51 protein-coding genes and 1 tRNA gene (1 of these 52 running past the window's edge) are annotated in these 57,671 nt (G+C 36.0%); 32 read left to right on the top strand and 20 right to left on the bottom strand.

Going from position 1 to position 57,671, the window contains the following annotated elements:
- The 6 genes in view from NAT51_RS00255 to panC are tightly spaced (at most 43 nt apart) and all read right to left on the bottom strand, a layout consistent with a single transcriptional unit that may run on beyond the window.
- Window positions 1-357, bottom strand: the 5' portion of a protein-coding gene (locus NAT51_RS00255) for a hypothetical protein (RefSeq protein ID WP_250593896.1). The gene continues 156 nt to the left of window position 1, outside the view; only the first 357 of its 513 coding nucleotides appear in the window; the start codon lies at window positions 355-357; its stop codon lies beyond the left edge, outside the window.
- Window positions 358-1,719 (bottom strand): DNA repair protein RadA, encoded by a 1,362-nt coding sequence (radA, locus tag NAT51_RS00250; RefSeq protein ID WP_250593894.1) that lies wholly within the window; start codon window positions 1,717-1,719, stop codon window positions 358-360.
- 23 nt (window positions 1,720-1,742) lie between these two features.
- Entirely contained in the window at window positions 1,743-3,026 is a 1,284-nt protein-coding gene (locus tag NAT51_RS00245; RefSeq protein WP_250593892.1) for an alpha/beta hydrolase, read from the bottom strand.
- 43 nt (window positions 3,027-3,069) lie between these two features.
- A complete protein-coding gene (locus tag NAT51_RS00240; protein WP_250593890.1) occupies window positions 3,070-4,032 on the bottom strand; it encodes a lysylphosphatidylglycerol synthase transmembrane domain-containing protein in 963 nt (320 codons plus the stop codon).
- Between the two features lie 2 nt (window positions 4,033-4,034).
- Window positions 4,035-4,385 (bottom strand): aspartate 1-decarboxylase, encoded by a 351-nt coding sequence (panD, locus tag NAT51_RS00235; RefSeq protein WP_250593888.1) that lies wholly within the window; start codon window positions 4,383-4,385, stop codon window positions 4,035-4,037.
- Window positions 4,386-4,399: 14 nt separating this feature from the next.
- Complete coding sequence (gene panC, locus NAT51_RS00230; RefSeq protein WP_250593886.1) at window positions 4,400-5,248, bottom strand: pantoate--beta-alanine ligase; 849 nt, start codon at window positions 5,246-5,248, stop codon at window positions 4,400-4,402.
- A gap of 107 nt (window positions 5,249-5,355) precedes the next feature.
- On the opposite strand from panC, the gene NAT51_RS00225 reads away from it, so the two are divergent.
- From NAT51_RS00225 to NAT51_RS00195, 7 genes are all read left to right on the top strand, one after another.
- Entirely contained in the window at window positions 5,356-6,165 is an 810-nt protein-coding gene (locus tag NAT51_RS00225) for a glycogen/starch synthase (protein ID WP_250593884.1), read from the top strand.
- Between the two features lie 8 nt (window positions 6,166-6,173).
- A complete protein-coding gene (locus tag NAT51_RS00220; RefSeq protein ID WP_250593882.1) occupies window positions 6,174-7,856 on the top strand; it encodes a DUF4270 domain-containing protein in 1,683 nt (560 codons plus the stop codon).
- Window positions 7,857-7,866: 10 nt separating this feature from the next.
- Window positions 7,867-9,714 carry a glutamine--fructose-6-phosphate transaminase (isomerizing) gene (glmS, locus tag NAT51_RS00215; protein ID WP_250593880.1) on the top strand — a complete coding sequence of 616 codons (1,848 nt, stop codon included), beginning with the start codon at window positions 7,867-7,869 and terminating at the stop codon, window positions 9,712-9,714.
- A 285-nt stretch (window positions 9,715-9,999) separates the two neighbouring features.
- Window positions 10,000-12,795: a TonB-dependent receptor domain-containing protein gene (locus NAT51_RS00210; protein ID WP_250593878.1), complete on the top strand. Its 2,796-nt coding sequence runs from the start codon at window positions 10,000-10,002 to the stop codon at window positions 12,793-12,795.
- 30 nt (window positions 12,796-12,825) lie between these two features.
- A complete protein-coding gene (locus NAT51_RS00205) occupies window positions 12,826-14,247 on the top strand; it encodes an SGNH/GDSL hydrolase family protein (protein ID WP_250593876.1) in 1,422 nt (473 codons plus the stop codon).
- A 192-nt stretch (window positions 14,248-14,439) separates the two neighbouring features.
- Complete coding sequence (atpD, locus tag NAT51_RS00200) at window positions 14,440-15,951, top strand: F0F1 ATP synthase subunit beta (protein WP_250593874.1); 1,512 nt, start codon at window positions 14,440-14,442, stop codon at window positions 15,949-15,951.
- Between the two features lie 64 nt (window positions 15,952-16,015).
- Window positions 16,016-16,297: a F0F1 ATP synthase subunit epsilon gene (locus NAT51_RS00195; RefSeq protein WP_250593872.1), complete on the top strand. Its 282-nt coding sequence runs from the start codon at window positions 16,016-16,018 to the stop codon at window positions 16,295-16,297.
- 86 nt (window positions 16,298-16,383) lie between these two features.
- Here NAT51_RS00195 and NAT51_RS00190 read toward each other — a convergent pair whose 3' ends face one another.
- Window positions 16,384-17,190 carry a DUF3667 domain-containing protein gene (locus NAT51_RS00190; protein WP_250593870.1) on the bottom strand — a complete coding sequence of 269 codons (807 nt, stop codon included), beginning with the start codon at window positions 17,188-17,190 and terminating at the stop codon, window positions 16,384-16,386.
- Window positions 17,191-17,575: 385 nt separating this feature from the next.
- On the opposite strand from NAT51_RS00190, the gene NAT51_RS00185 reads away from it, so the two are divergent.
- The 9 genes from NAT51_RS00185 to NAT51_RS00145 all read left to right on the top strand — a co-directional run bounded on the left by NAT51_RS00185 (window position 17,576) and on the right by NAT51_RS00145 (window position 24,977).
- The gene (locus NAT51_RS00185; protein ID WP_250593869.1) at window positions 17,576-18,067 is read left to right on the top strand and encodes a hypothetical protein; all 492 of its coding nucleotides are present in this window, start codon (window positions 17,576-17,578) and stop codon (window positions 18,065-18,067) included.
- Complete coding sequence (locus NAT51_RS00180; protein WP_250593867.1) at window positions 18,064-18,591, top strand: hypothetical protein; 528 nt, start codon at window positions 18,064-18,066, stop codon at window positions 18,589-18,591. Before NAT51_RS00185 ends, NAT51_RS00180 begins: the two co-directional genes overlap by 4 nt.
- Window positions 18,575-19,717 (top strand): aminotransferase class I/II-fold pyridoxal phosphate-dependent enzyme, encoded by a 1,143-nt coding sequence (locus tag NAT51_RS00175; protein WP_250594481.1) that lies wholly within the window; start codon window positions 18,575-18,577, stop codon window positions 19,715-19,717. Before NAT51_RS00180 ends, NAT51_RS00175 begins: the two co-directional genes overlap by 17 nt.
- 97 nt (window positions 19,718-19,814) lie before the next feature.
- The gene (locus NAT51_RS00170; protein ID WP_250593865.1) at window positions 19,815-20,672 is read left to right on the top strand and encodes a TraB/GumN family protein; all 858 of its coding nucleotides are present in this window, start codon (window positions 19,815-19,817) and stop codon (window positions 20,670-20,672) included.
- A 6-nt stretch (window positions 20,673-20,678) separates the two neighbouring features.
- Window positions 20,679-21,182, top strand: coding sequence for an RNA polymerase sigma factor (locus tag NAT51_RS00165; protein ID WP_250593863.1), 504 nt, complete (start codon window positions 20,679-20,681; stop codon window positions 21,180-21,182).
- A complete protein-coding gene (locus tag NAT51_RS00160; protein WP_250593861.1) occupies window positions 21,172-21,789 on the top strand; it encodes a hypothetical protein in 618 nt (205 codons plus the stop codon). The genes NAT51_RS00165 and NAT51_RS00160 overlap by 11 nt, the downstream gene beginning before the upstream one ends.
- Before the next feature lie 52 nt (window positions 21,790-21,841).
- Complete coding sequence (gene bioD, locus NAT51_RS00155; RefSeq protein ID WP_250593859.1) at window positions 21,842-22,459, top strand: dethiobiotin synthase; 618 nt, start codon at window positions 21,842-21,844, stop codon at window positions 22,457-22,459.
- A 5-nt stretch (window positions 22,460-22,464) separates the two neighbouring features.
- Entirely contained in the window at window positions 22,465-23,736 is a 1,272-nt protein-coding gene (bioA, locus tag NAT51_RS00150) for an adenosylmethionine--8-amino-7-oxononanoate transaminase (protein ID WP_250593857.1), read from the top strand.
- 95 nt (window positions 23,737-23,831) lie between these two features.
- Window positions 23,832-24,977, top strand: coding sequence for a beta-ketoacyl synthase N-terminal-like domain-containing protein (locus tag NAT51_RS00145; RefSeq protein WP_250593855.1), 1,146 nt, complete (start codon window positions 23,832-23,834; stop codon window positions 24,975-24,977).
- Between the two features lie 4 nt (window positions 24,978-24,981).
- Here the strand turns inward: NAT51_RS00145 and NAT51_RS00140 are convergent, their stop codons facing one another.
- The gene (locus NAT51_RS00140) at window positions 24,982-25,461 is read right to left on the bottom strand and encodes a regulatory protein RecX (RefSeq protein ID WP_250593853.1); all 480 of its coding nucleotides are present in this window, start codon (window positions 25,459-25,461) and stop codon (window positions 24,982-24,984) included.
- Window positions 25,462-25,686: 225 nt separating this feature from the next.
- Here NAT51_RS00140 and NAT51_RS00135 point away from each other — a divergent pair, with 225 nt between their 5' ends.
- The 5 genes from NAT51_RS00135 (at window position 25,687) to NAT51_RS00115 (ending at window position 34,263) form a co-directional block, all read left to right on the top strand.
- The gene (locus tag NAT51_RS00135; protein ID WP_250593851.1) at window positions 25,687-30,060 is read left to right on the top strand and encodes a choice-of-anchor D domain-containing protein; all 4,374 of its coding nucleotides are present in this window, start codon (window positions 25,687-25,689) and stop codon (window positions 30,058-30,060) included.
- A 142-nt stretch (window positions 30,061-30,202) separates the two neighbouring features.
- Window positions 30,203-31,207, top strand: coding sequence for a recombinase RecA (gene recA, locus NAT51_RS00130; protein WP_250593849.1), 1,005 nt, complete (start codon window positions 30,203-30,205; stop codon window positions 31,205-31,207).
- Window positions 31,208-31,368: 161 nt separating this feature from the next.
- Complete coding sequence (locus NAT51_RS00125) at window positions 31,369-31,782, top strand: hypothetical protein (protein WP_250593846.1); 414 nt, start codon at window positions 31,369-31,371, stop codon at window positions 31,780-31,782.
- Window positions 31,783-31,795: 13 nt separating this feature from the next.
- Window positions 31,796-32,338 carry an RNA polymerase sigma factor gene (locus NAT51_RS00120; protein ID WP_250593844.1) on the top strand — a complete coding sequence of 181 codons (543 nt, stop codon included), beginning with the start codon at window positions 31,796-31,798 and terminating at the stop codon, window positions 32,336-32,338.
- The gene (locus tag NAT51_RS00115; RefSeq protein WP_250593843.1) at window positions 32,335-34,263 is read left to right on the top strand and encodes an outer membrane beta-barrel protein; all 1,929 of its coding nucleotides are present in this window, start codon (window positions 32,335-32,337) and stop codon (window positions 34,261-34,263) included. The genes NAT51_RS00120 and NAT51_RS00115 overlap by 4 nt, the downstream gene beginning before the upstream one ends.
- 67 nt (window positions 34,264-34,330) lie before the next feature.
- Here the strand turns inward: NAT51_RS00115 and NAT51_RS00110 are convergent, their stop codons facing one another.
- Window positions 34,331-34,939, bottom strand: coding sequence for a lysophospholipid acyltransferase family protein (locus NAT51_RS00110; protein WP_317245427.1), 609 nt, complete (start codon window positions 34,937-34,939; stop codon window positions 34,331-34,333).
- Between the two features lie 213 nt (window positions 34,940-35,152).
- Here NAT51_RS00110 and trpS point away from each other — a divergent pair, with 213 nt between their 5' ends.
- Window positions 35,153-36,127 (top strand): tryptophan--tRNA ligase, encoded by a 975-nt coding sequence (gene trpS, locus NAT51_RS00105; RefSeq protein ID WP_250593838.1) that lies wholly within the window; start codon window positions 35,153-35,155, stop codon window positions 36,125-36,127.
- A gap of 88 nt (window positions 36,128-36,215) precedes the next feature.
- On the opposite strand, the gene thiL is transcribed toward trpS, so the two are convergent.
- Both thiL and NAT51_RS00095 read right to left on the bottom strand, forming a co-directional pair.
- Window positions 36,216-37,265, bottom strand: coding sequence for a thiamine-phosphate kinase (thiL, locus tag NAT51_RS00100; RefSeq protein ID WP_250593836.1), 1,050 nt, complete (start codon window positions 37,263-37,265; stop codon window positions 36,216-36,218).
- A gap of 10 nt (window positions 37,266-37,275) precedes the next feature.
- The gene (locus tag NAT51_RS00095) at window positions 37,276-37,779 is read right to left on the bottom strand and encodes a DUF6624 domain-containing protein (protein WP_250593834.1); all 504 of its coding nucleotides are present in this window, start codon (window positions 37,777-37,779) and stop codon (window positions 37,276-37,278) included.
- A gap of 247 nt (window positions 37,780-38,026) precedes the next feature.
- Here NAT51_RS00095 and NAT51_RS00090 point away from each other — a divergent pair, with 247 nt between their 5' ends.
- Both NAT51_RS00090 and NAT51_RS00085 read left to right on the top strand, forming a co-directional pair.
- Complete coding sequence (locus NAT51_RS00090; RefSeq protein ID WP_250593832.1) at window positions 38,027-38,512, top strand: DinB family protein; 486 nt, start codon at window positions 38,027-38,029, stop codon at window positions 38,510-38,512.
- A gap of 54 nt (window positions 38,513-38,566) precedes the next feature.
- Entirely contained in the window at window positions 38,567-39,070 is a 504-nt protein-coding gene (locus NAT51_RS00085; protein ID WP_250593830.1) for a DinB family protein, read from the top strand.
- Between the two features lie 35 nt (window positions 39,071-39,105).
- Here the strand turns inward: NAT51_RS00085 and NAT51_RS00080 are convergent, their stop codons facing one another.
- From NAT51_RS00080 to NAT51_RS19650, 4 genes are all read right to left on the bottom strand, one after another.
- On the bottom strand, window positions 39,106-40,074 hold the full coding sequence (locus NAT51_RS00080; RefSeq protein WP_250593828.1) for a helix-turn-helix transcriptional regulator: 969 nt from the start codon (window positions 40,072-40,074) through the stop codon (window positions 39,106-39,108).
- Window positions 40,075-40,150: 76 nt separating this feature from the next.
- On the bottom strand, window positions 40,151-41,551 hold the full coding sequence (locus NAT51_RS00075; RefSeq protein WP_250593826.1) for a hypothetical protein: 1,401 nt from the start codon (window positions 41,549-41,551) through the stop codon (window positions 40,151-40,153).
- A gap of 75 nt (window positions 41,552-41,626) precedes the next feature.
- On the bottom strand, window positions 41,627-43,423 hold the full coding sequence (gene lepA, locus NAT51_RS00070; protein WP_250593824.1) for a translation elongation factor 4: 1,797 nt from the start codon (window positions 43,421-43,423) through the stop codon (window positions 41,627-41,629).
- Between the two features lie 148 nt (window positions 43,424-43,571).
- Window positions 43,572-43,703, bottom strand: a complete 132-nt coding sequence (locus tag NAT51_RS19650; protein WP_262921772.1) for a hypothetical protein — start codon at window positions 43,701-43,703, stop codon at window positions 43,572-43,574.
- A 146-nt stretch (window positions 43,704-43,849) separates the two neighbouring features.
- On the opposite strand from NAT51_RS19650, the gene NAT51_RS00065 reads away from it, so the two are divergent.
- The 3 genes from NAT51_RS00065 (at window position 43,850) to dusB (ending at window position 45,668) form a co-directional block, all read left to right on the top strand.
- Window positions 43,850-44,170: a roadblock/LC7 domain-containing protein gene (locus NAT51_RS00065; RefSeq protein WP_250593822.1), complete on the top strand. Its 321-nt coding sequence runs from the start codon at window positions 43,850-43,852 to the stop codon at window positions 44,168-44,170.
- A gap of 41 nt (window positions 44,171-44,211) precedes the next feature.
- A complete protein-coding gene (locus tag NAT51_RS00060) occupies window positions 44,212-44,586 on the top strand; it encodes a hypothetical protein (protein ID WP_250593820.1) in 375 nt (124 codons plus the stop codon).
- A gap of 92 nt (window positions 44,587-44,678) precedes the next feature.
- On the top strand, window positions 44,679-45,668 hold the full coding sequence (gene dusB / locus NAT51_RS00055; protein ID WP_250593818.1) for a tRNA dihydrouridine synthase DusB: 990 nt from the start codon (window positions 44,679-44,681) through the stop codon (window positions 45,666-45,668).
- A gap of 45 nt (window positions 45,669-45,713) precedes the next feature.
- On the opposite strand, the gene NAT51_RS00050 is transcribed toward dusB, so the two are convergent.
- From NAT51_RS00050 to rbfA, 3 genes are all read right to left on the bottom strand, one after another.
- Window positions 45,714-47,138: an MATE family efflux transporter gene (locus tag NAT51_RS00050; RefSeq protein WP_250593816.1), complete on the bottom strand. Its 1,425-nt coding sequence runs from the start codon at window positions 47,136-47,138 to the stop codon at window positions 45,714-45,716.
- Between the two features lie 160 nt (window positions 47,139-47,298).
- Window positions 47,299-48,498 carry an ABC transporter permease gene (locus NAT51_RS00045; protein WP_250593814.1) on the bottom strand — a complete coding sequence of 400 codons (1,200 nt, stop codon included), beginning with the start codon at window positions 48,496-48,498 and terminating at the stop codon, window positions 47,299-47,301.
- A gap of 1 nt (window position 48,499) precedes the next feature.
- A complete protein-coding gene (gene rbfA / locus NAT51_RS00040; protein ID WP_250593812.1) occupies window positions 48,500-48,892 on the bottom strand; it encodes a 30S ribosome-binding factor RbfA in 393 nt (130 codons plus the stop codon).
- A gap of 83 nt (window positions 48,893-48,975) precedes the next feature.
- Between rbfA and mce the strand changes: the two genes are divergently transcribed.
- Window positions 48,976-49,380 carry a methylmalonyl-CoA epimerase gene (mce, locus tag NAT51_RS00035; RefSeq protein ID WP_250593810.1) on the top strand — a complete coding sequence of 135 codons (405 nt, stop codon included), beginning with the start codon at window positions 48,976-48,978 and terminating at the stop codon, window positions 49,378-49,380.
- A gap of 45 nt (window positions 49,381-49,425) precedes the next feature.
- A tRNA-Ile gene (locus NAT51_RS00030) sits at window positions 49,426-49,499 on the top strand.
- 451 nt (window positions 49,500-49,950) lie between these two features.
- Here NAT51_RS00030 and NAT51_RS00025 read toward each other — a convergent pair.
- Window positions 49,951-50,484 carry a helix-turn-helix domain-containing protein gene (locus NAT51_RS00025; RefSeq protein ID WP_250593808.1) on the bottom strand — a complete coding sequence of 178 codons (534 nt, stop codon included), beginning with the start codon at window positions 50,482-50,484 and terminating at the stop codon, window positions 49,951-49,953.
- Window positions 50,485-51,029: 545 nt separating this feature from the next.
- Between NAT51_RS00025 and NAT51_RS00020 the strand changes: the two genes are divergently transcribed.
- From NAT51_RS00020 to NAT51_RS00010, 3 genes are all read left to right on the top strand, one after another.
- Complete coding sequence (locus NAT51_RS00020) at window positions 51,030-52,502, top strand: hypothetical protein (RefSeq protein ID WP_250593806.1); 1,473 nt, start codon at window positions 51,030-51,032, stop codon at window positions 52,500-52,502.
- Window positions 52,503-52,704: 202 nt separating this feature from the next.
- Entirely contained in the window at window positions 52,705-53,781 is a 1,077-nt protein-coding gene (locus tag NAT51_RS00015; protein WP_250593804.1) for a metallophosphoesterase family protein, read from the top strand.
- Window positions 53,778-57,389, top strand: a complete 3,612-nt coding sequence (locus NAT51_RS00010; protein WP_250593802.1) for an NACHT domain-containing protein — start codon at window positions 53,778-53,780, stop codon at window positions 57,387-57,389. Before NAT51_RS00015 ends, NAT51_RS00010 begins: the two co-directional genes overlap by 4 nt.
- 61 nt (window positions 57,390-57,450) lie before the next feature.
- Here NAT51_RS00010 and NAT51_RS00005 read toward each other — a convergent pair.
- The coding region (locus NAT51_RS00005) for a transposase (RefSeq protein WP_250593800.1) at window positions 57,451-57,671 on the bottom strand (221 nt) is incomplete at its 5' end.

Genomic DNA, 57,671 nt, shown 5'->3' with positions numbered 1-57,671 from the left:
AATTTTATGAAACAACATCTCGTAATAAGCCTGCCATTCCCTTTCATTACGGTCTTCAATGAAGTTGCCTTTAGCTTTCTGACCGATATGAATCATTTCGTGTGTGATTAGGTTCAGCATCAAAATGAATTCAAATTCAAATGTGTTTTCAGGAATCCTGATGATATTAGGTTGGCCGAATGTACCTTCGGTAGTCATCAGGATATAATCCGCTTTCGCTTTCTCGCGCAATTCAAACCCTTTGAAATTGGGGTGTTTGATGCCGTATTCTTCTATCACTAAATTTGCTGCAGCGATTGTTTCACCTAATTCATGGTAGGTTTGTATGAGTTGCAATATTTCTGCATAAGGTTTCATTTATCCGAATAATTCACTAACAATTTCTTCTATTTTGCTGACTAAAACCACTTTTATTCCCGGAAATTTAGTAGCAATTTTATTGTATTTGGAGATGAAAATGGTTCCAAAACCTAATTTTTCAGCTTCTTGAATACGTTGTTCCACACGGTTTACTGGTCGGATTTCACCAGAAAGTCCTACTTCTCCGGCAAAACAAAAATCTTTGCCTACCGGGATATCCTCATTGGATGATAAGATTGCGGCTACAACAGCTAAATCGATTGCCGGATCATCAACCGAAATTCCTCCCGTAACATTCAGGAAAACGTCTTTTGCTCCTAAACGGAAGCCGGCACGTTTTTCCAAAACCGCTAAAATCATATTGAGCCTTTTGGCGTTATAACCGGTCGTGCTTCGTTGTGGAGTTCCGTATACGGCAGTTGAAACCAGAGCCTGTATTTCGATCATTAACGGACGCATGCCTTCCAGTGTGGTGGCGATTGCGGTTCCGGATAATTCTTCTTCTTTATGGGAAATTAATATTTCTGATGGATTCGCTACTTCTCGCAAGCCAGATCCCTGCATTTCGTAAATACCTAATTCGGCAGTTGATCCGAAACGGTTTTTGAGTGAACGGAGAATACGGTATACATGATTTCTGTCTCCTTCAAACTGCAGAACGGTATCAACCATGTGCTCCAGGATTTTTGGTCCGGCGATGTTTCCGTCTTTGGTAATATGACCAATTAAGATAACGGGAACATTGGTTTCTTTGGCAAATTTGATTAATTCGGCCGTACATTCCCTGATTTGTGAAATACTTCCGGCCGAAGATTCTATATAATCGGTATGTAAGGTTTGAATGGAATCAATAATTACGATTTCCGGTTCGATTTCTTCAATCTGGCGGAAAATATTCTGTGTTTTGGTTTCGGTCAGTATATAGCAATTGTCTCCGTTTGGAGTGATTCGCTCGGCACGCATTTTGATTTGTTTCTGACTTTCCTCTCCCGAAACATATAGGGTTTTGTAAGGTAGTTTTAATGAAATCTGTAACAATAGTGTACTTTTTCCAATGCCGGGTTCGCCTCCCAAAAGTGTCAAAGAACCAGGAACGAGTCCGCCTCCCAAAACACGGTTGAGTTCACCGTCAGTGGTGTCCATCCGGATTTCCTCAGCCGAATCAATTTCGTGAATGCGCAAAGGTTTAGCTGCTTTTTTCACGACTGAAGTTTCAGTTTTCCAGACTACTTTTTCATCTTTCTGGATGATTTCTTCCACAATGGTATTCCATTCTTTGCAGGCATTGCATTGTCCTTGCCATTTAGCAAATTGGGTTCCACAACTTTGACAAAAAAAGGACGTTTTTATTTTAGCCATTCAGCAGACTTTATTATCGGGTATTATTCACTTTTTTTCTCTTCAACCGGAGTTTCAGTTGGAGTTTCGGTTGGGGTTTCCGTAGGAGCATCAGCCGGTACTTCTTCCACTATCTGTTCTGTTGCATCTTTGGCTTTACCACCTTTAAGTTTATCTTTTTTAGGTAATTTAGTTTTTAAATCTTCAGCCTTAATCATCATCATTTCTTTTGTCAAGTCGCCTATTGGTTCTTTGGCAAATGCATCCTGATAAAATTTAATGGCTTTTTTTAATTCATTTCTCTTCTCCCAGTAAATGCCCATATGATAATCATAAAGCAAAGTTTTTTCGTATTGCTGACCCGAAATTTGGGCTAATTGCTCATATTCTTCAAAACGTTCCTTTTTATTGATTGCAGTTTCGATGGCTTTCATGTCGCGGTAACGTACAGGCATTCTGATTCCAAGGTTTTTTTCTATGGCATCATATTTGTCGGTTAGATATTTAACAAAATCCTGTGGTAAAACAACGATTTTTTCCTGATATTCTTTAGGTGAAATCGGTTGGTAAATCTGGAAGATCTGATTCAAGGCCTGAGGAATGCCCAGTGTTGCTATAGTATAATGATTAGCGTTTTTAAAATCGTCAAACTTGTAATTTATGAAATCATTTTTTACAGCTTGCATATTCTGATCCAGGGTTTTGATCTGTTTTTGGAATTTTTTTAAGTCACCGTCACTTGTAGCAGTATAGTAAAAAATGGGTTGTTGTAATTCACTTAAACGCTTCGGGATACGCTCTTCCATTCCCAATTGTAAATCAGGACTTAAAGAAATGTAAGCATTGAAAAGCGGAATTTCTTTGTACAGGAAAGCATTTGCAAGTCCGGCCGATGAATCGATACCTGCTATAGCTTTAAAAGTGCCTACCTGGTATTTTTTTTCAAGATAAGGAATTAATTCGGTACCGATAAATTCGAAAAATGCACCTCCTTTTCCGGCAGGTAAGCCAGTACGGGGATCGAATTCACAATCAGATTCCCTCTGGTTATTTTTGTTTTGGTTGATACCTACAAGGATTGCTTCCGGGATATCATCCCAATAATTTCCATAATGTAAATTACCTTCAAAAACCGGGAATAAAAACTCACTGTCCAAGACTAAAATAAGCGGGTATTTTTTTTCGGGATTAGATTTAAAAGAAGCAGGAAGTTTTATCCTTAAGTCACGGCTTTCGTTTAATTTAACCGATTTAATCTGTTCAACAAATGATTGGGAAAATGCTGAAAATGAAATAAATAAAATAACAAAGCGGATTATATTTTTCATAATAAAATAATTAACATGCTTATTAAACGGGCAAGGTAATGATTTATTTCCTTTTACCTACGATTGGTAATACCGAAAAAGAAAAAATACCGAGTACAATTGTAATCATTAATTGTGAAGTCCAAATGATCCATCCGAAGGCATTTCCGGCTTCCAACGGAACTTGGTATAAAAGTAAAATCTTAGCGATCAAAACCGGGAAAAAGCCAAAACCTCCATTGGTAAATGACATGGTTAATCCGCCAATTACAAAGGCAACCATAATGGTGCCAAGCGAAATATGGCTTGTGGCTTCCAGTGCAAAAACCGTAGTGTAAAACATTAACACATAAGAAATCCAGATCAGAAGTGTGAAGAAGATGAATTTCCATTTGTCAGGCATGTTTAATACACTCAAAACACCTTCTTTCAGCCCTTCAATTTTGGATTTAAAAAGCAGGACGTATTTCCATTTGGAATAGCGGTACAGTAATAAAAACCAAATAAAAAAACCGGCTGCAAATGTAAGCGCCCAAGCGAGTTGGGTTACCGGAATATACAAAAGCAGGAAATTTTTCAGCGTTTGGAATTCGAGTAACAACGCGCTGAATACAAATAACATGAGAAATGCCAAATCAACAATTCTTTCGGCAATGATAGTTCCAAAAGCTTTGTCAAACGGTACATCTCTGTATTTTTTTAAGATTAAAGCGCGTGATACTTCACCTGAACGGGGAATGGTCAGATTGACAAAGTAACCAATGCAGACCGCAATGAAATTAAGTTTGAATTCAGGAATAGTGCCAATTTCTTTCAATGTATATTTCCATCGATATGCCCTGAACAAGCAGCCTAAAATTGCGATTACCAATGAAATTAAAACATAATTATAATTGGCTGTCATGAAGTAACTCTTCATTTTAGCAATTTGTTCCGGAGAAAAGGAATTATATTGATAATAAGTCAGCCCAGCCCCTAAAAGGATTGGAATGATGAGACTGGCATACGAACTTATCTTATTGTTCACGGTTACTGTAACGAATTCGTTTCTTCGTTAGGGAATACAATGGAAGGTTTGAAGTTTTTAGCTTCTTCCATGTCAATGCTTCCGTAAGCGATGATGATGATGATGTCGTCTTTATGTACTTTACGGGCGGCAGGGCCATTCAGTGTTATTTCGCCACTGTTTCTTGGGCCAGTGATAGCATATGTTTCCAGACGCTCTCCGTTATTGATGTTAACGATAGATACTTTTTCACCTTCAAAAATATTGGAAGCTTCCATTAAAGCTTCGTCAATAGTAATACTGCCGATATAGTTTAAATCGGCGCCTGTTACTCTAACCCTGTGGATTTTAGATTTTACAACTTGAATACGCATGATGCAAAGTTAAATTATTTTAGTGAGATGTTGTCAATGAGTCGCACATTGTTTACAAAAACAGCAATAAAACCGCGGTATTTTTTGGTTTTGCTTTTTCGTTTACATTCCAGAAGTGTTTTTTCGTCGGCAATTTCGAAGTATTCCAATTGGAAAAGTTCTTGCTTTTTGAATTGGTTATTTACCCATTTTGAAACTTCACCGGCACTTTTGGTATGGAATAATTTTTTGGCTTCCTTGAGGATGCTATAAATAACCGATGCTTTTTCTCTTTCCTTTTTTTCAAGTCTTTCGTTTCTTGAACTCATGGCTAATCCGTTAGGTTCTCTGTGAATGGGACAACCAATAATATTAACCGGAATTTTGTATTTCGAAACCAGTTTTTTTACGATTTGAAGTTGCTGAAAGTCTTTTTCTCCAAAGTATGCGTTTGTTGGTTGGATGATTTCAAATAGTTTTTTCACAATTGTTCCTACCCCGTCAAAATGACCCGGACGGTGTTTGCCTTCCATTTGGAATTCCAAACCGTCATATTCGAACTGCTGTGATTCTGTTTTTCCTTCGTATATGTCTTCAACTGTAGGTGCATATATTATGATTTCCGGATTCAATGCTTCAATTTTTGCAACATCGGCTTCTAATGTCCGTGGATATTTTTTTAAGTCGTCCGGATTGTTGAATTGTGTTGGGTTAATAAAAATACTCACAACTGTCAGGGAATTGTTTTTAAGGGATTCTGCCATCAAAGAGAGATGTCCTTGGTGTAAGGCGCCCATGGTAGGAACAAATCCAACGTTGCTTTTATTGTTGATATGCGGTTTTAAATAAAGTTTTAAATCATTTTGTTTGACAAAAACAGGCATGCGAGTTCTTTTAAATTCTATGCAAACTTACTATTTTAGTCAATATCTCGGTAAATTTTTGTAATTTTGCATGGATTTCTGTCCAATAAACAAAACTAAATAAAAACATGGAGGATAAAAGGATTTTATATGTATCATCCGAAGTAGTGCCCTATCTGCCTGAAAATGAGGTTTCTTTAATGTCGTATGATGTGCCTAAAATGATTAATGATCAAGGTGGTCAAATACGTATTTTCATGCCTCGCTATGGGAATGTGAATGAAAGAAGACACCAGTTGCATGAGGTTATTCGACTGTCAGGAATGAATCTGGTTGTCAATGATGTGGATATGCCGTTGATTATTAAGGTGGCATCAATTCCTAAAGAAAGAATTCAGGTTTATTTTATTGATAACGACGAGTACTTTAAACGCAAAGCCACTTTTACAGATGAAGAAGGTGTTCTGTTTCCGGATAATGACGAAAGAGCTATCTTTTTTGCAAAAGGGGTGGTGGAAACCGTTAAGAAACTGAATTGGGTTCCTGATATTATTCACGTACAGGGATGGATGGCTTCTATGTTGCCTATCTATATGAAGCATTATTATAAAAATGATGCATTATTTGCTGATACTAAAATTGTTACTTCAGTGTTTAATCCGGCTTTTGATGGTACTTTGGATATGGGAATGAGTAAGAAAGTACAATTTGACGGAATTCCCCATGAGGCAATTAAAGAGTTGGATAATCCGACCTTTGAAAATATCATGATGGCTTCAATTAATCATTCGGATGGCGTTGTGATTGCAACAGAAGAAGTTTCAGCAACTTTAACAAAATTTATAGAAGCTTCAAAAAAACCTTTATTACCTTTCACCCCGAAAGACGCATTCGCAGATGCGTACACTAATTTTTACAAAAATCAAATTTTAGGTTAATCAAAATAATGAAGAAGACCGTTTTTACAAAATATGCTTTTACAGCTTTATTTTCTATTTTTTTAATTTCTTGTGACAAGGATTTCAATACTGTTGGTGGTGATATTATTGAAGGGGAGAACTATGATTTCATTGGTTCGCCTTATTCGGTGAAAGCTTATAATCAAAGAATTACACCGGTTCAAACGAATAACTTGCCAATTAATCAGTTGGGAATTTCCAATGATCCGATTTTTGGAAAAACAGTTGCGAATTTTGTGACTCAGGTTCAAATGGCAACACCTGCACCAACGTTTGGTGCAAATATCGAAATTGACAGTGTGGTGCTGAGTATTCCGTATTCTTATAAGTTGTTGAAAATAGAAAGTTCGGGAATCAGTAAATTCGAATTGGATTCAATTAATACGACAGATCCGGTCAGTGCGAATGACGGTAATTACAAGCCAATTAATTTAAAGGTTTTTAGAAACGGATTTCAGTTAAATGAATTTGATCCAAATAATCTTGAAGCTTCACAAAAATATTATTCCAATCAGGATGCGAATTTCAGCAGTCAGATTGACAGTGGGGTTTTAAATAATAGTACTGAAGCAAAAGAAAATACAGCTTTCGTGCCTGATGCCCGAGAGGTTGTTAAGTATAAAGTGAAAAGCACTAAAGATGAAACAAATCCGAATTTTTATGTGATGCAGCATACCAGACCAAAAGAAAAGGAAAATGTTGAGAAAAGACTTCAGCCTTCCATGAGACTTCATTTGGATAAGGATTATTTTAAGACTCACATCATTCAGGCAGCATCAAGTAAACTGGCTAATAACAATATTTTCAAAACCTATTTCAAAGGGTTGTATTTTCAGGTTCAGGATGCTGATCAAGGCACTATGATGAGCTTAGATTTCTCTAAAGGAAATGTCGTAATTTATTATAAAGAAGATTTAATAGTTAATAAAACAGTAAATGGTGTTTCAACACCTGTTGGAAATGACAGGCCAATGAAAGAATTTGGACTGATATTTAACGGAGCTATAACTGCAAACCTTTTCAATAAAACCGAAAACGCGACTTATGCTAATGCGGTAAGTAATCCGGACAGAATTAACGGTGATCAAAAATTGTACCTGAAAGGTGGAGAAGGATCAATGTCGATAATTGAAATTTTTACCCAAGCAGAAATCGATAATTTGAAGGCGCAAAAAGTTTTAATTAATGATGCCAGCTTGTATTTTACTGTCAATACATCTCTTATGAATTTGAAAAATGAGCCTTTAAGGGTTTATCTTTTTGATGTTGACAATAACAAAGTTTTATACGATTATAATTTTGATAATTCAGTGAATGCATCTAATTCTAAGCGTAATAAATTTATGTTTGGCGGAATACTTGAGAAGAAAGAAATTGATGATGATGAAAAGAAAATATACAGAATACGTATCACTGAACATGTTAACAGAATTCTTAAAGACAAGCAGGATAATGTGCGCTTAGGATTGGTTGTAACTGAAAACATCAATAATCCGGCTTATGGTAGTTTGCAAACTCCACCATCAAGTGGTAGCTGGGACAGTGAGGCGAAAACTCTTAAAACATTGCCGGTTGGTTCAATTACGAGTCCACAGGGAACTATTCTTTATGGAAGTAATGCCGGTGCAGATAGCGTGAAGTTTAGAATTTATTACACAAAACCAAATTAACAAAAGTAGTATGTGTGGAATTGTAGGTTACATTGGACATAGAGAAGCTTATCCCTTAATTATTAAAGGGCTAAAGCGATTAGAATATAGAGGGTATGACAGTGCAGGAGTGGTTTTGTATGATGGAACCGATTTAAAACTGTCGAAAACAAAAGGAAAAGTTTCTGATCTTGAAGAAAGAGCTGTTAAAGAAATTTCTTTAAACGGATCAATCGGGATTGGACACACGCGTTGGGCAACCCATGGGGTTCCAAATGATGTGAATTCACATCCTCACCTTTCCAATTCAGGAAATTTAGTAATTGTTCATAATGGTATTATCGAAAATTACGAACCATTAAAAAAAGAATTAATTAAAAGAGGTTATGTTTTCAAATCAGATACAGATACTGAGGTATTGATTAATTTAATTGAAGACGTACAGAAAAAAGATAATCTTAAATTAGGCAAGGCGGTTCAGGTGGCTTTGAACCAAGTTGTGGGTGCGTATGCGATTTGTGTTTTTGATAAACAAAAACCGGATGAAATTGTTGTGGCCCGTTTAGGGAGTCCTTTAGCGATTGGTTTAGGAAAGGATGAGTTTTTCATTGCTTCTGATGCTTCTCCTTTTATCGAATATACATCCAATGCTATTTATCTTGAAGATGAAGAAATGGCGATTGTCCGTTTGAACAAACCGATGAAAGTCCGTAAAATTAAGGATGATTCATTAGTAGATCCTTATGTTCAGGAATTGCAGATGAATTTGGAGCAGATTGAAAAAGGAGGTTACGATCATTTTATGATGAAAGAAATCTACGAACAGCCTAATGTGATCCGTGATACTTACCGTGGACGCCTACATGCAAATGAAGGAATTGTGAGAATGGCAGGTGTTGAAGATAATATTGAAAAATTCACGAACGCACAAAGAATATTAATTATTGCATGTGGTACTTCATGGCATGCGGGATTGGTAGCTGAATATATTTTTGAAGAATTTGCACGTATACCTGTTGAAGTGGAATATGCTTCTGAATTCCGTTACAGAAATCCAATTATCAGTGATAAGGATGTAGTTATTGCAATTTCACAATCTGGAGAAACAGCTGATACTTTGGCGGCAATTAAATTAGCTAAAGAAAAAGGAGCTTTTGTATTTGGTGTTTGTAATGTGGTTGGTTCGTCAATTTCGAGAGAATCTCATGCCGGTGCTTATACTCATGCGGGTCCAGAAATTGGTGTTGCTTCAACAAAAGCATTTACTACTCAGATCACGGTTTTAACGATGATTGCATTACGTTTGGCTAAAATCAAAGGAACTTTGTCAAATTCTGAATATCACAGATACTTGTTAGAACTTGAAACGATTCCGGAAAAAGTGAAGGAAGCGTTGGAGACTAATGAAATTTCAAAACAAATTGCTTCTGTTTATAAAGATGCGCCTAATTGTCTTTACCTTGGAAGAGGGTATAATTTCCCTGTAGCCTTGGAAGGTGCTTTGAAGTTAAAAGAGATTTCTTATATCCATGCAGAAGGTTATCCGGCGGCAGAAATGAAGCATGGACCTATCGCATTGATAGATGAACAAATGCCTGTTGTGGTAATTGCGCCTAAACAAGGGCATTACGATAAAGTGGTGAGTAATATCCAGGAAATTAAATCGCGTAGTGGAAAAATAATTGCAGTTGTGACTAAAGGAGATGAACAGGTTAGGGCTTTAGCTGATCATGTTATCGAAATTCCTGAAACTTCGGATGCGTTGTCACCTTTGTTAACAACTATTCCTTTGCAATTGCTTTCATACCACATAGCGGTTATGAGAGGTTGTAATGTCGACCAGCCGAGAAACCTTGCGAAGTCAGTTACTGTGGAATAATGTAAAATTTTAGTAAAATAATTGTAAAAAGCGGGATTTTTTCCCGCTTTTTTTATTAAAACAATATTTTTATTTTTCTCGCTTTTTTATATTTACTATGTATGCATAATATTTATTCTTTTAATTAAATGTTAAAATTTTAATAAATATTTAAAAAACTATCAAATTTTAGTGTCTTAACATGCTGTGGAATGCCTAAAATATTAGAAAGTTTTAATCTACTTTTTTATATTTTACAATTATTATCGTAATTTGGCTTTATAAACCAACAAAATTCAAAGAAGAATGAGAATCTATTTTACTATTTTGTCATTGTTTTTTAGCGTATTAACTTTTGCGCAAACAACAATTTCAGGAACAGTTACAGATGATAAAAGTCAGCCTGTACCTGGTGCAAACGTTAAAGTGGTTGGGTCTACTTCGGGGACTTCGGCCGGATTTGACGGAAAATTTACTTTAAAAACACAAAATTCTTTCCCGCTTACAATAGAGGTAACGATGATGGGATTTACTGCGCAAACTGTTCAGGTTAATTCCAAAGAGCAGGAAATCGTGGTTGTTTTGGCTGAAGAATCAACAAAATTAAATGAGATTGTAATCTCTGCGTCAAGAGCCCCGGAAAGAGTTCTTGAGTCTCCGGTTACAATTGAAAGAATGGGTATCAAAGATATCAAGAATACCACGGCTGCTACTTTTTATGATGGTCTTGAGAATATGAAAGATATTCATTTTAATACCAGTAGTTTCGGATTTAAATCAGTTAATGCCAGAGGATTTGCTACTGTAGCCAATACGCGTTTCATGCAGTTGGTAGATGGTATGGATAACTCATCTCCGGCGTTGAACTTTATCTTGGGTAACTTGTTAGGTTTAAATGATGTTGATGCCGGTAGTGTTGAAATTCTTCCTGGTGCATCATCTGCGTTATATGGAGCGAATGCTTTTAACGGAATTATTTTTATGAATAGTAGAAGCCCATTTACAAAAGAGGGGATTTCGACTTATTTCAAATACGGAAGAACGGTACAGCAAACAGCGGGAGATAATCCTGTGTATGACTTTGGTATCAGAGCTGCTAAAAAATTCTCTGATCATTTTGCTGCAAAAGCTAATTTCTCAGTTTTGTCTGCAACAGAATGGATTGCTAATGACAGAAGAGATTTGGCACAAAATTTTACAGGTTTGGACTTCAATCCGAACTATGATGGTTTGAATACTTATGGAGATGAAGTGTCTACAAATATTAAAACTGTAGGTCAAACTTTGGCAAATTTGGGTTTAATTCCTGCTGCTGCAGTTAATTTATTACCAAACTACAATGTTGCAAGAACAGGATATGCTGAAAAAGATTTGAATAGTAACAAAGTTGAAAGTTTCAAATTTGATGCTTCATTGCATTTCCGTCCATGGGCAAATTCTTCAAGTACTTTTGCGAAAGACATTGAAATTATCGCACAACATAAATTAGGTTTTGGTAATACTATTTATCAGGGAGCTAACAGATACTCGTTGAAAGATTTCTATATGGATCAGACAAAATTGGAGATCAAAGGTAGAAACTTCTTTGCAAGAGGATATATGACAACTGAGGATGCAGGTAATTCTTATGATATGCGTTTTGCAGCATGGAACGTTAACCGCGCATGGAAATCGGATTCAACTTGGTTTGGACAATATGCCGGAGCTTATATTCAGGCTACATTGGCAGGTCAGACGCCTGAAAATGCGCACATTATTGCCAGACAAACTGCTGATACGGGAAGATTTGTACCGGGAAGTCCTGCTTACAATGCAGCATTGTCTTCGGTAACTAAAGATCCAAATTTGACAACTGGTGCTAAATTCAAAGATGAATCTAAATTGTACCACACGGATTTAAATTATAACTTCAAAGATTTAATCGACTTTGCTGAGATTCAGGTTGGTGGATCTGCAAGAGAATATGTGATGAATTCTGACGGAACTATCTTTACAGATTTTGACGGTCCTTTAAAGTATAGTGAGTACGGTGTTTATACACAATTACAAAAGAAATTTATGGAAGAGAGAATGAAATTCACAGGATCTCTTCGCTATGATAAATCTCAAAACTTCGACGGAAATATTTCGCCAAGAGTATCACTTACATATGCTGCCGGTGCTGAAAAACAACATAATTTCCGTGCTTCTTATCAAACTGGTTTCCGTAACCCGACAACTCAGGATCAATACATCGGATTGGATTTAGGTCCATTCGCATTGATTGGTTCGGCACCTGAAAACTTAGAGCGTTTTACAGAAACTGTAAATGTAAGTGCTAACGGACAGGCTATGGGTAACCCGGCAACTATCGGAATGAATGGTAATAATGCTTATTTCAATTCATTTACTTCGGCTTCTGTGCAGGCTTTTTCAGCTACAGGAGACCCAAGTGTACTTGAAGCTTCTTCTTATGGATTGGTTAAGCCTGAAAAAGTACAGGCATTTGAATTAGGATATAGAGCAAATGTTCAAAAAACAGCTGTAGATATTAACGGATACTATAATATGTATAATGACTTTATCAATACAGCTAACGTTATTGCGCCTTATTATGGTACTGTTGGAAGTCCGGAGTCAATTGCGGCTTTGGTTAACGGAGATAGAAGAGTGTATCAGGTGTATACAAACTCTAAAGCTGATATTACTTCATTAGGTTTTGGTATTGGGGTGAACAGAAAAGTAGCGATGTTTGATCTTGGAGCTAGCTACAACTACTCTGAATTCAAATTTGACCAAGCTTCTGATCCAAGTTTTGAAGCAGGATTCAATACGCCTAAGCATAGAGTTAAAGGTTCTTTCGGAAGTGAGAAATTATTCAAAAACTTTGGATTTAATACAAACGTAAGATGGAATTCAGAATATTTATGGCAGTCTTCATTTGTTGATGCTATGGTTCCTGAAAACGTTGTGTTTGACGCGCAAATTAATTACACCATTCCTTTCTTGAAATCAGTGATTAAAGTTGGTGGTGCTAATATCGGAGGTAAAGATTATATTCAGGTTCCCGGAGCCGGTAATATTGGACAACAATACTACGCATCTTGGACTATTAATCCGTAATCAAGTTAAACTTATTAAAAGTAAAAGTATATGATTAAAAATTTCAAATGGCTATTTTTGGTTTCGTTAACCTTTGTAGCGTGTGGAGACGATGATGCAAAAGTTGATGAAACTGTATCGCCGGGAACTGCAGACTTTTCTAAATATGTTGCATTGGGAGATTCTTTTGCGGCAGGTTTCAGTGATAATGCTTTATTTAAATTAGGGCAGGAGACTTCTTATCCTTCAATTTTGGCCGGGCAATTTGAAGCTGCGGGCGGAGGTGATTTTACAATTCCTTTCATGAATGATAATATTGGAGGTTTTACCAATGCGGCATTAGGTGGTCCAAGACTTTATTTTAATGGAACTGCGCCCGTTCCGGTTTCGGGAACTTCTACTACTGATGTGTCAGTGCATTTGTCGGGTTCTTTTTCAAATCTAGGTGTGCCGGGAGCGAAAAGTTATCATTTATTGGCAGCTGGATACGGAAATATTGGGGGATTGGGAACAATACCTCCTACGGCAAATCCTTACTTTGTGAGATTTGCTTCTTCAGGAAGTACTACTGTTTTGGCTGATGCATTAACACAACAACCAACTTTCTTTTCATTGTGGATTGGAGGTAATGATGTTTTGGGTTATGCTTTGTCAGGTGGTGATGGGACAAATCCAATTACACCTACGGCTACTTTTAATGCTTCTTATAATGCTTTGGCGACGCAATTGTCAAATGGAGGAAGAAAAGGGGTTGTTGCTAATTTACCATATGTAACATCTTTGCCTCACTTTACAACTGTTCCGTATAACCCAGTTGCTTTAAACTCGGCTCAGGTAACTCAATTGAACAGTGGTTATGCAACATACAACGGTGGTCTTGCTGTTGCGGTTGCTAATGGCTGGATAACTCAGGCGGAAGCAGACAGAAGAAGGGTTGTTTTTCAAGTGGGGGCAAATCCGGTAATTATTGTGGATAGTTATTTGACTGATTTGACACCTTACGGAATCCCTTCTTACAGACCGGCTACTGCAAATGATTATCCGGTATTACCTTCAAGAACTTTTATCGGAACATTGGTGGGTGGTAATCCTGCAATGATTAACGGTGTTTCTGTTCCTTTAGCTGACAAATGGATTGTTAGTAAAAACGAGGTTGATGAAATTATTGCTGCGACTGATGCTTATAACGTAACAATCGAAGCAGCAGCTTCTGCTAATGGTTTAGCTTATGTTGATGCAAAAACAGTAATGAGTTTGTTAACAAGTCCTAACGGTGTTGTGGCTAACGGATATACTTTAAAAGAAGATTTCGTAACAGGTGGTGCTTTCTCTTTGGACGGTGTGCATCCTTCACCTCGCGGATATGCTTTAATAGCAAATAAATTTATTGAAGCAATCAATGCAAAATACGGTTCTACAATCAGAACGGTTAATGTGGGAACTTACAGAGTGTTGTTTCCTGCATCATTGTAATGTTTGAAAGATACATAATTTATAAAACCACCGGAATTTCCGGTGGTTTTTGGTTTTTAAATCTATTGAAAACGAGCCAGATAAAAAAACCAAAAAATTGTATTGTAATTCACAATTATAAAATTATCTTTGCACTCTGAAAAAACACTTTGTTTTTGATAACTAAATAGCTATTTAATAAATACATACAGCATGTCTAAAGTAATAGGAAAAGTTGCTCAAATTATTGGTCCGGTGGTTGACGTTGTGTTTAACGCAGCTGAAGCTGAATTGCCAAAAATTTACGATTCATTAGAAATCACTAAAAATGACGGTACTAAATTAGTATTGGAAGTTCAATCACACATTGGAGAAAATACAGTTCGTACAATCTCTATGGACTCAACAGACGGTTTGAGTAGAGGGGCTGATGTAACAGCTACCGGTGCTCCAATCCAAATGCCAATCGGTGGAGACATCTACGGTCGTTTATTCAATGTTGTAGGTGATGCTATTGATGGATTAGGTGATTTGCCAAAAGAAGGTGCTAATGGATTGCCAATCCACAGACAAGCTCCTAAATTCGAAGATTTATCAACTTCATCAGAAGTTTTATTTACAGGTATTAAAGTAATCGATTTGATTGAACCTTATGCAAAAGGAGGTAAAATTGGATTGTTTGGTGGTGCTGGTGTAGGTAAAACAGTATTGATTCAGGAGTTGATCAACAATATCGCAAAAGGTCACGGAGGTCTTTCTGTATTCGCTGGAGTAGGTGAAAGAACACGTGAAGGAAATGACTTACTTCGTGAGATGTTAGAGTCAGGAATTATCAAGTATGGTGACGATTTCATGCATTCAATGGAAAATGGTGGATGGGATTTAACTAAAGTTGATAAAGTGGGAATGAGAGATTCTAAAGCAACTTTCGTTTTCGGTCAGATGAATGAGCCGCCTGGAGCACGTGCGCGTGTTGCTTTGTCTGGTTTATCAATTGCTGAATATTTCCGTGATGGTGCTGGTTCTGATCAAGGTAAAGACGTACTTTTCTTCGTAGATAATATCTTCCGTTTTACACAAGCGGGTTCTGAGGTATCTGCATTATTAGGACGTATGCCGTCAGCGGTAGGTTATCAACCTACATTGGCAACTGAGATGGGTGCAATGCAAGAGCGTATTACATCTACTAAAAAAGGATCAATTACTTCAGTACAGGCGGTTTATGTACCTGCGGATGACTTAACTGACCCGGCGCCGGCTACAACTTTCGCGCACTTAGATGCTACAACGGTATTGTCTCGTAAAATTGCTGAGTTAGGTATTTATCCTGCGGTTGATCCATTGGATTCGACTTCTCGTATCTTAACTCCGGAAATCTTAGGTAAGGATCACTATGATACTGCTCAAAGAGTTAAAGAGATTCTACAAAAATATAAACAATTACAGGATATCATCGCCATCTTAGGTATGGAGGAGTTATCTGAAGATGATAAATTAGCAGTATCAAGAGCACGTCGTGTTCAACGTTTCTTATCTCAGCCTTTCCACGTAGCGGAACAATTTACAGGTATTCCTGGTGTATTGGTTGATATTAAAGATACGATCAAAGGATTTAACATGATCATTGATGGTGAGTTAGACCACTTGCCTGAAGCAGCTTTCAACTTAAAAGGTACCATCGAAGATGTTATCGAAGCTGGTCAGAAAATGTTAGCTGAAGCATAAAATCAATGGATAATTGACAATGGATAATTGTCAATTGTTAATTATCAATTATCAATTACATAAAATGATTGTAGAAATTGTATCACCAGAAGCCACTTTATTTACAGGAGAAGTTACTTCAGTAGCGGTTCCGGGAGTAAATGGTGAGTTCCAAATGTTGAATAATCACGCACCTATCGTGTCGTTATTAGGAAAGGGAAATGTGAAAATTGTTGGTTCTAATATTAAAATTGCTAAAGAATTCGCAGCAAAATTTAATAAAGTAAATGAACAAACATTTTGGTTGCCTATCACTTCAGGAACTATTGAAATGAATGATAACAAAATAATTGTATTAGCCGACTAATACAATTCATAATAAAAAAGCCAAACAGTAATGTTTGGCTTTTTTTTTGGTTAACCCTAATAAACTATTTTTTGAAATAACTATTTTTAATGCATTAATCCCCAAAATCCTGTTGTGATATAGAAACGAATAAGAGTTGCTGAAAATGCTGCCCAAATAATTAGGCTAACAATACTCACAACAAGTGCTTTGCTAAATTGTAGTTTAGTTTTCTTACCTAGAAAACCAAAGTAATATACTGCAAAATAAATTAGCTGAACTATAAAGAAGAAACTAATTGCGTAATTCTTAGAAAAGTTAAAAATATAAGAAAGAGGTAAAATAATTAACGCATACATCAAAAGACAAAAGCCAATCATGTACATTCCGGCAACTAAATGTTCAACATAATTATATTTTGCTTTTCTGTAAAAAAGCCAAAAAACAAAAGCTGTTAACGGTAACGAACACATAGCCATCAGGTTGGAGTATTTTGTGGTAAAATGCATCACCTTTTCTCCTCGTTCGTACATGTTTATCGCAGCTAGCTTCTTAGCAGGATCTATAATTTTAGTTAACTCTGGATGTGTCTTGAGTACATCGGATGTTTCTTTGGGTTCACCCAATGTGGATATAAAAACAAATATTGTGGCAATCAGTAAAAAGAAACTTAATGGAGGAAAATATTTTTTACGTTTCCCTTCAATATATTCTCTTGCAACAACACCGCGTTTTTTTACTAAATCTCTAATTAACTGAAATAAGCCCTTGTCTGCATGTGTGAAATAATGTATTCCTTCGTGAAGAACATCATGAAAACTCAACCTGTGTAATGCAGATTTCTGACTACAATTCGGGCAGTAATTATAATTCTCAGAGTAATTTGTTTCGCAGTTCTTGCAAATCGATTCCATATTTTCGGGTTTTAATGCAAGATACAATTTCCATTAATTAGTTAAAATTTTTATTCACTAGTTTTTGTTGTTATTGAATATTGAGACTTTTACCTGTTACTGTCGTGTCTTCATTAGGAAAAGAAATGTGAAATTGTTAGTTTTGATATTAAAATGCCAAATGAATTTTTAGCTAAGTTTAATAAAGTGAAACAACTTTTTTTTGGTTGACTATTACTTTAGGAACAGTTGAAAAATGAATTGTAACAAAATAATTGTGTTAGCCAGTTAATACAGTTTAAGCCGAGCGTAGCGAATTGTACGCAGTAAAATAAATTTTAAAACCCAGTTTGTTTCAAAAGCGAAATTGGTTTTTTTATATTTTTAATTCAAAAATCTAAACACCATGAATTCAAAAGCCCTAAAACTTTTTTTTGGTATTTTAATGTCATTATTTGCAAATTGCATTTGGTCACAACAACCTGCAGCTGCAAATCAGACAGTATTGCTAATTAATGCAAAAACTAATAAGAGTATCAATGTATCCAGTAAATATGATCCGGACAAAGTAGAAGCTATTTTGGGAAAATCTATTACTTTGGATAAGGAAATACTCGAACAGGGCGAAGAGCCAATCTACACTTTCCACTATGACGGATTGATTATTGAAATGCAAAATAATGCAATTTTACAGTTAACTATAACGAAGAATAAATGGAAGCTTAACAAGTTTACCATTGGAACTTTAATTGAAGAGATTGCTGCTAAACATGAGAAGCATGACGCTAAATTTGTTTACGACCATCGTTTCAAAATAAAAGGTTCAAAAGGAGTTATCTTTGCTGAAATGGATAATTTACAAAGGATTACAAAACTTGGCGTTGTTTTTAATAAATGATGGTACCTGAAGATTATGAGCTTGTTTATAAAACAAAAGGGAATTTACTATTCTACCTTTTTGGTTTGGCATTGATTTTTTTGAGCATTCCTGTTTTTTTTAAAACAATGGATTTGTTCGTAAACAATAAAGCAGTTACCTGTGTTAAATTTATCACGGCAATTTTTTTCTTTTTATTTTGCGGAGTTGCGTTAATCCATAAAAAAGTATTATACGCTAACAAAAATGAAAAAAGCATTCTTTTGAGGTATACATTTTTTGGGTTGCCTATTATAAAAGATAGTTTTTTTGAAGATATTCAGTATGTGGGAGTCCATATTGAAAATGATGTTAAAAGTAAAGACTTTACGATAAAGCTTTGGTTTTCAGATAATAAAAATCAGCCAATTGCTTATAGATTTAGCTCTAAAGCTGCATTAGAATTTGAAGAAATTTTGAGTGATGGTTTGAAAATAAGCATGCTTGATAATACGATTAAAGGTCATAAGAATTGGATTGAAAAATATGATGAGACTGTTTCCTAAATCACTACAAGATAAACTTGCTTTGCGTAAAGTAAACAATTCTTTAAGGTCGTTAAAATCCTCAAGCGAATTAATTGATTTTGCTTCTAATGATTACCTTGGGTTTGCTCATTCAGAAATTATTTTTGATGCAACTCATCAGTTTTTAATTGATAGTAATATTAAAATCAACGGCGCTACAGGAAGCCGATTGATTTCAGGGAACTACAAACTGTATTCATTAACCGAAGATTATATCGCTAAATTTCACCTGTCAGAATCGGCATTGATATTTAATTCAGGCTATGACGCCAATGTAGGTTTTTTCAGTTGTGTACCACAACGCAATGATATTATTCTGTTCGATGAATTGTGTCATGCTTCAATCCGGGACGGTATCCAACTTTCAAATGCCAGATCATTTAAATTCATGCATAATGATTTTGAAGATTTGGAGCAAAAAATACTTAAATTCCAAACGGCCGGATCAAATATTTTTGTTGCTATAGAATCAGTTTATTCAATGGATGGCGATACGCCTAATTTGGAAGAACTGATTTTTGTATGTGAAAAGCACAATTGCTTACTGATTGTAGATGAAGCGCATGCGCTTGGAGTATTCGGTGATAGTGGTGAAGGTTTGATCCAAAGTTTAGGTTTTCAGGATAAGGTTTTTGCCCGTATCATGACATTCGGAAAAGGATTGGGATGTCATGGTGCTGCAATTTTGGGTAGTCAGGATTTGAAAGATTATTTGGTGAACTTTGCCAGAAGCTTCATTTATACCACGGGACTTTCTCCGCACTCGGTTGCAACAGTTTTAATTGCGTACCAACAGTTGGTTAATGAAAAAAGTACAATTGAAAAACTAAGGGAAAACATTGTTCATTTTAATCAGGAGAAAAATTTACTGGGTTTAAAACCAATGTTTGTCCGAAGTAAATCGGCCATACAGTGTGCCATCATTCCCGGTAATGAAAAAGTGAAAAAAGTCGCTTCTCAACTACAATCAGAAGGATTTGATGTCAAGGCAATTCTTTCCCCAACTGTTCCGGAAGGTCAGGAACGACTACGTATTTGTCTACATTCGTATAATTCTAAAGATCAGATTTCAAGTGTTTTAAGGTGTGTAATGTCACTTTTGTAAAAAAAAACATATTTTTTTGTAACGTTTTGCCTGTTTGATTACTTACTTGTTGAAATCAAAAAGATAAGTTCAATCATAAAAGTAAAATAAACAAAAAATGAAAAACCTATTTAAATCAATCTTATTTATCGTTGTTTCCCAATTCGGATTAACTTCAAATGCACAAACCAAAGCAACCGAAAATTCTTTATTATGGGAGATATCCGGAAACGGATTGACAAAACCGTCTTATTTATTTGGAACAGTTCACATGATTTGTGGAAAAGACTATGTGTTGAAACCAAAAGTAAAGGATGCTTTCGCCAAAACATCTAAACTGGCTTTGGAAATCAATATAGCAGATCCAAATGAAATGGCTGCCATGCAACAGTATCTTATGGGTACCGAATTATTAAGTAAAAAATTGACTTCTGTGCAATTGACAGAATTGGAAAAGATTTTAAAAACAAATATAGGAGTTGGAGTGAAAGATGTAGACAGTTATTCATTGACAACTTTGATGAGTCTTTTATCTGTTAAATCATTTGGATGCCAGGATTTGAAAGTGTATGAAATGGAACTGACGGCTAAAGCTAAAGAAGATAAAAAAGGAATAATCGGTTTGGAAACTATAAAAGCCCAAATGGAATTTTTAGGAAAGTCATACTCTGATGACCAAATGATGGAACTTTTTAAGCACATCAATGAAGCTGAAACCCAAAAACTGGTTCAAAATTATGTTACCGAAAACCTGCAAGGTATGTATGAAGAAATCACGAACAAAGAAGTGATGGATGCAAACGCTAAAAAGTGGATGCTGGATACGAGAAATGCCAATTGGGTGAAAATCATGCCGGAAATGATGAAAAAAGAAAGCGTATTCTTCGCTGTAGGATCAGGACATTTACCAGGAGATGAAGGTGTCATCAACTTATTGAAACAAAAAGGATATACGGTAAAACCGGTAATGATTTAAGAAACATTGGATTCAAAAGAGAAAGAATTCTTAACCCGGATCGAAAGCCATAAAGGTATACTCCACAAGGTTTCCAAGATGTATATGGATAATCCTGATGATCAGGATGACTTGTTTCAGGAAATTATATGCCAACTTTGGAAGGCGTATGACAGCTTTAAAGGGGAAAGTCAGTTTTCAACCTGGATGTATCGTGTAGCCATTAATACGTCAATTGTTTTCTTGAAAAAAGAGAAGCGAAAGATTGATAAATATGAAATTGCTTCTGAAAATATCAAAGAAGAAGACTGTGACGCATATATCAAGGAAAGTCAGATTGAACATTTTTACAAAGCAGTACAAAAGCTCGATAAAATTGATAAAGCGATAATTTTCTACCAACTGGAAGGGTTTTCGCATCGTGAAATCGCAGAAAATTTAGGTATTTCCGAAGGAAATGCACGGGTAAAATTAAACAGGGCAAAAGAAAAATTAAAAGAAATTATAAAAAATCAGGGATATGGATTTTAACGATATACAATCGGCGTGGAATAGTGATAAATCAGAAAATGTTTCCCTTCCGGCTAATTTGGAAAAATTACAATCAACCAATATGCCATTGGATAAAATCAGGAAAAATCTGAAAAATGAATTTATTTATCAGATAATCTCCATTGTCTTTTTGGGATTCATACCGTTTATTTTTAAATTTTCACCATTAATGCAAACCGGATTTTATGGTTTGTATGTACTCTTTTTGATGATTTGTGCTTATTTTTTGGTAAAGCTTTATTTCTTCTATAAAAGATTGAATACAGTCAGTATGACAACGAAAGACAATCTTTATGAAACGTATTATGATATCCGCCTGAATATGGAGTTTTACAAATCCTTTTGTTATTCACTGGTGCCGTTTATAATTGCTTTTCAGGTCTTGATTTATGTGAATCTTTATAAATTGGATCAATTCACCGATCTTTTGAATGAAAAATCAGATGATATCTTTATTGGGTTTCTCATTGGTGCATTTGTAGGAGCAACGGCGGCAATTGCTTTTGTGACCGAATGGTGGGTAAATCATTTCTACGGGAAATATGCCAAGGAAATCAGAAAGGTTTTAGACGAATTAAAAGAATAATAAGAAAGCCCATCTTTGCGATGGGTTTTTTACTTTTGCAGAAAGAAATACTATGAAACTATTTATTACCGGTATAGGAACAGATGTAGGTAAGACAGTTGCATCAGCAATTGTTGTCGAAGCGCTGGAAGCCGATTACTGGAAACCGGTTCAGGCAGGTGATTTGGATTATTCAGATACGCATAAAGTGAAAAATCAGGTTTCAAATGCGAAATCCCGTTTTTTTGAAAATGCGTACGCTCTCAATACACCTGCGAGCCCGCATCTGGCTGCTGAAATTGACGGAATCAGAATTGATTTGGCCAAAATAACAGAACCACAAACCGGAAATTATCTGGTAATCGAAGGAGCCGGCGGCATATTGGTTCCTTTAAATGATACTGATTGTGTGGTTGATTTGATTCAACCCGATTATAAAGTCATTGTAGTTTCAAGACATTATCTGGGAAGTATCAATCATACATTGCTTACAATAGAAGCTTTGAAAAACAGAAATATTGAAATTGGCGGAATTATTTTTTCCGGCGATGAAAATTCGGCTACAGAAAAAATTATTCTCAATAAATCAGGAGTTAAAATGATTGGCCGCATCGATTCGGAACCTTATTTTGACCATAACGTAATCGCTTATTACGCCGATTTATTCCGCGAAAACCTTATCAATCTATAAAAGATATGAGCCTTTCACAAAAAGACAAATTATACAATTGGCATCCTTATACACAACATCAAACCGCAACTGATTTTCCTGCAATTGTTAAAGGAAAAGACGCGCTGCTTTGGGATGAAAATAATAAAGAATACATCGATGCAATCGCTTCTTGGTGGGTCAATCCATTCGGACATTCGAATACATTTATTGCCGATGCCATCTATGAACAGCTAACTACATTGGAACATGTTCTGTTCGGAGGTTTTACACATGATAAAGTGGTTTTTCTGGCAGAAAAGTTAAGTGAGATCTTACCCTCAAACCAACAGAAATTTTTTTATTCCGATAATGGTTCAACCGCAGTGGAAGTTGCCATTAAAGCTTCGGTCCAGTTTCATTTCAATAAGGGAATAAAAAAAAATACTATTGTTGCTTTTGAAGATGCCTTTCACGGTGATACATTCGGAGCAATGGCTGTGAGCGGAATTTCTTTGTTTACGGAAGCTTTTCAGGGTTCGCTTTTAAATGTTGTCCGGATTCCGGTTCCAGTTGCCGGAAAAGAAACCGAATCGCTCAACGCCTTGAAAAAAGCCATTGCAGAACATGAAGTGGCCGCATTTATTTTTGAACCTTTAGTTTTGGGCGCAGCCGGAATGTTGATGTATGAACCCGAAGCTCTGGATCAGTTAATGGCAGTTTGTAAACAGAAAAATGTTTTCACTATTGCCGATGAAGTAATGACAGGATTCGGGAAAACAGGAAAAACGTTTGCCTGTGATTATCTGAGACAGCAACCGGATATGATGTGTTTGTCCAAAGCATTGACCGGTGGTACCATTCCAATGGCAATTACGACGTTTACCAATGAAATTTTTGACGGATTCAAAAGCGAATCAGTGAATCATGCTTTGTTCCACGGACATACTTTTACCGCAAATCCAACAGGTTGTGCAGCCGCATTGGCCAGTATCGCTTTACTGCAAAAAGAAGAAACCAAACAAAATATCAGCAGAATCTACCAAAGTCATTTGCAATTTCAGGAACGGATTAAATCGCATCCGAAAGTTGAAGTAACCAGAGTGCTTGGTGTTATTTTTGCTTTAGAAGTTAAAACAGAAGGAGAAACCGGCTATTATGGTAACTTACGCAACAAGCTTTACAACTTCTTTATCGACAACGGAATTATCCTGAGACCGGTAGGAAATACGGTTTATATTTTGCCGCCTTATATTATGACGAATGCTCAATTGGAAAAAGTCTATAAAACCATCGAAAAAGCCTTGGAAATAGTTTAATTTTGTAGCCATTCCCGCTGTACGCTGTATCTTTTATTGCCATTTGTCAAAGCAATAAAAGGATGCCGCTGCCATCGGGGCTAAAAGAATTCCGCTTGAAACAAAAAATTGCCATAACCGCACTTTCTTCCGTATCGGCTTTAGGTCATAATCCTGAAACCATCTGGAATAATTATATAAACAATTCATCTTTTATAGGTCTACAAAAAATTGGAAATCAGCAAATTGCTGTAGCTCAACTGCCATCAGAAACCAAAAAAGAAATTGAAAAGTTAAGACAGTCGGAAGCAAAATACAAGAATTTGGATCCTTCTGTTTTGTTTGCCGTTTACACCTCAAGAGAAGCCGTTAAAAAAGCCGGTTGGAGTCAAAATGATGTTTTCGGAATCAATATTGGTTCCTCCCGTGGTGCTACTGAGTTATTTGAAAAATACCACCAGGAATTCATCGAAACCGGTATGTCTTCCACTTTGGCATCACCTACGACTACTTTAGGAAATATTTCGTCATGGGTAGCCCATGATCTGAAAAGCAAAGGACCTGAGATTTCACATTCCATTACTTGTTCCACGGCACTTCATGCTTTTTTAAACGGAGTAGTATGGCTTAAGGCAGGAATGGCAGAAAAATTTTTAGTTGGCGGTAGCGAAGCGCCTTTAACACCTTTTACGATCGCGCAGATGCAGGCTTTGAAAATTTATTCACAATCTGCTGAATGCCGTTCATTCGATTTGGAGAAAACCAAAAACACCATGATTTTAGGTGAAGGTGCCAGTATGATTTGTCTGGAAACCGGTGAAAATGAAAATGCATTGGCGTATGTGGAAGGGATTGGTTATGCAACAGATATTTTGGAACACAGTATATCAATTTCTACTGAAGCACAATGTTTTCAGGATTCCATGAAAATGGCTATGGGTGATATCAAACCCGAAGAGATTGATGCAGTTGTGATGCATGCACCCGGTACTGTAAAAGGCGACTTATCAGAATATAAAGCCATTCAGAGAGTATTTGGTAGTCATATGCCTATGTTGACCACTAATAAATGGAAAATCGGTCATACTTTCGGTGCGTCCGGAATGTTGAGCGTGGAATTAGCCCTTTTGATGCTTCAGCACAATACGTTTATTAGAATTCCTTTTGCGTCAAAACAAAAAACAGATAGGCCAGTTAAAAAGGTTATGGTGAATGCAGTTGGTTTTGGAGGAAATGCAGTATCGGTATTGATTGGGAAATAGTTTTTTAATTTTCAGTTGTTTCCAAATCGTTCAGTTTGTCATAAACTAAATTACTTTCCCAGCCTTTACGGAGTAAATAATCGGCTATTTTTTTCTTTTTTTTAGCAATATTACGTTCAAGAACTGTATCCCATTGCTTTTCAGCCAGAAGGTGGAAAGTTTCAATATATATTTCCTGAGGGATTTCTTTCAATGCCTTATTAATATTGAATTTTGAAATATTTCGTAACTTCAGTTCGTTTTCAATCCTGAATTTCCCCCACTTTTTAATGTTGTGTTTTCCTCTTGCAAAACTACAGGCAAATCGCTCTTCATTTAAAAAATTCTGTTCAATCAAGTGCACAACGATATGATCAACTGCCTGTGGAATCATTCCAAGGGATTTAAGTTTGGTTATCACTTCTTCATGACATCTTTCCTGATAGGAACAATAATATTCCAGTTTTTGGGTAGCTTCTTCTACGGTATATACTTTGGCATTCATTGGGGTAAAATTATCAAAATCAGGTGAGAATAAAAAAATGTAGGAAAATACATAATACAAAAAAGACGCTGGAATACCAAATTTTATCGACCATCAGCAAAAATTAACGATAAATTTAACTTTTTATTCTTTTTTTATTAAGAAATAATAATATATTTGATGGCTTTATTTTAAACTAAGTGGTTGGTTTTCAGTAGGGCGTTTTGCACAATTAAAACTTATACAATGAGAATTAAATTACTTATTTTTTCCTTACTTTTTAGTGTGGTTGGTTTTGGACAAATTGTAATTCCAAATGCAACTCCAGTAACTCAAAACTTTGATGGAATCGGTAATTCTGCTACTGCAGTATTACCTACAGGAGTAAGAGTGAACACAACTGCAAACTATTCGACCGGAACAGCTGCAACTACTGTTGCGTATGGAACAAGTGGCGCAGGAATTGTTGGAGGGGCCTCAGGAGGTGGCTGTGTTAACTGGGCTAACGGTGTCACGGCTAGTTCAACAGATCGATCTTTAGGCTTTTTGTCATCTGGTGGTTATTCAAGTCCGAGATCAATTATTATTGCGATTCAAAATACAGGCTCTGCCAATATTACTGACTTGGCTATATCGTTTGATTATGAAAAATATAGATCAGGAACAAGAGCTTTTGATTGGACCTTTTTTCATGGTGCAAATGCAACAAATGTAAATACGGCAGTAGCAGCCGGGAATCAATCTTATACAGCTGATGCTAATAATACAACTATTAGTAATCCGCCTACAGCAATTAATAAGTCATTTACAATAACCGGTTTGAGTATTGCACCATCAGGGTTGTATTATTTATGCTGGACCTATACTGGTGCTGGTGGTTCTACCAACTCACAAGGTCTTGGAGTAGATAATTTAAGCTTGACAGCTACTTTTGCTGCTTCTTTACAAGAAATCAATATTCAAGGAAATTCAACTACCATTGCTGATGGTGATGTTGCGCCTTCCCTTACTGATGATACTGACTTTGGAACAACAACTGTATCAACAAATGTTGCAAAAACGTATACAATACAAAATACCGGATCTGCTAATTTGTCGGTTACTAACGTAGCAATGAATACAGGATCTGTTTTTACGGTTGGTGGAATTACTTTGCCGGCTACAATCGCTGCTGGTGGTTCTACAACTTTTACAGTAACATTTAACAGTGCCTCAACCGGAACATTTAACGATACGGTTTTGATAACCAGTAATGATACTGACGAAGCAACCTATAACTATAACGTGACCGCAACAATACCTGCAGCATCATCACCTGAAATTAATATTCAAGGGAATTCAAATACTATTGCTGATGGTGATGTTACACCTTCTGTAGCTGATGATACAGATTTTGGAATCACAACAACATCTACGAATGTTATAAAAACATATACAATTCAAAATACGGGAACCGGTAATTTATCGGTAACTAATGTTGCTATGAATACGGGTTCTGTATATACGGTTGGAGGAATTACTTTACCGGCAACGATTGCTGCCGGTGCTTCAACAACTTTTACAGTAACGTTTAACAGTGCGACTACCGGAACATTCAATGATACGGTTTTGGTAACCAGTGATGATGCTGATGAAGCAACTTATAATTATAATGTAACAGCAGTAATTCCGGCAGCTACGCCTGAAATTAACATTCAGGGGAATTCAGTAAATATAGTTGATGGTGATGCTACACCTTCTGCAACAGATGACACAAGTTTCGGTAGCATTGCTGTTTCGAATAATATTGTAAAAACATTCACAATCCAGAATACAGGAACGGCTAATCTGAATGTTTCTGCGATTGCGATGACAACAGGAACAAAATATACTGTTGGCGGTATCACATTACCGGCAACTGTAGCTGCTGCTGGATCAACAACTTTTACGGTTACATTTAACAGTGCTACAACAGGATCATTCAATGATACAGTGACGGTAACCAGTGATGATGCTGATGAGGCAGCTTATGATTTTGCTGTGACGGCTACGGCTACAGTTGCGCCTTGTAGTGATTTGTTTATTTCAGAATATGTTGAAGGTTCGGGGAATAATAAATTTATTGAACTTTTTAACCCGACTGGTTCAAGTATAAATTTGTCAGATTATGTATTAAGACAATATAATGCAGGTTCTGCAACAGTTACTTCAAGTTTGACATTGTCTGGATCAATACTTCCATATAGTACTTATGTAATAGCTAATTCGTTACAATCTTTAGGTGTAGCAGCAGATTTGTCGACGGCAAGTACTGTTATGCAATATAATGGTGATGATGCTATTTCGCTTTATAAAACTTCAATAGCAGCAAATGTTGATATAGTTGGGCAGGTAATAGGGGTTGACCCAGGAACAGAATGGGGTGCAGGTTTAACATCAACAGCTGATAATACGATAGTTAGAAATTCAGGAATCCAAATCGGTGATAGTAATGGTTCAGATGCTTTCAATCCTTCAACAGAATGGACAGGTTATGCCGTTGATACAGTAACTAATTTAGGTTCACACAATTCAATTTGTACTCCTCCATTACCTGAAATGAATGTACAAGGGAATTCGGTTTCAATAGCTGATGGTGATATTACTCCTTCAGCAGCAGATCATAGTGATTTTGGTTCGACAGTGGTTTTGTCAGGAACCGTTATGAGAACTTTTACAATTCAAAATACAGGAACAGCCGTTTTAAATGTTGGTGCGATAACTATTTCAGGTACAAATGCTTCAGATTTCAGTGTGTCTGTTAATCCGGCTTCAACAGTTGCAGCTTCGGGAACCACTACGTTTGAAATTACTTTCCAGCCTTCAGCAATAGGTTTAAGAACGGCTACAATTGCAATTGCCAACAATGATATAAATGAGAATCCGTATAATTTCAATATTCAGGGAACAGGAGTTTTCTGTGCAAATACGACATCATGGGACGGAACTTCATGGAGTAACGGAACGCCTGATTCTACCAAAATTGCCATATTGAACGGAAACTATACAACTTCGGTTGCTACTCCAAGTTTCATCAGCTGTGGTTTAATAGTTAACTTGGGATCTACACTTACTGTTAGCTCTAATGATTATATTGAAGTGGGGCATGACGTAGTAAATAACGGAACGGTTACCATACAGGATGATGCTTCTTTAATTCAAACGGATAATACTAGTGCTTATTCAGGAGCCGGAACGAACAACATGATCAGAACGGCGCAAAACACAAAACAATTTGATTATGTGTATTGGTCGTCTCCAATTGTTTCGGCATCATTCACAACAATTGCCAACAGCCGTATTTACGAGTGGGATACCGATGTTGCGAACCCTGCAGGATACGGACAAGGTAATTGGGTTAGCTCAGCTGATGCGAATATGGTTCCGGGTAAAGGATATGCTTTCAGGGTTCCAAATAATGATCCAACACAAACAGTTACGTTTACAGGCAGTATGTTTAATAATGCCGTAATCAACAAAACAATCAATAAAGGAACAATTACAACTCCTTTTGCGGGTACAAACGCAACAATTACAGAATTTGATGACAACTGGAATCTTGTAGGTAATCCATATCCTTCAGCAATCGATACTCAAACATTTGCTACAGATAACAGTGCAGTGCTTGAAGATGGAACGGTTTATTTATGGAGACATTTGACTTCGCCTACGACTGCAGCAAATCCTTACTATCAGTCATATACTTATAATTATGTTTCTTCAGATTATGTGAGACATAACGGTACGGCTTCAATTCCTGCCGGAGCTTTTGACGGTAAAATTGCATCAGGACAGGGATTCTTCGTAAAAATGAAGGAAAGCTTAGGTTCAAGTTCAGCTAATTTACAATTCAATAACGGACAAAGATCACATAACCACAATAACAGTCAGTTTTTCAGAAATTCTTCGCCTTCAGGTGAATTACAGAAAAGCAGAATCTGGTTAGATTTAATCAATCCTGACCGTACGGTTAAAACCCAGGTTGTGGCTTATGTTGAAGGCGCGACAAACGGAGATGATTTCTATTTTGATTCTAAATCAAGTTACAAGTCGGGATTCGGTTTCCATTCAGTTAACGGGAATACTATATTTGATATTCAGGCGAGATCTTTCCCTTTTGATAATAATGATTTGGTTCCGCTTGGAGTTCAGTTGCCGGCAGCAGGAACATATACGATAGCAATTAATCAAGCAGACGGTGTTTTTGCAGACAGATCGAATAAAATTTATCTGGAAGACAAATTGACGAATGTAATCCATGATTTAACATTGGCTCCTTATCAGTTTACTGCCCAACAAGGAATCAACAATACAAGATTTGTGTTGCGTTATACGGCTAGTACATTAGGTAATGATGATTTTGAACCGGTAAACAATTCAGTGAAGGTATTCGGAACAGACAATGCAATTGCAATTACTTCGGGAATTAAAAATATTGTATCTTATGAAGTTTACAATGTATTGGGACAATCATTGGCAACGAAGAAAAATGTTGAAAATCACCAAACCGAAATCACTTCGGTACAAAAAAATAATCAGGCACTGATTGTGAAAGTAATTTTGGAAAATGGTCACACAATAACCCGAAAAATAATTTTCTAACAATCTGATTCTGTTGTGAAATTTGAAAATCCCTCTTCTGAAATTTAGGAAGAGGGATTTTTTTTGTTGAAAACTTATTCCCTTAGAGTGATAAAAAAAATCTATTTTTACTAAAAATAATTCGATATAAAATTTAGGAGCAATGAGTTCAGAAAAAGAAGCCAAACTAAAAGCACTGCAGCTTACTTTAGATAAATTAGACAAAGCTTATGGTAAAGGAACCGTAATGAAAATGGGTGACAAAGCCATTGAAGAAGTGGAAGTAATTCCTTCAGGTTCGTTAGGTTTAGACTTGGCTTTGGGTGTAAACGGATATCCGAAAGGAAGAATCATCGAAATTTTCGGTCCTGAATCATCAGGTAAAACAACTTTAACATTACATGCCATTGCCGAAGCGCAAAAAGCAGGTGGAATTGCTGCATTCATTGATGCGGAGCATGCTTTTGACCGTTTTTATGCGCAAAAACTAGGAGTGGATATTGATAATTTGATTATTTCACAACCTGATAACGGAGAGCAGGCTTTGGAAATTGCTGAAAACCTGATCCGCTCAGGAGCTATTGATATTGTGGTTATCGACTCGGTAGCGGCCTTGACACCAAAAAGTGAAATTGAAGGTGAAATGGGAGACTCTAAAATGGGATTACATGCTCGTTTGATGTCACAGGCATTGCGTAAATTAACAGCTACAATCAGTAAAACACATTGTACGGTTTTCTTCATTAACCAGTTGCGTGAAAAAATTGGGGTGATGTTTGGAAATCCTGAAACCACTACCGGAGGTAATGCATTAAAATTCTATGCTTCAGTACGTTTGGATATCCGCCGTTCTTCCCAAATTAAAGATGGTGAAAATGTATTAGGAAACAGAACCAAAGTGAAAGTGGTTAAAAATAAAGTAGCACCACCTTTCAGAACAGCCGAATTTGATATCATGTATGGAGAAGGTGTTTCGAAAACAGGTGAAATCCTTGATTTGGCAGTTGAATTTGAGGTAATTAAAAAATCAGGTTCTTGGTTCAGTTATGGAGATACTAAATTAGGACAGGGACGTGATGCTGTAAAATCACTGATCAAAGACAATCCGGAATTAGCTGATGAACTGGAAGCTAAAATCAAAGAGCTGATTAAGCAAAACGATAATTAATCAGAAAGCCATTCGCGAGAATGGCTTTTTTTATTTTTATTACGCAACCCTTTTAACTGTTTTGTATCTTTAATATGTTAATCGGCCGCATTTAAGTTTTATTGCAACTGATTCCCGTAAAATGGGAATTCTGATTTTCGTTTAATAAATAAATAATACACATGAAAAAAGTTTTTTTAGTATTAGTTACTGTGATTACACTGATGGGTTGTAGTTTAGGAAGTGATGACGGAATAAAATTCCACACCGAATTATTACCTATTGAAAGTGCTGTTTTGCCTGCTGAATTTAAACGGGACAGTATCTACGAATTGCCTTTTACGTATATCAGACCTACGACATGTCATTTGTATGAAGGGTTTTATTATGCAAAAGATGCCAATATAAGAACAATTGCCATTCATACAAGTGTTCTTGAACAAGGAGGTTGTACTACACCTACGGTTAATCCCATAACTGAAATTTTACAATTCAAACCAACAGGATTCAATAGTTATATTTTCAAACTTTGGAAAGGCGAAGATGAAAATGGAGAAGATATTTTCGAAGAAATCGAAATTCCGGTAGTACCTTAAAACAGTAAAAGAATTGAGTTTACCAATACTCATACAAGGATGTGTAGAAAAAGATACCAAGTCCCAGGAACAACTATACCAGCTCTATGCCGGTAAGTTGTTTGCTGTCTGCTTGAAGTATTCGAAGAGTTATGCAGAAGCTCAGGATAATCTTCAGGAAGGTTTTCTGCTTATCTTTGATAAAATTGGTCAGTATAATTTTAAAGGTTCATTTGATGGCTGGGCAAAAAGGGTTATGGTTAACCATGTTTTGCAACAATACAGGAAAACGACCTATTTGGAATTGGTCAATGATGTAGTCGATGACAGCGAAACCGAAATTGATGATGAGAATATCAATTTGGAATTTTTGCTTAAAATTGTTCAGGAATTGCCAGACCGGTATCGTTTAGTATTCAATTTATATGTTCTGGACGATTATTCACATAAAGAAATAGCCGAAATGCTCGATATTTCAATCGGAACCAGTAAATCAAATCTGGCAAGGGCCAAAATGATTTTAAAAGAAAAAATTGATAAGTACAATCATAATAATTTACCCTCGGTAAAAAGATGAATGACAGAAAGAAAATAGAACGGTTGTTTCAGGAAAAGTTCAAAGATTTTGAAGTGACTCCTCCTCCTGGGGTTTGGGACGGAATTGCTTCTCAATTGGAGAAAAAGAAGGAAAAAAGACGAATTTTCCCATTTTGGTTTAATGCTAAAGCGGCTGGAATTGCAGCAGCTTTAGTATTGGGCCTTTTTGTACTGAACAACAATCAGGGTTGGGTGAACTGGAATTTCAACGAAGCTTCATCCGATAAGAATACTGTAGTTGAAAAAGGTAATGCTTCTGATAAAACTACTTCCAAAGGTATTAACGGAGAAAAACCGGTTAATGAATTGCCTTCCGGTTTAAATGGAAATCCAAATAGTAATGAAAGAATCGTCTCGGCTACTGAAACCGAAACAGATACTCAGCGAACACAGAATACTTCAATTACAAATACAGATGAATTTAGTACACAATCAACTTCTGCTAAATCACAACAAACAAAATCCCAATCGCCTTCTTACATAAGCAACCAAAAATCCAAAACGTCGGCTGTTTTAGTACATACTGAACAAAATCAGTCAAAATCTTCCGGGAATACACCATCAACTTCTATCGCTAACCGTCAAAAAACAAATAGTGATAATCATTCAAACGATGTGGATACAAATGCACCACAATTGAATGTCAGTCAAATTGCTGATGCCGGAAATCTGAAAAAAACAGAGAAAGAAAAACAACAGACAGTTAAAGATGAGCAATTAGTTCAAATAGCCGAAATTCCGAACAGTAAAAAAGAAACAATTGTCAATCATAAAGACAATGCTGTTGTTCAAAAAGAGGCTTTGACAGTTGATGATGTTAAAGACAAAAATCAAATTGCTGAGAGAAAAGGTGTTTCCGATAATGTTGAAAGAATTAATAATGAAGGAATTAGTAAGGATAATAAAGATTTAGTGAATCCAAAAGGGATTGCTGTGGCCGATGAACTTAAAAATAAGAATGCAGTCAATGAAAAGAACAGTATTTCAGATGCTTCTTCGGATAAAGGGAATCAGTTAAATAATGATCTTAAAAATAGTGCAATTGTCCAAAAGGATATTGTGATAAACCCGCTGGGGAAAGAAAAGAAAGATTCGGTAGTTGTAGCACAGGTTGAAGAAAATCCTTTGGAAAAAATCCTGAAAGAAAAGGAGAAAGCCAAAGAGAAAGAGAAGGAAGAAATAGTTGAGACACCTTATTCCAAATGGGGAGTAAGACCAACTATCGCTGCACTTTTTTCGGGATCAACACAGGGATCGCCAATAAGCCCTGAATTTGCCGATAATGATAAAACATATGATTCAAAATTCGGATTGGGTATCGGAGTTGATTACCGTTTGAGTAAAAAAATAGCAATCAGAACGGGAGTGAGTAAAATTGATATGGCTTACAACACCGAAGGAATTTCTTTTTTTACAGATCTTTCCGGAAGAATGTCAAGTCAGCGCACTATGCGTAATATTAATAGAAATGCAGCTTCGGAAAACGTTATTATCCAGGACAGGCCAAGATCAACTTTGATTGAAGTTGCTTTTGCCAGCAATGATGTTGGCGTAATGAAACAAGAGTTGGGATATATTGAAATACCAATGGAAATGTCCTATAAAATTGTCGATAAAAAATTTGGCTTACACCTGATAACCGGTCTTAGTACATTGTTTTTGAGTGATAACAAAATCTCAATCATGAGTAATGGAATGACTACTGAAATAGGTGAGGCAAACAACTTGAATAAAGTTCATTTCAGTACAAATATTGGTTTGGGAATCAAATACAATATTTTAAAAGCACTGGAAGCATCAGTAGAACCTATGTTTAAATATCAAATCAATACGTTTAGCAATGATTCAGGAAGTTTCAGGCCTTTTGTTATGGGTGTGTATTCCGGATTGAGCTATAAATTTTAAAGTTTAGTTAAGTGTGCTGTTACTCTTTGTGGTAACAGATGGAAAGTGCCCTTTGCCAGGGCACTTTTTATTTTTCAGTTTCAAATTGTACCAACTCCTTGTACATAATTTCCCTGGCTTCATCACGAATGTTTTTCCGGTCATGGTGTACTTTGTTTGAAGTGTCCATGAAGCGTAGTATTTTGACTCTCAGTTTGCCCGGACTTCCACTGAAAAAGGTATAAGAGAAGCGTTTTTTATTGTCCGGGAAAATCATCGGAACAATCGGTAAATGATGATCTACGGCCAAGTTGAAAGCGCCGGTTTTGAATTCGTCCAATAGGATACTTTCGTCATCCGGAACTTTTCCTTCCGGAAAAATACAAATGCTCAACTTTTGGTTGATTCTCTTTTGTGCACGTTCATAAACCTGCTGACGGCTTTTTACGCTGTCACGGTCAACCATGATAACAGCTCTTTTATAAAAGAATCCGAATAAAGGAATTTTAACCAATTCTTTTTTACCCACAAAAACAAAAGGATTTTTAACCGTAACCAACATCAGCATGATGTCAACCATCGAAGTGTGATTGGCAATGAACATATAACTTTTGTTCGGGATGATGTTTTCTTCAGCCTGGATTTTAGGATAAAAACCACTTCCGTATAAAATAACTTTGGCCCATATTCTGGCCATTTTGAAAAATTGAGGGTACCAACTTTCTTTCAGAAAGGAAATAAACAAAAACGGGAACATGACTATGATTGGCAAGAGTACTAAAATGTAGAACCAAACACGCCAAAGTATCCAAAGAGGGATTTTAAATATTTTCATAACGTCAAAAATACGGAATCACTTTAAAAATCTGATAAAAGAATTAACTTTGCTGAAAATAGATTAAAATTTACCATGGCAAAAATACTTACCGGAATCCAAAGTACAGGTACGCCGCATTTAGGCAATTTATTGGGAGCAATTTTACCAGCCATTGAAATGGCCAAAAACCCTGCTAACGAATCGTTTCTTTTTATCGCAGATTTGCATTCAATCACGCAAATCAAAAACGGTGAAACATTGCGAAACAATACAACCAGTACTGCAGCGGTATGGCTTGCCTGTGGTCTTGATCCTTCCAAAGTTATTTTTTACCGTCAGAGTGATGTGGCACAAACTGCTGAGCTTACGTGGTATTTAAGTTGTTTTTTTCCATTCCAGAGATTAACACTTGCGCATTCATTTAAAGATAAAGCAGATAGACTGGAAGATGTGAATGCCGGTTTGTTTACGTATCCAATGTTGATGGCTGCCGATATCTTATTGTATGATGCAGAAGTAGTCCCGGTTGGGAAAGATCAATTACAACATATTGAAATTACCCGTGATGTGGCTTCGCGTTTCAATTACCAAATGGGGGAAACGTTTGTGTTGCCGGAAGCCTTAACCGGAGAAGATACCATGCTTGTTCCTGGTACCGATGGTGAAAAAATGAGTAAATCCCGTAATAATATCATCAATATTTTCCTGGATGATAAGGCGCTGCGTAAACAGGTGATGACTATTGAGACCGATAGTACGCCATTGGAAGACCCGAAAAATCCGGATACATGTAAAATATTTACCATCTTTAAATTATTGGCTACCGAAGAACAAATCGCCGATATGAAAGAAAAATATAAAAACGTAAACCGTGATTTTGGTTATGGTCATGCAAAACAGGCTTTATTCGAATTGATCATTGAAAAGTTTGCTGCCGAAAGAGAGCGTTATAACTACTACATGAACAATCTGGAGGAATTGGAAGGATTGTTGTTGGAAGGTGCAAAAAAAGCTTCTGTGATAGCTGACGGTGTATTAAAGAGAGTCCGAACGAAATTAGGGTACTAATATACTAATGACAATAAATAAAAATCCCAAACGGTCACTGAGGTTCTCGAAGTGAAAGTTTGGGATTTCTTTTATGCTAAAACTTGTTCTATTCTTCCTGTAAAGCGTTCCAGCCTCTGGCTTTCAGCTCAATTCTGGTATTGGCACGGGTAACTAAGTGAATGCCTTCACTTTCTTGTGTCATGTGACCAATAACCGAGAAATTCGGGTTGCCTTTTATCTTGTCAAAATCGTCCATTTTGATGGTGAACAATAATTCATAATCTTCACCTCCGTTTAAAGCAATGGTAGTCGAGTCAATATTGAATTCCTCACATACATTGATGAATTGCGGATCCAAAGGCAATTTTTCTTCATATACATTACAGCCCACATTCGATTGCTTGCATAAATGCATTACTTCCGAAGACAGTCCGTCGGAAATGTCAATCATGGATGTTGGTTTTACATCCAATGCTTTCAGGATTTCAGCCACGTCTTTTCGGGCTTCAGGTTTCAACTGACGCTCGATCAAATAGGTATAATCATCTAAATCAGGTTGGTTGTTAGGATTTACTTCGAATACCTGTTTCTCTCTTTCCAAAACCTGTAATCCCATATAGGCTGCTCCTAAATCTCCAGAAACAACTAATAAGTCGCCTTGCTGTGCTCCGTTTCGGTAAGCAATATTTTCTTCATCAGCTTCGCCCAAAGCAGTAATCGAAAGAATCAGTCCTTTTTGTGATGAGGTCGTATCTCCGCCAATCACATCTACTTCATAATGCTTGGCTGCCAAAGTGATTCCTTCGTATAATTCTTCCAATGCTTCCAAGGGGAAACGGTTGGAAACCGCCACCGAAACCGTAATTTGGGTCGCTTTGGCATTCATGGCATAAATATCCGACACATTAACGACCACGGCTTTATAACCCAAATGCTTCAACGGCATATAAGCTAAGTCAAAATGAACGCCTTCAATCAGCAAATCAGTGGAAACGACTGTCTTTTTATTGTGGAAATCCAATACGGCTCCATCGTCGCCAATTCCCTTTAATGTAGATGGGTTTTTTATTTCGAAATGCTTTGTTAAATGGTCAATCAGGCCGAATTCGCCTAATTGTGCAATACTGGTTCTTTGTGGGGTTTTATCTTCTATCATATTTTCAACTTTAATTCATAAAACTGTCCAGATATTCTTTTAAAGGTTCCAGACCAACTTCTTTTCTCAGTGTATCAACTTTTTCAGGATATTTTAAATCATATGGTAACGGTCGTCCTGTGCTCCATTCGACTTGGGTTCCATATAATTGTTTCTTTCCTTTATTTTTGTGAACCCGGTCATGTAGATATGCATAATTACGTATGGAAACATTTTTGTTTCTTAATTCCTTCTTCATACTCTTCAGAGCTTTTTTTTGAAAATCAACATCATGATCAGAATGTTGAACCAAAGCCCAAAATTTCATGCTTATGGATTCTCCATTTTCTTTTATACCAGGATATCCTTTTTCTGTGAAATATTGTTTGGCAATCAGAGTGTTTTCTTCCATGATTCTGTTTTTTTCATTGTTCATGGAGTCGGTGTATTTTTTGCCTTCTTTTATAATTCTGTCGGTGTCAAATCTCTGGCATCTTTGATCTTCTTCATACATGGAAGCGATTCTCGCTTTCATGCTCTCCGTATATGTTTTGGAAGTTGTACAAGACAGATTAAATGTTGTTAAGCTGACTAATATGACATACTTGAAAAGTATAATTTTTGGTGGCATATCGCTTCTATGGTTCATCAAATTTCTGAACGACAAAGGTACAAAGTTTTTTCGGGCGTAAAATTTTTTTAAAATTCTAAATTCCTGCTGACAGACTGTTGTCACTTGCCCGTTTTAATTTTGTTTCAGTAATCATTAAAACACTTATATCATGAACACAGAAACAGTTGCACAGGTAATCACGCAGGAAGATTTATTAAAACACTGGCAAGGGCACAGAGCATTGACAAGACGTGTAATCGAAAAGTTTCCGGAAAAGGATTTCTTCGAATTCTCGGTTGCCGGAATGCGTTCGTTTGCAAAATTAACCGATGAACTTTTGGCGATTGCTGCTCCGGCGTTAAGAGGAATTGTAAACAGAGATGTACAGCCTTTTACGGAAGGTTCAACACAGGGTTTTACAACTAAAGCACAGTATTTGGAGCAATGGGACAAAGACACTAAGGAGATTGATGCGTTATGGCAACAATTAACGGTTGAGGATTTCAGTGAATCGTTCAATTTATTCGGTCAGTATGAATTCCCAATCATCCAAAACATTCTTTATTTTATTGACAACGAAGTACACCACCGCGGACAAGGATATGTATACCTTAGAGCGTTAAATATCGAGCCGCCATTTTTCTGGGAAAGATAATTTTTTTCTTTAATGATGCGTTAATACATTCAATAAACTAAAAAACAACTAATTATGGGCTTAAAACAAATGATAACAAATTATGCAGAATATAATTTGTGGGTAAACCAACAGTTCTCGAATTGGCTTTCAACGAAACCGGATGCATTATTGCATCAGGATGTGGTTTCCAGTTTCTCCAGTATAATCAAAACGCTGAATCATATTTGGGCAACCGAAGAATATTGGTATTCGGTGATTGCTGAAACTCCTGAATTCGATAAAAGGGAAGCTGGCGAACTGGTTACTTCGGAAGTATTGGAAGGTTTGGTGAACCGGTCAAAATGTTTAGCCCAATTTATAGCATCATTATCGGAAGAAGAACTGGCTAAAACAATCAAAATAGACAATCCATGGTTTCAGTGTGAACTGCCACGTTATGAATATTTACTGCAGGTAGTGAATCACGGAACCTACCACCGCGGACAAATAGTGACGATGGGGAGAAATATCGGCATTACCGATGCTTCCAATACCGATTATAATTTTTATAACGTGACGAAGCAGGTAGTTAATTAAATTGTGTTTTATCCCGGAGGCTTAGGTCTCCGGGATTATTTTTTTTGAAGCAGTTTGTTTAGGTTCAGTTCGAGTAATTCCAAAACGCGGTCTTTCAGCTCTTCGGGTTCTATTATTTCCGACTGATCGGCAAACATCAAAAACCATCTCGGAAAACTTTCCCGGATGTCAAAACACATGAAGGTCATCTCGACTTGACTGCCTATATTCTTCTCCGAAACAAATCCGTATTGTTTACGTTCCCAGCTGAGGTAACGGGCTATTTTTTTGGATACCAGAATACGGACTTTGATTAAAGTATGAACATTGTTTTCTTTACAGAGTAATTCTTCCAGTGTTTTGTGTTCCAATGTGAAATCCAATTCGGTTTTCCGGATTTGCTGGATACGGTCGGTTCGGAATTGACGGTAATCCTTCCGCAAATGGCAATAGCCCAATACATACCAGAAATTGTTTTCATGGAAGATGCCTACCGGTTCTATTCTTCTTTCGTTGATTTCTTCGGTATCAAAGGTTTGGTACAAAAGTAAAATCTGTTTCTTTTCGGCTATGCCTTCAAAAAATAATGTCAGTGCATTTGGGGCATTTTCATTGAACAGTTTTTGGTTGGATTGCATGATGACTTTCGATTCAATTGCATCCAGCCAGTCTTTATCGCTGTTTTTTAATACCGCTTTGAGTTTGAACATCGCCGATTTGTAATGTTTGTCCAAAGCAGCATCGGTAAATTTCTGCATCAGTTTTTCTGCAGCAATAAAACTGCCGGCTTCCTCTCTGGTAAACATAATAGGCGGAAGGCGGTAGCCGTCCATTAACGAGTAACCAATCCCTGCCTCGCTGTAAATGGGCACGCCGGAAGCTTCAAGCGTACGTACGTCTCTGTAAATGGTTCTGAGGCTCACATTGAAACGGTCGGCTAAATCCTGTGCCCTTACAATCTTCTTGGATTGCAATTGGATCAGTATAGCGATAATTCGGTCAAATTTATTGAGGGATTCGTCCATAAACGGCGTACAACTTTTCCTTCAAAGATACGGTTTTTGGTTTGTTGTTTTTAGTTTGTTGTTTATGGTTTGTTGTTTATGGTTTGAATTTCCTGAAAGCCTGTATCATCTCGTAAATCCCGAAAGCTATAAATATTTTGCCAATGATAAATATAAACCAACTCCATGAATTTTGGAGATATGTCCTGTCCTCAATCAAAGGATTATAAAAGTCAGTTACTAGGAAAAATCGAAAAAGGCCATTACAAAAACTAGGATAATTAGCTAAATAATATTTGTAATCTCCTGAAAGAAAAATTTCGGAAGCATAGAAGATTGTATAAATAGCAAGACCGCCTCCGATGGTGAATATAAATGCTCTTCTCCAATCGTTTCCAAAATCAGTTGACCATTTTGTTGCCCATAGAATTGATTTATCAGTGAAATGATCTTTCCAATTTAATTCTTTGTAATGAGCTGCCAATTCATAGGCTCTAAATTTATTGAAATCTATTTTGTTTTCAGTTTTTTGGAGTTCTTGTTTTATGATTCTTAAGGTTCTTGTCCAGTCTGATTGTTTAAAAACAATTTCTTTGGGCTTTACATTGATAATGCTGTTGATTTTTATGTTGTCGAAAAATGCTGGTTTAGTAAAAGTAGATTTTGATATTCTTATAGAATCTACTTCTAAATCTTGAAAGGAAGAGTTTTGTTCGAATACAGTATTTTCAATATTGAATATAGATATATTAGATGAATCAAACTCAGCAAGTTCTTTAAAAGTACAATTTTTAAAATTTAAATGAGCTTGTTTCGATAAGCTTATGCATTCTTTAAAACTAGTGGAATTATTGAATAAAGTTTTTTCAAAATTTACTTTTTCAACAAATTTAAATTTCGAAAAATTTGTTTCATTCAAAATGCAATTGTAAAAATTTAAATTTTTATTAATTACAAGATTTTCAAAATTTGATGCTGTTCCGAAATATACAGAATTTGAACTAAAGGAATTAAATTCGCTATTGCGAAATGAAAAAAAGTTAAAGACATCATTGTTTGACATATGATTCAAATATAACTCACCATTTGATTTAAAATCTGCAAAATCGAGTGAATGAATAATTTTTGCTGATATACTTATTTTCGGTATGTTGACTTTAATGTTTTGTTCAGAAGTAAAATGGATTATTTGCAAAGAGTTTTCAATTATTAAAACTTCTCCAGCTTCAATGATTTGAATGAAATTTAGCATTCTGAATTCACACTTGAAAATTTGTATTTCACCGGAAAAAGAGCAATGTTTGAATATTATATCAAGCGAGCTATTTGTTTTATGGCTAATAATTAAATCTCCATGAAATGTACAATTTTCAAACCTTAAATTATCTAAATTGTTGAAAGATACGAGATTGAATTCGTATTCTTTTAGGTAGATATCTGCATTTTTGAAACTGTATTCATGATTTTCAATTCTCTCAGATAAATTTCGAATTTGCATTCTTTTTTAGTTAAAAGTAAACAAAAAACCCAACAACTTCCGTCATTGGGTTTCATTATTCAATCTTTAAATCGTTTAATCATTCAATTTCAATACCGCCATAAATGCAGATTGAGGGATTTCAACGTTACCTACCTGGCGCATACGTTTCTTACCGGCTTTTTGTTTTTCCAATAATTTACGTTTACGCGAGATATCACCACCATAACATTTTGCGGTTACGTCCTTACGTAAGGCTTTGATGGTTTCACGGGCGATGATCTTAGCTCCGATAGCAGCCTGGATCGGAATGTCAAACTGTTGTCTCGGGATCAGTTCACGTAACTTCTCACACATTTTCTTACCAATGTGGTAGGCGTTGTCTTCGTGGATCAACGCTGATAATGCATCTACATTCTGTGCATTTAACAATACATCCAGACGCACTAATTTAGACGTACGCATTCCGATAGGGTGGTAGTCGAAAGAAGCATATCCTTTGGAAACTGTTTTTAAACGGTCGTAGAAGTCGAATACGATCTCTGCCAATGGCATATCGAAGTTCAATTCCACACGCTCAGTGGTTAGATAAGTTTGATTCGTGATCAATCCACGTTTCTCAATACACAAGCTCATTACGTTTCCTACGAAATCGGCTTTGGTAATGATTGTTGCTTTGATATAAGGTTCTTCTACACGGTCTAATTTTGAAGGTTCCGGTAAGTCAGACGGGTTGTTTACCACAAACGGAGTTTCAGGATCTTTTTTGGTATAGGCCAAATACGACACGTTGGGAACCGTTGTGATTACCGTCATGTTGAATTCACGCTCCAAACGCTCCTGGATGATTTCCATGTGTAACATTCCTAAGAATCCACATCGGAAACCGAATCCTAATGCTGCTGAACTTTCTGCCGTAAATACCAAAGAAGCATCATTCAGCTGTAGTTTTTCCATAGAGGCACGAAGTTCTTCGTAATCTTCGGTATCAACAGGGTAAATACCTGCGAATACCATCGGTTTTACGTCTTCGAAACCATGGATCATATTGGTGGTAGGTGTTTTTGCATCTGTAATGGTATCACCTACTTTTACTTCTTTTGCTTCTTTGATTCCGGAAATAAGGTAACCTACGTCTCCGGTTGAAACTTTATCTTTTGGAACCTGGTTCAGTTTAAGTGTACCGATTTCATCTGCGAAATACTCATTACCGGTCGCCATGAACTTAATCTTTTGGCCTTTCTTGATTTCACCGTTCTTCACACGGAAAATAACCTCAATTCCACGGAACGGGTTGTAAACCGAGTCAAAAATCAATGCCTGTAACGGCTCTTCCGGATTTCCTTTCGGAGCAGGTATTTTTTCGATGATGGCAGCTAAGATATTCTCCACACCAAAACCGGTTTTACCCGAAGCGTGGATGATGTCTTCCAAATCACAACCTAAAAGATCGATGATGTCATCACTTACTTCTTCCGGATTGGCACTTGGTAAATCTACTTTATTCAATACCGGAATGATTTCAAGGTCGTTTTCCAAAGCCAGGTATAAGTTGGAAATGGTTTGTGCCTGGATACTCTGTGCAGCATCCACAATCAATAACGCGCCTTCACAAGCTGCAATTGAACGCGACACCTCATACGAGAAATCCACGTGTCCCGGAGTATCGATAAGGTTTAAGATATAATCTTCCCCTTTGTATTTGTATTCCATTTGGATAGCGTGACTCTTAATGGTAATACCACGTTCGCGCTCCAGGTCCATATTGTCCAGTAATTGCGCTTTCTCTTCACGGGCAGTTACGGTTTGGGTTGCACCAAGTAAACGGTCCGCCAGGGTACTTTTACCGTGGTCAATGTGCGCAATAATGCAGAAATTTCTAATGTGCTTCATCTTATACATTTATGGGCAACCGGCGGTGAACGGAGGATTAGGTTGAAAATTTCCGTGCCGTTCACGGCCAATGCTCTTAGTCATCATTTTATGCTACAAAAGTATGAAAATAAGTGAAGCAATTAAAGTCTCTTTTTTTAAACTTTCATTAGCTGAAAATTTTAGCGAAAACTGAAGGTTTTTTTGTGATTTTACCCTTAGCAATACGATACTTTCTGAATTCAGTAAGACGGTTTTGCAATTTCTTTTTAAGTCGGTCCAGGTTCGTTTCTTTTGCCATGATTTGTAGTTTTTTAAAGTTTGTGTTAAAAGAATTAAATAGTCTTAATCCGTCTCTTAAAAATAGTAAAAAAAATCCTATAAAACGAAACAATTTGTTAAAAAAAATCTTACATTAGCTAAAGTAACTAACTAATAACTACGCATATGAAAAAATTGGACTTAGACACACTTATTGAAGAGACAGGGGTAGATTCAGCATTGGTATTTAATGAGGATGGGATTTTGATTAAATCGCATTACCTGGATTTTGACGGTAATATAGCTGCCATGGCCGGTGTCTTGCTGACCATGTGCAAGGAGTTAGTGGCCGACCTGAAGTTTGGGAACTCACACGAGTTGATACTTCACGCCGATAAAGGGCTTTTCTTTGTGCGTAAGCTTGAAAAAGACGAGTACCTGGCACTTATTACCAAAAACGCCAGCAAACTGGGGTTAATCCATCTGAAATTACAATCAGTACTATAAAAACAAAACAATCTTTACTAACAACCTAAAACTCTTAAATTATGTCTGAATTTCTAACAAACTTTACCACTGACCTTAAAGATAACCTAAACGGTTTCATCGGTGTTTCAGTAACTGAATTAAAAACAGGAATGTCATTTGCTTCTCTTTCAGTAGATCCTAAATTTGACCCTGAACTGGCTTCGGCTTATAACCTTGAAGTAGTGAAAGCCAAGTTGAGTGCTATCAAGGCATTGGGATTAACAGAAAAAATCGATGATATCCTGATTACATTGTCAAATCAATTACACATTATCGATTTATCTGATAATGGTGAATACTTCGTTTACCTTGCGGTAGATTCAAACAAAGTGAATTTGGGTATGGCACGTGCTACCCTGAAAAAATATAGTAAGGATATTGCTTCTAAAATGTAGAATAGTAGTATCTTTGCGCCGAAAACAAAGCTGTAATTTATTACAGCTTTTTTTGTGTCCACACGTAATGAAGTTGATTAATTGGAGAAGAAATGGTTAAAATAGGCAAAATAGAACTACCTGAGTTTCCGTTATTACTGGCGCCAATGGAGGATGTAAGTGATCCACCGTTCAGACGTTTATGTAAATTACACGGGGCCGATTTGATGTATTCGGAGTTTATCTCTTCCGAGGGATTAATCCGTGATGCGATAAAAAGCCGTCAGAAACTTGATATTTTTGATTATGAACGTCCGGTAGGGATTCAGATCTTCGGAGGTGATGAGGAAGCCATGGAAATGTCTGCCAAAATCGTTGATACGGTTCAGCCTGATCTGGTGGATATCAACTTCGGATGTCCGGTGAAAAAGGTAGTGTGTAAAGGAGCCGGAGCCGGTGTTTTGAAAGATGTGGATCTGATGGTGCGTCTGACCAAAGCCGTAATCAAGGGGACTAATCTTCCCGTGACGGTTAAAACCCGTTTGGGGTGGGATGAGAGTTCCATTAATATCGATGAGGTAGCCGAGCGTTTACAGGATGTTGGGGTGCAGGCCCTGACAGTTCATGCGCGTACCCGTGCCCAGATGTACAAAGGGCATTCAGACTGGTCACACATCGAAAGAGTAAAGAACAATCCAAGAATAACCATGCCTATTTTCGGGAACGGCGATATCGATTCTCCTGAAAAGGCATTGGAATACAAAAACAAATACGGCCTTGACGGAATGATGATCGGTCGTGCGGCTATTGGATACCCTTGGATATTTGATGAAATCAAGCACTACTTCAAAACCGGGGAACGTTTAGCGGCACCGAACATCAATGACCGTGTAGAAGCCGCCCGTAACCATTTGATCTGGTCGATGGAATGGAAGGGTGAGCATGTGGGTATTGTGGAAATGCGCCGTCATTATACCAATTACTTCAAAGGCATACCGCATTTTAAAGAGCACCGTAACAAGTTGGTTACCCTAAATGACCACAACGCACTGTTAGCTGTTTTTGATGAAATCAAGCAAGATTATGCAGGTCAGTTGATCTAAAATATAAAAGTCCCGGTAGCCCGGGACTTTCTTTTTATAGGAGGTTTAAACCTGAATGGTTTTCCATTTTCCTTTTCGGTACAGCATGATGCTGGCCAAAGTAATAGCTGTTTCGGCGATGGGAACGGCCATGAAAACGCCTGTTGGACCCATCTTCAGGTATTTAGCCAGTAAATAAGCCAGTGGAATCTGGAACAGCCAGAAGCCTACGAAATTGACTTTGGTAGGTGTCCAGGTGTCACCCGCACCGTTGAATGTATTAATCAATACCATCCCGATTCCGTAGAAAATATACCCAAGACTCATGATCTGTAAGGCCGAAACCGCAATTTTATGGACGGCCGGGTCATTGGTAAAGAATGAAATAATCTGATTCCCCATCAGTAAGCATAACACCATGATGGTTCCCATGAAGATTACATTGTATTTCGCTGTGGTGTAAACTGATTTTACGGCGCGTTCTACCTGCTGGGCGCCAAGGTTCTGGCCTACGAGTGTTGCTGCTGCATTACTCAGTCCCCAGGCCGGAAGGATGAAAAACATCATAATACGCAAGGCGGTTTGATAGCCTGCCGAGCCGGTATCGTTTCCGGTAGTGGCTACTAACTGTGCCAGGAAAATCCAGCTGCACGATGCGATGACGAATTGCAATACACCCGGAGCGGCTATTTTAACGATAGCGCCGATTTGTTCAAAATCAGGAACAAACTGCGATAGTTTTACTTTCAGGATACCGCTTCCGCCAAATAAATGATAGAACTGGTACAATACACCAATGCTTCTTCCGATGGAAGTGGCCATTGCCGCACCAATCAATCCGAAGGCAGGAATAGGGCCAAGTCCGTTGATCAGGATAGGGCACAGGATAATGTTGCATCCGTTGGCCAGCCATAAACTGCGCATGGCAATAGAGGCGTTTCCGGCACCACGGAAAATACCGTTGATCAGGAAGAGTAACATAATACTGATACTGCTCGCCATCATGATCCGGGTAAAGTTAACCCCGTAATCGGCAGCAGCAGGAGAAGCTCCCATCAGCAATAAAATCTCTTTGGCATATATAAAACCAAAAATACTGATGACGGTATTGATGGCAAAAGCGATAATAATCGACTGCATTCCGGCTTTAGCGGCTGCTTCCGGGTTCTTTTCCCCGATGCGGCGTGCTACGACGGCTGTGGCGGCCATGCTGATTCCGATGGCGAGTGAATAAATAATGGTGAGTACTGATTCGGTTAAACCAACGGTCTGTATGGCGTAACTGCTGTTTTCAAGATGGCCTACAAAGTAGAGGTCGACCAACGCAAAAACCGACTCCATCATCATTTCCAGAACCATGGGAATAGCTAAGAGAATTACCCCTTTTTTGATGCTTCCTTTGGTAAAATCAAAAGTGTCGTCGCCTTTAATGGCTATTTTTAATGTGGAAAATACGCGTGAAAATAAGGTAGAATTTGATGTTTCTGTCATGATTAATTAGGATAAAATGAATAATGAACCAGGTTGGTATACCCGGATTGAAATAAATGTCCTAACTATCTCCCGATAATCACAGGACTAGACGAATACAATCATAAATTTTATTTTTTTGTTGCCCCAAAGATAGCTAAATTTTCCAAAGCCTGCCTAATTAATCCAACAATTTCTTGTTGACACTGCTGCTGGCGATATACGAAGCCACGCATCCAAGAACCGCAATGGTCAGGAATACAATAGTGCAGTTCTCCATGCTGAAGCGCACAGGATAGGCCAGACTTTCGGTGATCATGACCAGTTTGAAGTGTTGTTGGATGAGTACGAGAACCATGCCCAGACCAATGCCGATGATGCCTCCTAATAGGGTTACCAATGTTCCCTGCAGTAAAAAGATACGTCGGATGTCACGTACGGTATTTCCTAAGTTGTACAGGGTTCTCAGGTTGTCTTTTTTGTCGAGGATAATCATGATGATCGCGCCGGCAAGGGTGAACAATGTCATGATGATGACCAAGGTAAAAATCAGGTATATGGCCGTATTTTCGGTATTGAGCATTTTGTGCAGGCTGTCGTTGAGCTGTGCCCTGTTCTTTACCGTCACCTGATTACCAAATACCTTTTGGATGCCCGAAATAATGGCATCTTCACTGGCCAGTGAATCGGTTTTGATTTCCAGCGCCGAAATCTGGTTGGGTTTGTAGCTCAATAATTCCTGTATCAACTGAATATCGGCAAAAACATATTTGGAATCCAGTTCGTCATTGATGGCATAAATCCCCACCGGGATGAGGTTTGATTTGTTGAAAGCCGATTCGGGATTGGTAATCGCACCTTTGCCCGGTCTGGGTACAAAAATCTCAAAAGTATTGTTGAGGTCGAACAACCCCATCGAGAGTTTGTGTGAAATACCGTTACCCACTACTACCTGTGGTGTTTGCGGGGCAACCCAGTCGCCCTGGTACAAAGACTTCTGGATATTATTCACCAGGTTGTACTGGTTGTCAACTCCTTTGATCATGGCTACCTGTTCTTTTCCTTTGTAGACGAACAGTACCTTCTCTTCAATGATTTTGGAATAAAACTTAATCCCTTCAATCTTTTGAAGTTGTGACTTTTGGGTTTCGGTGATCAGGAATGACTTTCCTTTTTTGGGCATTACCTTTAAATCGGGGTCAAAATCATTGGCAAAAGACAAACTGAAATCCTTCAGTCCGCTGAATACCGACAGCACCACGAACAAGGCCATGGCCCCTGCGATGATACCGAAAGAGGCAATACCTGAAATAATATTAATAGCAGTGCTCTTGCTTGAAGTACGCAAGTAACGTTTAGCTATATAAAAGGAAAAGTTCAAGTTATGATTTCTTTCTGCGTTCTAACAAATCAGGGTTTTCGATCGGGTTTTCCTTGCCTGATAAAGCATTGTCGATCTTTTCGATGTAGTCTAAACTGTCGTCGATGTAGAACATCAGGTTAGGGACTTTGCGCAACTGCAGTTTTACACGTTGGGACAAGTCATGTTTGATAAGGGGTGTATTTGATTTAACCGCTTCCAGGATTTCCGGTGCTTTGTTTTGCGGGAAAACGCTCAGGAATACTTTTGCGATGGACAAATCGGTGGTAACACTTACTTTTGAAACCGATATAACCAGATTGGTAATTCCGTTTTTACGTACCTCTCCCTGCAAAATATCCACCAAATCTTTTTGTAAAACGCTTCCTATTTTTTTCTGTCTATTTGTTTCCATGCTGCAAAAATACAATTTTTTAGTTGGATAGTTGCAAAGTAAGTGCGTTACAAAGTTTCTATATTTGCATAAACTACTGAAAGATGAGAAAAATAGAACACATAGGGATAGCCGTTAAAGATTTAAAAGAGTCGAATTTATTATTTGAAAAACTATTCGGGGCGCCGGCCTACAAGGAAGAAGAAGTTACCAGTGAAGGCGTGAAAACCTCTTTTTTTAGGAACGGACCGAACAAGATCGAGTTACTGGAAGCTACGAATCCGGACAGCCCGATAGCCAAATTTATCGAAAAGAAAGGCGAGGGGATCCACCACATTGCTTTTGATGTGGAAGATATCGTGGCCGAGATTGCCCGATTGAAGGCAGAAGGCTTCACGGTTTTGAACGAAACCCCAAAGAAAGGCGCTGACAATAAGTTGGTTGCATTCCTACACCCCAAAGGGACCAATGGCGTGCTGGTAGAATTATGTCAAGAAATTGCCGATTAATTTTGAGAAGATAAAAAAATGCAGTAATATTGCATCCTCCTAACCGGTCCTATAGCTCAGTTGGTTAGAGCACCTGACTCATAATCAGGTGGTCCCTGGTTCGAGCCCAGGTGGGACCACAGGTTAAAAAGAAAGCCTTTCAATCACTTGAAAGGCTTTTTTGTTTATATATTATTTTAGGTTTCATTTCTTTACCTACATCCGCTGAGGCGGATACGGCTATTTTCTTTTCTTTTGCCTTGATGCAAAAGAAACAAAAGATCAAGACTGCATAGGGCAATCCTAAAAACTACCTCAGTATTCCGTTCCATGACCCGAGCCGCTCGTCGTGCCTCCTCGACTCGCGGATCATTGCCACTACATACTTTCGTTGTTTTTTACGGATTACCCTATGAGGTCGGGATTGGATTGTGGTTACTGCCGGAGTATTTTATTGATTGCAAGATTTAAAGATGTCCGATAGCGCCGATTTCTACTCGAGGCTTTAGCCGAACTGACGAAGTAATCCGTGCCTGTTATAAGGGTACTAAAATTAAAAGACATAAAAATACACCCATTGAATATTAATTATCAGGCGAATGCCTTTAAATATATTTTCATTTTCTTTTTAAGGAGTGTGTTTTCTAATTGCAATACTTCAATATCGTGACTGTGCTTCCGTAAGATTTCTTTTTGTCTTATCAGATTGACTCTGGTTTTATGCTGTATTACATTTTTAATAGTGGCCGTTTTCTCATTTTTAGGTTGGCTTTCAAGATAGGCAATAACCTGCAATGCTGCTAAAGCTTCTTCATAAAGACCCTGTGCCCGTTCCATTTTTTTAGTAAGTCGATTCAGTTTATACTCATTCTTTTGCATGTCTTTTCTCAGCTGATCATACACACGCTTCTCCTCCTCTTTCATAAAATCCTGCATTTCCATTTCTTTTGAATGATTTTCCTGTATGTAATGCAGTAGCTTGGTAAATTCTACTGCAGCGGCAGAAGGTAAGTTTCTCTTTCCTATTTCGTACATAGCCCATTGTGCTCTTGTTATACCCAGTAACGGAGCTATTTCATCCTGTGTTAGTCCCAGGATTTTTTTGAAGGTGTCTTTTTCTCCCATAGTATAAAAAAGTTGTGACAAAAAAAATAAATGCAAATAGTTTGCCACAACTTTTAGTGTGACAACTTTTTTTAATTTTAAAATTTTGTCACACTTTTTGTTACATTTTTTTTAAAAAAATATTTTTTGTCACACAATTAAGAGAATGGAAAATAATGTAAATCTATCTTGCCTGTTTTTACATCCGTGCTTATAAAAAAATTAAACTGTACCTGCTGTATAAAGTCTCCAGACTTTGATCAATAAGGTTAACACAATAGTGTTCATCCTTTATTTTGTTTCTTATGGCTGAGCGGAGGCGAAGCCATCATAGCCTCAGTTCCGCTACCCGCTATCGGGTTGTAATGTATTTTAGGTTCTTGAAGTGATCTAAGTACACAAACAGATGATGATTCACGAACCCTGTATGAAAATATGTGGCTTTGTTTGTTTTAAGAGTTTGAAAACCAGTATAAATACGTATTGCTCTGAATATGTTTTTGTAGTAACTTTCTTGTAAAGCATTGTGCATTGCATTGTTAGGAATAACCACTAAAACTAGCTATATGAAAAAAATTGTTACTATCAGTTTGTGTTTTTTATTCATGTTGTTTTATTCGTCATGTGCAAAGCAACATTTAAAGAAATTTGAGGAGAAGGACCATTATTTTGACAATTCAAGTGTGCTTGGTCTTAATGCCGTTAATGCCGATAATAATTATTATACCAAAGCGATATTGGAGTATTTATTAGTTAAAGGCATTATTGACGGAAATAGTGAAATCCGTACAGGTAAGCCGAAGTATTCCCCAAAAGAAAACAGAGAAGTGACACAAATGCTTTTGTTTCCTGGTCTAAGTGACAAGGAAACAGTTAATAACAATAATTATCTTTCAGAACTTAAGGAAAGTGGTATTCGTCCATGTGTTTATGATTTACCAAAAGAGCTGAAAGATTTAAAAAGTGGATTTCAATTTAACCATTATGTTTTTAAAGGTTCCAACAGAGCGGCAATGCAGGCTTTTGGAATTGTGGCAAGTGAGGCCAAAGACAGTACGTTGTATATAATTACCGATTATTTGCAATATCAGGATGTTAATTGTACCGGTCTTCCGACAATACGTTATGCAGTGGGGATCAGAGCCCAGTTTAGAATTGCAAGAACTGATTCGGAAACAGAGCTAAAAGGAGTCAGTTCCTTAGCGGGTTTGGCAGCTCAGGTAGAAACGGATCAGAGAAGTGTCAATATAACGGTAAAAACTATTGGAATTACAGGTATTGACTCCCGGGTTACGATTCCTTCAAACACAACATTTGATGTAAGAACTTACAGCGATTATGAAAAAGTAATCGACTTTATAAAGAATTTAAAAACCGAAAAAGCTAATCTGGGAGATACATTGATTATCCAACCACAACTGATTCCTGTAATGGATGATTACAGGACAACAATTGAACATACTTTTCATTCTACTTATGAAACCATAGAGCTTTTGGAAACCAAATTGAAAGAGTTAGAAGATAAAAAGGATAATAGTGAGGTGGATAAATTAAGAAAAGAAATTAAAGACATCAAACTTTCTATGTTGAAAAAAGAAATTGAGGGGTTGAAAAATAACAGGGAAGAATTGATAATTGAAAATAAAGAGATAAATGATTATTCACGGTATTCAAATTTACTCGAGATGCTGAATAGAATGGAAACCCGTATGGTGAGGAAAGAAGAGGCAATTGTTGCGAAGGATAGTTCCAAAAGCCTAAATGGGAAAAAGTATATAATAGTTTTTAGTGCCGATGGAGATCTTGAACAAGCTAAATATGAAAAGGGTAAATTGAAGAAGTCTAAAATTGATTCCGAGATCGTGTTGCGTAAAAACAGTTACCGTAATATATCAAAATTAACGTTTGCTTCTATAGGAGAGGCCGAAAAGTATAAAAAGGAGAATGAGTCTTCTATCAGGTTTGATGCTTACATCGTAGATTCTGCTAACTGGTGTTCAAAAGGAGGAGGTAATGGAGAATATTTTACCTGTGAATAATATGGGCAACCTTGTATAATGGTTTGAAATTAAAAACCTAACAATTGGAGATTATGTTTCCGTTGTTAGGTCTTTTGATTTTATAAGGGCTAAATTCAGTATAAATACGGATTGTTTGGTGTTGTGGAATTTGGTTTATTGTTTAAGGATTATTTAAAAAAAAACGATTTTAAACATTATATTTGAGTTTTTAGATTTATTTATGCGCATTGTACATCTATCAGATATCCATTTATCAAAAGATAATTACCAAGACTTTGAAAACTATTACAAAGATGCTTTGATTGGTGATTTGGTTGATTTTAATAAGGCTAAAAAAATAGATGTTATAGTTATAACAGGTGATTTAGTAGATAAAGGAGGTGAGTCTCTATTTGAGATAGACGATTTTCAAGATAAAACGGATTATCCCTGTCCCTATAAGATTTTTGAAGAGGCTTTTATAGCTCCTATTGTTACTGCACTTAACTTATCAAGAGAAAATTTTTTGTTTGTCCCCGGGAATCATGATGTTGATGAAAGTGAAATTTTATTAAAGGAAGAGTATGTATTGTCTAAAACCCTTGATTTTAATAATGTAAATCAATATTTGAAGGAAAACTTAAGTTTTAAGCATAGTTATAGGATAAAAAAATTTAAGGAATTTGAAAAAAAATTCCATAATGAAAATTTTAATTATGAGTACACAAATAATCAATCAACTTTTGTGTATAAGAGTGATAGAGTTAATGTGGGTTTTGTATTGGTTAATGATTCATGGAGATGTAGAAGTCAAAAATTAGATATAGATAAAGGATTGATTTTTGGAGTGAATCAAATATATGATGGAATGAATTTTTTAAAAAGAAAAGAAACTAACCTTAACATTGTATTGATGCATCATCCAGTTAAAGAATTTATTGATAAGGAGGAGTTAGAAAGATGTTTTAATACTTCTGAAATTGGCTTTTATTTATATGGGCACTATCATAGTAATGATTTTATAAAACATTATGAAGGGTATCTTGATAAATGTTTTGGAATAAGGGGTAGGGCAAGTTTGAATAGGATAAGTGAGAAAGAATCTTCGTATAGTCCAGGTTATCAAATTCTGGATTTAGATTTTGAGTTTAAAAATGTAAAAATGATAATTCATTATAGACAATATAAATATAAACGTAATCAATTTGATTATGATACAGATGCTTGTTCAGGTGGCAGGGAAACAGTAGAAATAAATAAACATAACATGAAGAGTAAACCTCATTCATTAGATAGAAGATTATTTGAATTAAAATGATAAATCAAAATTATTACGAGCCAAGATATATTAGAAAAGCCGATAAAAACTCATTTGTTTTTTGGGATGAAAACAATGATTTGAAAATGCTTAAGGATTATGTATTTGAATACGATAAAATAATATTACTAGGCAATCCTGGAATTGGTAAATCCAAAGAATTAAATAATTTATTTAATGTTTTATGGAGTGAAATTGATGAAACAAGTTTAATTCCTTTTTTGATTAATCTTAAGAATTTTAGATCTATAAATAAGTTTGAAGATTTATTGGTATATAGAGACTGGGAAAATCTTTCACAAATAGTATTTATTTTAGATGGATTAGATGAAATATCTGAGATAGAAGATTTTTTATCAGCATTTGAAATTTTTATTAATAAGCACAAGACATATGCTTTTAAATACATTGTTAGTTGCAGAACTAATATATATGAAAAGTATTTAGTTAATATTTCAAATTTTGAAACATTTTATTTAGAAGACTTAACTATAAGGCAGACAGAATCTTTATTGCTAAATAAATACGATATTAAATTTGAAGATTTAGGTTTTACAGAATCATATAAAGATTATCTAAGAACACCTTTTTTTGTAAATCTTTTGGCCGAATATTTTTTAACAGAAGAAAAATTAGTTGAATCAGATGCGAAAATTTGGGAGCATTATGTTAATAAACAACTTGAAGTTCATAAAATAAAGATTAAAAAGAAAAGAATTTTAAATATTCCACAAGAAATAAAGGATTTAAAAAAAGTAGCATTTACAAATGAATTAATGCAAAAAAACTTTATTACTAATAAGGAATTATATAGAATATTAGGAGGAGATTATTTAGATTTTATTGAAAATCCTTTTATAATAGATCTTGAAGAGGGTAAAGAAAAATTTAGTTTTCAACATAGACAGCTGCAAGAATATTTTGTTGCAAAAACTTTGTCAGAAAAAGGTTTCGAAGAAATCGTGTCTAATATAAAAACAAGTGATCTTGATAAAATACATCCTACTTTGTTTAATTCAGTCTCATTTTTGATTAATCTGATGGAAAACGGAGATAATAGGGATAAACTATTAGGCTGGATTGAAAAAAATCAATTAGAATTATTGTTAAAGGCTGATTCGGATAGGCTGACTAATGCAGTTAGAGAAAAGGTTTTTCAAAACTTTTTTGAAATCCAATGTATTGAAAAGACATATTGGATTTCAACAAATACCTCATTTTCAACAAAAGAGATTTCTGAATTTGGTTGTTGTATTGAAAACTATAAATTTTTATTGCAACATATCAAAGATAGTATGCATTTTAGAATTGTTATATCGGCTATAGAATTATTAAGTTATTTTAATATTCGAAAATTAGGAAAAGTAACCGAATTAAAGGGAATTCTTTTTTCGATGCTTGAAAATAAAGTAATTGATTATGGAGTTAAATCGCATATTATTAATTGTATAGTTTTACAAGGTTTTGCTAAAACAGATATAGAATACTTAAATTCAATTTTTAACAATTTTGAAAATGTCTCGAATAAGCAATTAAACAGATCGCTTTTAAATCTTCTTGTTGAACGGGATGATTTAGATAATTATTTTGATTTTTTAAAGAATGAATTCTTATTAGAAAATAATATTGTTAAGAGAGAGGAAGAAGACGATGTTTTAAGAGGTACAAGCTATGTATTAAATGACTTAATAGTTAAGCTCGAAAATGCTGATAATTTTATAGAATTAGTGAAGTACTTTTTTGATAATGAAACAAATCATTTTTTATGGGATAGCGAATCAAAGTTAAAGGTAATTGAAAGATGTGTTGAATTTGATGAGAAGGATGAAAATTTTGTTTTGAGGTTAATAGGTGTCTTGACATTTAGAAACCATTTATTTTTCAGTGATGAGTTAAATGTTTTAATTTCTAAAGTTAGGAGTTCTACAAGGAATAAGATTTTTAATTATTTATTGAAGAATTTTGATTTTAAGGATGCTAGTTATGAATTGGCAACAATATTCGAAAAAGAAAACTTGACTGATTTATTAGAAGAGATCGATTCAATAAGGGATTTGGATAATAAAGAGATTGAGTATTTTAGGAACAGATTGTCAAATAGAGAGGATAGAAGAGTTGGTAAAATTTTCAATGATGAAATGATGTCACGAGAATTTCAATTTAAAGAGCCCTGGTTATCTGATGAAGAAATTGAAAAAATCAGATTTGATTTTAAGAATAAACCACAAAGGGAGTTTGAATTATTGTTTGAAAGAAACTTGCTAAAAGATCAGATTGAAGCTATTTTTAAGAAGTATGGACAGTCTATTGATATTGAACTTTCTCAAAAAATCACTAATGAATGGTATGAAAGTAATGGACATTGGAACAGAATAGATTTTTCTTTCGAATTCTTAAGACGTCTAGTTTATAGTCATAGGAGGTCTGTTGATTTTGATGCAGTTGTTGACTTAATAGAAAATGATGACTATATTGTAGATCAAATTAAATTATATATTGAAAATCAAAAATCAAATATAGAATTTAAAGTTTTAAAGAAGCATACTGATTTTATAGCGGAATGGGTTAGTTCCGCTATCGATGAAATTAGTTTTGATAGATTAGTTTTAATTAATCACATAAATAGTTATAGTCAACTTGAAGATTATAAGAAATGGGAATTAATATTGTTTTTTTCTGAAAAGTTTAATTTAAATTTACCAGAAGCATTTCTTTTAAATTCATTAAAAATAGGGGTAATTCAATCAAGTTTTTTGAATAAAGAAACTTGTTTTGATTTCTTATTGAGAAAAATTGAGAATAAAGAAAAATTAGCATTAAGAATTGTTCATAATTTAAAAGAGGAAAAACTTTTTTCATCTGTTTTGAGAGAACATGTTGAATTTGCATTAGATAATAATCTAAAGGATTCTTTTATTGAGATTAGAAAGTATTTATTAGATGAAAAATTAGATTATGATTTTAAAAAATTACTTGATTTGTATGTGAGAGTTGTTCCTGAAGATGTTGATTTGGTAAAAGAATGTGTTGGTAATCTAACAGAGAGGAAATCATGGGATGCAATAGCTATTTTGACTGAAAAAGGTTTAGAGACAAAATTTTGCATAGAAAAGGCAATTGAGTATTTAGATGATATTTGTAAAAATGACGATTCAATTAAATATTTTATTGTAAATTCTTTAGAAGTATTATTTGAAAATGACGATGAAAGAGCCGTGAAATATTATATAAAGTATATAGATGATTCTTCTGTTAATTACCTTAACTCTAGATGTTACATTGGTTATAAGATGATTGAAAAGTATGAGGTTTTAAATGAAATTTTCGATCGAATTTCTTTTAGCCTTAGATCTGGTAGTTTATTTAACAGCCCATCCAGTTTTCTGAATCAATATGTCTCGAATCTATCAAAACATGATGAGTCATATAGAGGTGTAAGAAAAGTTCTTTTAAGTAAGAGGGATGATTTAATTGTTAATGGTTCAGATAATGAAGTATTTCACATAAACTTATTATTGGATTTAGCTGATAATAGCTATTATATTTCTAAGTCTAAACCTTTAGAATTTGAGTCAGCTTTAGAAAAAGTCAATCAAATGATACATTGATTTTGTTGACACTATCCCAAAAAGTGTGTAAGTTTAAAAATAACGGGGTTTGACTTTTTACTTAAAGTTGAACCCTTTTTTCAAATATCGTTAAGAACTGATTAAGTATTAATCCCCAATTATGGATTGGCATCGTCCATTTTTTGGTTGCTTCTCTTAAAGCCAAATATACAGATTTTAAGACTGCTTCATCGGTGGGGAATGATAATTTATTTTTGGTGTATTTTCTAATTTTTCCATTGAGGTTTTCAATTAAATTTGTCGTATAAATGATTTTTCTGA

The organism is Flavobacterium amniphilum, assembly GCF_023634845.1.
In the GTDB taxonomy this organism is placed as follows: Bacteria; Bacteroidota; Bacteroidia; order Flavobacteriales; family Flavobacteriaceae; genus Flavobacterium; species Flavobacterium amniphilum.
Note: the sequence above shows the minus strand (reverse complement) of the source record. Positions and strands in the feature narration are given on the sequence as shown.

Excerpts from the sequence above, each read along its gene's own strand:
- radA (WP_250593894.1), bottom strand. The coding sequence starts at position 1,719 with ATGGCTAAAATAAAAACGTCCTTTTTTTGTCAAAGTTGTGGAACCCAA.
- NAT51_RS00245 (WP_250593892.1), bottom strand. The coding sequence starts at position 3,026 with ATGAAAAATATAATCCGCTTTGTTATTTTATTTATTTCATTTTCAGCA.
- panD (WP_250593888.1), bottom strand. The coding sequence starts at position 4,385 with ATGCGTATTCAAGTTGTAAAATCTAAAATCCACAGGGTTAGAGTAACA.
- panC (WP_250593886.1), bottom strand. The coding sequence starts at position 5,248 with ATGCCTGTTTTTGTCAAACAAAATGATTTAAAACTTTATTTAAAACCG.
- NAT51_RS00225 (WP_250593884.1), top strand. The coding sequence starts at position 5,356 with ATGGAGGATAAAAGGATTTTATATGTATCATCCGAAGTAGTGCCCTAT.
- NAT51_RS00220 (WP_250593882.1), top strand. The coding sequence starts at position 6,174 with ATGAAGAAGACCGTTTTTACAAAATATGCTTTTACAGCTTTATTTTCT.
- glmS (WP_250593880.1), top strand. The coding sequence starts at position 7,867 with ATGTGTGGAATTGTAGGTTACATTGGACATAGAGAAGCTTATCCCTTA.
- NAT51_RS00210 (WP_250593878.1), top strand. The coding sequence starts at position 10,000 with ATGAGAATCTATTTTACTATTTTGTCATTGTTTTTTAGCGTATTAACT.
- NAT51_RS00205 (WP_250593876.1), top strand. The coding sequence starts at position 12,826 with ATGATTAAAAATTTCAAATGGCTATTTTTGGTTTCGTTAACCTTTGTA.
- atpD (WP_250593874.1), top strand. The coding sequence starts at position 14,440 with ATGTCTAAAGTAATAGGAAAAGTTGCTCAAATTATTGGTCCGGTGGTT.
- NAT51_RS00195 (WP_250593872.1), top strand. The coding sequence starts at position 16,016 with ATGATTGTAGAAATTGTATCACCAGAAGCCACTTTATTTACAGGAGAA.
- NAT51_RS00190 (WP_250593870.1), bottom strand. The coding sequence starts at position 17,190 with ATGGAATCGATTTGCAAGAACTGCGAAACAAATTACTCTGAGAATTAT.
- NAT51_RS00185 (WP_250593869.1), top strand. The coding sequence starts at position 17,576 with ATGAATTCAAAAGCCCTAAAACTTTTTTTTGGTATTTTAATGTCATTA.
- NAT51_RS00180 (WP_250593867.1), top strand. The coding sequence starts at position 18,064 with ATGATGGTACCTGAAGATTATGAGCTTGTTTATAAAACAAAAGGGAAT.
- NAT51_RS00175 (WP_250594481.1), top strand. The coding sequence starts at position 18,575 with ATGAGACTGTTTCCTAAATCACTACAAGATAAACTTGCTTTGCGTAAA.
- NAT51_RS00170 (WP_250593865.1), top strand. The coding sequence starts at position 19,815 with ATGAAAAACCTATTTAAATCAATCTTATTTATCGTTGTTTCCCAATTC.
- NAT51_RS00160 (WP_250593861.1), top strand. The coding sequence starts at position 21,172 with ATGGATTTTAACGATATACAATCGGCGTGGAATAGTGATAAATCAGAA.
- bioD (WP_250593859.1), top strand. The coding sequence starts at position 21,842 with ATGAAACTATTTATTACCGGTATAGGAACAGATGTAGGTAAGACAGTT.
- bioA (WP_250593857.1), top strand. The coding sequence starts at position 22,465 with ATGAGCCTTTCACAAAAAGACAAATTATACAATTGGCATCCTTATACA.
- NAT51_RS00140 (WP_250593853.1), bottom strand. The coding sequence starts at position 25,461 with ATGAATGCCAAAGTATATACCGTAGAAGAAGCTACCCAAAAACTGGAA.
- NAT51_RS00135 (WP_250593851.1), top strand. The coding sequence starts at position 25,687 with ATGAGAATTAAATTACTTATTTTTTCCTTACTTTTTAGTGTGGTTGGT.
- recA (WP_250593849.1), top strand. The coding sequence starts at position 30,203 with ATGAGTTCAGAAAAAGAAGCCAAACTAAAAGCACTGCAGCTTACTTTA.
- NAT51_RS00125 (WP_250593846.1), top strand. The coding sequence starts at position 31,369 with ATGAAAAAAGTTTTTTTAGTATTAGTTACTGTGATTACACTGATGGGT.
- NAT51_RS00115 (WP_250593843.1), top strand. The coding sequence starts at position 32,335 with ATGAATGACAGAAAGAAAATAGAACGGTTGTTTCAGGAAAAGTTCAAA.
- NAT51_RS00110 (WP_317245427.1), bottom strand. The coding sequence starts at position 34,939 with ATGGCCAGAATATGGGCCAAAGTTATTTTATACGGAAGTGGTTTTTAT.
- trpS (WP_250593838.1), top strand. The coding sequence starts at position 35,153 with ATGGCAAAAATACTTACCGGAATCCAAAGTACAGGTACGCCGCATTTA.
- thiL (WP_250593836.1), bottom strand. The coding sequence starts at position 37,265 with ATGATAGAAGATAAAACCCCACAAAGAACCAGTATTGCACAATTAGGC.
- NAT51_RS00095 (WP_250593834.1), bottom strand. The coding sequence starts at position 37,779 with ATGAAAGCGAGAATCGCTTCCATGTATGAAGAAGATCAAAGATGCCAG.
- NAT51_RS00090 (WP_250593832.1), top strand. The coding sequence starts at position 38,027 with ATGAACACAGAAACAGTTGCACAGGTAATCACGCAGGAAGATTTATTA.
- NAT51_RS00085 (WP_250593830.1), top strand. The coding sequence starts at position 38,567 with ATGGGCTTAAAACAAATGATAACAAATTATGCAGAATATAATTTGTGG.
- NAT51_RS00080 (WP_250593828.1), bottom strand. The coding sequence starts at position 40,074 with ATGGACGAATCCCTCAATAAATTTGACCGAATTATCGCTATACTGATC.
- NAT51_RS00075 (WP_250593826.1), bottom strand. The coding sequence starts at position 41,551 with ATGCAAATTCGAAATTTATCTGAGAGAATTGAAAATCATGAATACAGT.
- lepA (WP_250593824.1), bottom strand. The coding sequence starts at position 43,423 with ATGAAGCACATTAGAAATTTCTGCATTATTGCGCACATTGACCACGGT.
- NAT51_RS19650 (WP_262921772.1), bottom strand. The coding sequence starts at position 43,703 with ATGGCAAAAGAAACGAACCTGGACCGACTTAAAAAGAAATTGCAAAAC.
- NAT51_RS00065 (WP_250593822.1), top strand. The coding sequence starts at position 43,850 with ATGAAAAAATTGGACTTAGACACACTTATTGAAGAGACAGGGGTAGAT.
- NAT51_RS00060 (WP_250593820.1), top strand. The coding sequence starts at position 44,212 with ATGTCTGAATTTCTAACAAACTTTACCACTGACCTTAAAGATAACCTA.
- dusB (WP_250593818.1), top strand. The coding sequence starts at position 44,679 with ATGGTTAAAATAGGCAAAATAGAACTACCTGAGTTTCCGTTATTACTG.
- NAT51_RS00050 (WP_250593816.1), bottom strand. The coding sequence starts at position 47,138 with ATGACAGAAACATCAAATTCTACCTTATTTTCACGCGTATTTTCCACA.
- rbfA (WP_250593812.1), bottom strand. The coding sequence starts at position 48,892 with ATGGAAACAAATAGACAGAAAAAAATAGGAAGCGTTTTACAAAAAGAT.
- mce (WP_250593810.1), top strand. The coding sequence starts at position 48,976 with ATGAGAAAAATAGAACACATAGGGATAGCCGTTAAAGATTTAAAAGAG.
- NAT51_RS00025 (WP_250593808.1), bottom strand. The coding sequence starts at position 50,484 with ATGGGAGAAAAAGACACCTTCAAAAAAATCCTGGGACTAACACAGGAT.
- NAT51_RS00020 (WP_250593806.1), top strand. The coding sequence starts at position 51,030 with ATGAAAAAAATTGTTACTATCAGTTTGTGTTTTTTATTCATGTTGTTT.
- NAT51_RS00015 (WP_250593804.1), top strand. The coding sequence starts at position 52,705 with ATGCGCATTGTACATCTATCAGATATCCATTTATCAAAAGATAATTAC.
- NAT51_RS00010 (WP_250593802.1), top strand. The coding sequence starts at position 53,778 with ATGATAAATCAAAATTATTACGAGCCAAGATATATTAGAAAAGCCGAT.